Here is a 44,112-nt window from a genome sequence, read left to right as displayed (position 1 = left end):
TTGGGTTGTGCCTGTTGTGGTGTTGGCATCGGAATCCAATGTATCATCACCTGCATCTGCGGTGGTGAGGACATATCCACTGGGGGCAACAAATTCCACTTGGTATTGTCCGGGGGTTAAGCCACTGAAGAGGTAGTTGCCGTTGGCATCTGTGGTGGCTGTGACGGGGGTGCCACCGACGATAACGGGATTGCCATTGCCATCTAGTAATTTAACTGTGACACCTGCTAGTCCTAATTCACCATTATCTTGAATACCATTGGCGTTGCTGTCTTCCCAAACTCTGTCTCCTAAACTTGCGGCTAGTAATTCACCGAAGTTGTTGTTTACGCCATTTGTGCCTGATGTCAGGATAATGTTGGATACTTGGTCGTTACCTAATGTGCCACCTTGTGAACCAACTGCATCTTTACCATCTAGAAAACCATCAGGTTGGCTTTCTACCAGTTGGTATGTTCCTGGACGTAAGTTGCCGAAACTGTAGCTACCGTCAGCAGCGGTGGTGGTTGTTAAGGTGACGCTACCTAAATCGTTTGTTCCTGTTAGGGTAATGGTTACGCCACCAATACCGCTTTCTGATGTGCCTTTAACTCCATCGTTGTTAGCATCTACATACACAACACCAGCGATGCTAGAATTTTTATAGAAGCCGGCATCATTGGTCGTGTCATTCTCTCCAGAAGACAAGTTAATCAGTCCAGTGGTGAAGGTGCTGACGTTTGGATCTGAATCCTTTGTATCATCTGTTCCCTGATTCCCAGGGCTGATGGCATCATAACCAGCAGGTTTCACAAACTGGACTTTGTAGTCACCAGGTAGAGTTTCAAAGGAATACTTCCCATTTGCATCGGTAGTAGTGCTGCCAACTAATTCTCCGGTATCAATGACGTTGTTGTTATTTGCATCAATAAATAGGTTGACGGTTGCACCGGCAATCCCTGCTTCACCCGCATCTTGAATACCGTTTGTATTCAAATCGTGGTAAACAAAATCTCCTAATTTTGCTAATGAAACACCGATAATTATAAATTGGCGATCAACGGGATTACTATCATTAGGATTAGTATCTGGGGCTAAAATAACGCCAACTTTTCCAATAACCTGTTTACCAAAAATCGTAGTGTATTCATAACTGGGAATAAACCCTTCCCCATTCGCTAACGCCAGAGATATAATTCTATCTGCTCTTGCTTGATTGTAAGGACCTAAACCAGTTGTCGAATTTTGATTGTCAATTAAAGACCAGATGGCTCTTTGAACATCGCTATAAGTAACAACACCTAAACTGCTACTATTTTGGTCTAATAATGTTTCTCCAACAAATGACTGGTTTAAAATCCAGTTGAGTAAATCAAAATTTTCAGGATATTCAATATTACCAAAACCTGTTGGTGCTCCTAGTAAAGTTGATTGTGCGCCTAGTAATTGATTAGGCAGTTGTTCATAGGTAGAGTATACCTTAGCTGTTAAAGTTCCACTGGTGGGAATTCCCCGATCTGTATCTATACAATAACCATCAAACCAACCAGCAAGGGTATTGTTTCCAGTAACCTGAACATCAAAGTAGCTATCTTGCCCAAACCTATTACCGAAGCTTGATTGTAGTGAGAAGTTAAAAGTTACTTGATCTGGAAGAGATAAATTTAAACGCGATAATAAGTCAGCCATAATAAGATTCTCTGAATGTTGTACAAATTTATGAACAAGGTGATAGGAGAAATTTTTATTTGCTATGCCTTTTTTATTGTTATTCCTATAAATGTTGCTAAAAAGGAGTAACAACTGGCTGATGTAATTGCATAATCATCTTTAAATCTGGAAACCTTGGTTAGTTGGTTTTTCCAGATAATTAAACAAAACAGGTAAGTGCTTCTCTTCTGAGAACTGAAGATATGGGTTTTTACAGCTAGATAGACCTAGACCTGATACACTTACCTGCCGCTAACACAATTAAAAATTTCTACCAAAAATTAATGCAATTTACTTGGTAGCTTTTTTAGCATCAAGAGCTTTCTTGCCTATAAAACCACCAACTAAAAGAGTTCCTAGTATAGCGGATGGTTCGGGTACGGGTTGGGGACTAGGTATACACTGACCAAAAGTATCAAAGTTATTTGATGGGCAAGCTGTGGCAAAGGCAGGTGCAGAAGAAGCAGCGGACAGAGCGATCGCGGCAGAAGCAACAAGTAAAGTCTTTTTCAACATAACTACTCCAGTAAATCCACAGATAGGTATGACAGACCAAAGCTGGTAGAAATCTCAGCTAGGTTCTCTATTGAACACTTTGTAGTGCAGTAATGTTACAGTTACTGATGGACATCACTTTTCATAAAATAGGTTGAATTACTGATATAGTAAAGTGCTAAAAACCAACTTAATCAAATCTTTAATATAAAATTCCTTTAACTTGGTATTTAGGTTAACTCGAAAAAACACGTAGCTAAGGCTAGCAAAATAAATATAAAACCTTGATTTATAAAGAGTTGTGGAGGAAAAAAAAGTGAAGTAGGTGCAATTAAACAAGGTTATATAGGTCAAAATATTGGCATTAGTATGTGCTAAAGCACATTGTAAAATTGATAGTAGGTGCAACATATAGGTTTGCTGGAACGTCTTTAGAGCATTTTTCAGGTGCAGTTTATGTACTCATAAATCTACTCTTGGATCTTCAGTTCAATAGAAAATGTCCTGATCAGGACACGCATAATCAGGACAAAATAAGACGCATAAAAACTTGTAATAACAGGTTTAGCGACTAATACCGCCGAAGTTACCGTAGCCTAAGCCACCATAGTTACCATAATTACCCGTGGTATTTGGGTAAGTGCCATAAGCACCATAATTACCAATACCTGGATAGTTGCGGTAGCCACCATAATTGCCATAGTTACCATAAGTTGGATAGTTGCCATAACCACCATAACCAGGGTAGTAACAGCCACCATAACCCCCATAATTACCATAGTTACCGTAATTATTGGGATAACGACCATAACCACCATAATTATATGGTGAGTATTGTCCTCCAGAAACATATTGCTGTTCCTGACAAGATAGTTCTTCCACTAAATTAGATTGGATGATTTGATTAGATATCATAATTGACCTCACTCAATTACTGATAAAATCAGATGTTTAGACATCTATGTTTTTATTATTAAGTTTTTCTACCAAAACGCAATTAGGCTTCAGTTAGAACTCAAAGATAAATATTTTATGTCTTTCGATATAATTAATAGTAGTTTTTTTAAATAATTCTGTGGTTTAAATTGCTTCAATACTTATGAATAATGGAGTAATTAATGGCTATGGTGGAATTAAAGAAAATTCCACTCAAGACACAATAAAAATAATTATATATTGTGATTAGTGTTAATAAATAAGCCAATTTATAAAAGCCAACAGAAATTTTAAATTAAAGCCAAGGTAGATTTAAATGTATATAAACATTAGTCCTTATGAAAATAATCTTCCAAGCAAATTAGATAATAATTGCTTACATCCATTGGCACCATTATTAATATTGGGTACAACAAAAGTCAAAACAGAACCAAGTGTGAATTGAGATAACTTATATTTAGTGCTTTGTGAATCTGAATCTCCGGCACCAAGAGTTAAATTTCTATCGGCGCTAGTTTCGATGTTGGTATTTTGTAAGTATAAAAGATTCTGAACCATAAAGTCATTATTGTCTCCTAGACCTGCTTGAAAAATTTGTTGTTCTTGGGGTGACAATTCTGTGAATAATTCAGGATTGAGAAATGGCAACTTTTCATCCATAAAATTTAAATCCTCACACCAATAATTCTAAATGGTTAAAAATTTGAGATGTTCACCTTGTTGAGCAAGAAAAGTTTCTCGACTTCCTTGGAGTTTAACTTGGCCTTGTTCGAGTAAAACTATCCAATCGGCTCGATTAACGACACTGGGACGGTGAGTAATGAGAATTGTGGTTTTACCCTTGCGGAATTCTAGGAGACGGTCTAAAACATGGGTTTCACTCACTGGGTCTAAGCCAGCTGTAGCCTCATCAAGAATGAGGATAGGTGGATTGGTGAGAATGCCCCGTGCGATCGCTAATCTTTGTCTTTGCCCACCTGATAGGTTAGCCCCAAATTCTCCTAATACAGTTTGATACTTATTTGGTAATTGGCTGATAAAACCATCTGCATCAGCAATTTCACAAGCTCTCACAATTTCTTCAAAAGAAATATAGGGAGTTCCTAGACGGAAGTTGTCTAAAATAGAACGACTCCAAAAATGAGGTTCTTGGGGTACATAAACTACTTGTTGTCGTAAACAATCAAGAGCTAAGTCATGAACATTAAAAAAGCCGATTCTGATATTACCGGAGTTAGGCTGATATAACCCAGCGATGAGTTTGGCTAACGTGCTTTTTCCACAGCCTGATGCACCAATTAAAGCAATTACTTTTCCTCCTGGTAATTTCAGAGAGAAATCTTCTAATAAATCTACTCTTCCAGCATGGTGAAATATTAAATGAGAAAGACGAATATCTGCATCAGCAGAAATTTTAGCGACTGGTTTTTGACTACCTCCTACCACTTCAGGTGTGGCATCAATGACTTCTAAAAGGCGGGAAATTGCTGTTTGAGAACGGAAATATTCATCAACTAAACCTACCAATGTGCTGATGAGATTGAGAACATTGACTTGTAGGGCATTAAATGCCAACATTTGTCCAATGGTCAATTGCTTGTTAATTACTAAAATACTACCTATGCCTAATAAGATTACCCCTCCTAGAGTAGAAAGTAGTTTAGAAACAGTACCATTAATAATGCCAATTTGAATGGTGCTAAAAGTCAGATTAGCAAGACGACCAAACCGACTTTGAAATTCATCCCAAAATTGGGGTGCAGCATTGGTAGTTTTAATAACCTGTGCGCCTTTAAATGTTTCTACTAATACGCCTTGATTTTCTGCGCCTAAAACTAGTAAGCTACGAGTTTTTTGTTGCAGAATTGGTAAAAATGGTAAGGTAGATAAAGTCATTAATGCTGCAAATACAATTACCGCAACAGTTAATTGCCAGCTATAAAATAGCATTAAGCAAAAAGAAATGACTGCAATGAAGAATTGGCTAGGCAACAGAACAACAACTTGGGAAACTAATTGATTGATTTCGTTAATATCACCTAATCGGCTAGTTATTTCCCCACTGCGACGAGATTCGTAGTAGTTTAAAGGTAATTGAAGAATTCTGCGTCCAAAATCTAAAACTAATCCTAATTGTAAACGTTGACCAAATTGAGCAATCATCACAGCTTGTAAAACTTGCAAGCTACTACTAAATAAGGTCATAGCAACTACAGCAGTAACAACAACTGTGAGTAATTGAGTATCACCCCGCACTAAAACATCATCTGTGAGCAACTGAATTAACACGGGAGTTCCTAAAGCCAAAATACCCAGGATGACGTTAATTAATAAGACTTGGAAAAGTAAATTACGATAGGGTAACACTCTCTGGAAAAAGCGTCCAAATCCTCCTTTGGATTCTTCTTGGGGTTGTTGGAAAAAACGCTCTGGATCTGGTTCTAGCAGAAGCATTACGCCATTCCAAGCGTCTGTTAGTTCTTCGCGAGTAACGTAGCGAATTCCCACAGCCGGATCAGCAATTACGAATTTTTTACCTTTTTGATCATATAAAGTTACCCAATGGTAGCCGCGCCAATGAATGATTGCGGGTAATTGTATTTCTTTAATTCTGTCTATGAGTTGAGGTGCAGCTTTCACGGCTCTAGCATTAAAACCTAAGTTTTCTGAACCTCTTTTTAAGCCAAGTAAAGTTGTTCCTAATTGTCCAGTGCCTACAGCTTCGCGACTTTTATTAATACTTAAGAATCTACCGTAATATTTACAGATAGAAACTAGACAAGCAGCACCACAATCTTCCTCACTGGACTGTAAAACACATTGATAATTTTTTTGAGGTTTGATTAGATTCAACATGGTCAACCAAGTTTGAATTTTGAATTTCTGTCAGATTTGAGAAATTATGAAATGGGACAAAGATGATGAGGTAAGGTAACAGGTGACAGGTGATAGGTGATAGGTGACAGGTGACAGGTGACAGGTGACAGGTGACAGGTGACAGGTGATAGGTGACAGGTGACAGGTGACAGGTGACAGATAAGAGTAAGGAACTCCTGTTCACGCAGCGTGCCGGAGGCATACTCCTGAATTACTGTTCGCGTAGCGTGCCGTAGGTATACTTCTCAACTTACAAATCAGTGATTAATCTGCCTTTTCTCAAAATGAATTGCATGACTGTTTCTTCGCGCGAAATGATATCGGCTCTACCTTCCATTCCTGGTTGCAGATGACATTGCCGATCGCCTCTTTGCAAATAGGGGTTCTCTGGTTCGATGGTGACTTCGTAACCAGCAGGTTGGGAAGTATTGATTCCTGGTGTATCGGTTTTGGGTGGTTGGATGGCATCTGGTGCAACGGTTTTGACTGTGCCGTTGAGAGTTCCGTAATCTGGATAGGGACAAGCGGATACTTGCATTTGAACTTTTTGATTGACTTCCACCTTATTGATATCTTGGGCTGGTACGTAAGCTTTAATCAGTAAAGGTGCATTCAAAGGAGCAATTTGGGCGATCGCTTCACTGGGTTGTAGTACCTGTCCCGGATTCCGCAGTTTTAATTGCAGTATGGTTCCACCAATGGGAGCGCGAATCACACTCTTATTCAAGTCATTTTGTGTCTGTTGTAGTTCCTGACGAGAGCGAATCATCTGCTTTTGCATTTCCAACCGTTGTTGCAGGAGATTCTGTTGTTGTTGTTTGAGTCCAGCTAAATTAGCTTCTCCTTTCGCTTGTTCTTGTCTGATTCGTTCAGCGGCTACAATCACACTAGAATTACTGGGATTAATAGCTGCTCTGGCTTTATCTAAGTTAGTTTGTGCGACTTCAAAAGCTTGTTGTTTTTCCTCCAACTGGTTTTTAGCATTGTTTTTCGCTTGTTCTAACTGAGCCGCAGCAGATTTCACAGCTTGTTCCTTTTCCTCCACCATACTGCGAGATATGGCACCAGAAGTGGCAATTCGTCCCAAGCGATCGCGTTGCACCTTGGCTAAATTTAATGCGGCTTGTGCCTCCTCTATGGTCGCTGTTAACACCTTTTCCGTCTGTAATCGTTCCAGTTGGGATTTCGCTAACCTCAAAGCCACCCGTGCTTGGGTCAATTCTGCATTAGCTCTGATTTGTCTGTCTAGAAAATCGCGTCTTGTGCCGACTAACTCAGCTTGTCCAGCGACGACAGTACGACTGATTAAATTAGCCTGAGCCACAATCTGAGTATTAATTTCATCTAATTGAGCATCAATTTGAATCAGTTGTAATTGACTTTGCTGAATGCTGCTGTTTAGCTGCATTTTTTGAGTTTGCAGACGAGAATCATCAACGTAAGCGATCGCTTCTCCTTGGGAAACTATCTGATTTTCCTTCACTACTATTTTCTGTACCATGCCAGAAATAGCTGATTCTACAAGCCGCAAATCTCCCACTGGTCTAATAGTTGCAGGGACTTTGACAGTAACTTTGTATTTAAGTACCGTCGTCGAACCTACCCCCAAACAGAAAATACTCACCAGCACTATCACACCCACACTAGTCCACTTATGAATGTGGGGTAGAAAATCATTGAGATCGACTACAGGTAACTGCTCGGCTATAGGTTCATTGACCCAACTTCGAGAATTATGTTCCTCGCTACGTAAGAAGTTCACGACATAGCACCTTTGATGTTTGAGCAAAAAAATCAATTCAAAACCCAGTTATCTAGAGTTGTTCCGATAACTCCACATAATTTGATTGGAAGGCTCCTGTCATAGAAAAATAACTGTCTGAAGAAATATGTCTTTCAGCATCGACAAAAATAAGAGACTTGTAGCTGCCAGAGAAATCAAGCATACAGGCATTTTCAACCGCTCTCCAGGCGATCGTTCTATCTTCACTAATCGCAATAATCTATTTAACACAATTATAAATAAATTTCTCTCCCCAGAGTGATTTTTCAACTTATCAATCAGATATGAACAATGCTAAAAAATCTATAGAAATGGATAGAAAATTAACTCAAATATGAAACGGTAACATATACTGCTAACTGCCCCAAACATCCTGATTGATAATCCTCTATAATCATGAGTGGGGGAAGAGAAAAGTTTAACCCTAGCCTATCAAAACTTTTCTCATATTTCTCCAGTGTGATGCACTGAGAAAAAATGAGGAGAACGCTCAAACTCCCTCAAAGACCTCACTTACATTGAGCGAGTAGTTACATCTCCTCTCCCCCCTTCTTACTAATAACAATTCCTGTTGTTTGACAGATAAATCAGAGATAAATTTTATGATTCTGAAAGGACATACCATAATTCATCACCTAAGTAATTGAATTCATTATTTTGACTATATAAACATATAAAAATGTCTACTTCCTAACTTGAAAAAGGCAAAGTTGGTGTCATCATATTCAAACTAAGTGGAGACATCATTCCTCCAGAATCAGATGACAACATAGAGAGTGAGCTACTATTGACATCAGACATAATTGTATTTATCTGTGATGAATTACCTGTCGGTCCAGCAGAATTAGTTCCAGTGGTATTTGCCAACCTTTGCACAAAATTATTGTTGCTAATTTGCGGATTGTTGCCACCCATCAATAATTCCTGTTGCTCCTCTAATAAATCAACAAGTAATTTATCAGTAATGATTTTGACCAACATAAATATTTTCGCCTCTCTGATTTTTGAACAAAGGTAGCAGAGGCAGTAGCAGCAGGACAGTAATAGGATCACCTCTGTCTACCTTGAATACATCAGCCTCCAGCACTATAAAATTGGTGCAATACCTAAAGCATTAATTCCTGTAGGTATCGCTAGTGCACCTAATCCTAAGAAATCTTGTGCAGCAGTATTCACAGTTGAACTTATACCGGCTGAATTCGCAAAACTACCATTAGGCCCAGAAAAAGTTAAGCCACGTAATGATACAAGTCTATTGGCAAAATTGCTGCCAGCTAGCTCAAAATCCACACCACCAATCAGCAACTCTTGTTGCTGATCAGATAATTCAAAACATGAATCACATTTAATGCTTGGACATGTCATGATTATTAGCCTCACTTACAATTGCAACCAACCAATTCCAGCACTTGACTACGAAATTTGAGATGCTTAGTTCATACCTTCCCAAAACTTTCAGTCGAAAATTCTCAGAATCTTTCAACAACGCAGAGATTTTAGTGCTAGATGAAACAAATTAACAGGGTAATCTCTGCAATTAATTATCCATGAAGTAAGCAGATAATAATTGCAGAGTGTGGGTAGGGTTGGAAAAAGCATCACTGTTTTATGAACAGTAGACATCTCCGACAAATATGCGTTTTCTTAACCCTTGTAGATTTCATAAAACATCTTTACTGTTTCGGAGATGTCTAATTAGCACCACCATCAACGCAGATTTACAGCTAGAGGCTGACTATAAAAGCGCAGGGCCTGCGGCCGGTGCGCCTAAACCAAAGCCGCCTAAGGGGCTGGTAAGTGCAGGATTAATAAAAGCTTCACCACCTGGGCCTTCTGTTGCTAAACCGTTGAGAATAGGTGCAGCACCTAAGGCCCCAATTCCTCCAGGTAGGGCAGGTGCGCCTAATCCTAAGAAATCTTGAGATGCAGTGTTAACTGCGGATGTTGTACCAATAGAGTTACCAGTGCTACCTCCTGGGCCGGAAGCGGTTATACCTTGCAGGTTTGCTAATCTGTTGGCATAGTTGCTACCTGCTAATTCAAAATCCACACCACCAGTTAAAAATTCTTGCTGCTCATCAGATAAGGTCAATAACAAATCTGATGCCATATTTTGATCTGACATGAAATCTTTCCTCACTTACGTTTTTATACAGCAGTGGATTTCAGATGATTCAGATGTAAAAAGCCTAAGACAAAATTTATTTCTGCGCTTCTGAAACCCCTAGTGGCTGACTCCCCAAGTAAAAACAAATAACTATCCAAGTCGGTAGACATAACTACATGAATTGCAATTAATTTTCGGTCATCTGAGCCTGGAAAACTTTGCAATCATCTGTGAGTTATGAATAATATTGCAATTACCAACATTAATTAGGGAAATTAAAAATAGACCTCTCATTTTAATTTTTAATTTCCCTCTTTTACCTTCTTCTCCTGGTAATAGACTCCAGTTTGACATTCTCTAATTACAGTGCTGGAGTTAAATCAGACCACCGAAACCAGGAGCGCCCAAACCTCCACCGAAGCCAGGGCCACCGAAGCCACCACCTACTGGAGCTTCTGCTGCTAAACCATTGAGAATAGGCGCTGCACCCAAAGCCCCAATGCCTCCAGGTAGGGCAGGTGCACCCAGTCCCAACAAGTCTTGAGATGCGGTGTTAACTGCGGATGTTGTACCAATAGAGTTGCCAGTGCTACCTCCTGGGCCGGAAGCGGTTGTGCCTTGCAAGTTAGCTAATCTGTTGGCATAGTTACTACCTGCTAATTCAAAGTCTACGCCACCAGCGAGTAATTCTTGTTGTTGATCAGATAATGAAATAAACAAATTAGACATGACCGTTAGCCTCACTTACAATTTGCGGTGGTTACCCACCTAAGTACCCAACTATAAGCATTTTTGGCAATTAGTTCATAAATCTCAGGGTAGAAATAAAAGTTGTAATTTTCTTTCTTTTAGTAGAGATATAATACCAATTAAAAATTGAAGAATTAAAGATTGAAAACCTATTATTTGATCAGGATTTTTAGGTTAAATCCGTTGCTTTCTTTGTACAAATACATATAATTATTTTTGATTTTTCTTAATTAGGGTTTATTTAATCAATGCCAACTGTAATAAATTCAGATTGATTTAAAATGATCAAGATATAAAGACAACCAATGAAACCCTAAAAACTCAGGTATGTTTTCTGATTGGCAATAATTCAAAAAATTTGAACTATTTCTTCCTCCTGGCTCAGGCTGATGATGAATAACTTTTACAGCAAGTCCTAATTCGTTACATTGGCATTAGTTAGGAATTGAATTAAAAAATAAGCTATTCCTGCACTACCTATAGGGACTGTCAAGTTATCAATGCCTAAAAAGGCAACAGCTTCTAAGGCGGTAGAAAGTAGGGCAACCACTGATGATACTACCCAAATCTGCCAGATATTCCCTTGACTAGCTAATAAAATCAAGCTGCAAATTATGTAACTCACTATAGTAACTGTTAAAGAACCTTCCCAACTTTTTTGTGAACCGAAAATCTGATATTTATGTTTACCAAAATTCTGACCAATTAATGCCGCTAGACCGTCTCCCCAACTCATGATCATAATTCCGATAGCAGCATATTCTGGTTGTTGTGAATACCAAAACCAGGCAACCAAAACACCAATACTGACTGCGTAAAAAAATGTACCTAAACTCCGACGACCCACATTATCAATCCCTGGCAGAATAGGGAAAATGTAAGATAAAAGAGTGACTATGCTGGCTACGATTGACGCTATGATGCCGACAATGCCGGGGATATCCAGCCACCAAGCAATTAAAATAATGTGGCCAATGCCAATATGAACTATTTTGCGGATGAGTTCAGGGTTGGTTTGGTTGAAGCGGCTGACCAGCCAAGCTGTGAAAATCACAATCACCAGCCATGAGAAAGCGATCGCTATTTTCAGCCACAATGGAAGTATAGATTGTAAGCTCAAAAGTGTATTCAACAATGATGGCAACAAAGATAATTTTGACTTTAGTTTAGAACTACTGGTCAAAATTGACAAATATATCAGGGATAGTAACGGGACTGGTGCGACTTGAACGCACGACCTAGCGCTTAGGAGGCGCTCGCTCTATCCAACTGAGCTACAGCCCCAAGTGTAAAGCATTTACAATCATAGCAGGAGTGCTAGTCAGATTGCCAACTCCTCACCCAGGAACTACCACCAACTTCTAAGCCACAAAGATTACTTTCTGCCACCAGAATAGTTTGCGATTTTTTGCCTATTCGTTTTCGCAATTCTAATGATACGTGACCTTGCATAGTATCACGACAACAGAATTGTAGTCCTTGTGCTGTGGGTGCGCGTAACGGAGTTCCTGGTAGGTCGGTAGTTCCTGTTAATTCAACTTCGTAGTCTAAATTGCTGGCTCGCATTTGCCATTGACCCCAAGGTTGAATGTCCCACTCTACTTTGGCGTTCCAAGGAACAAATTCATAAAATTTACCTTGGTAATGAATGCCAACCATTGCGACTTCTTCCATCCACCACAATACACCACGTTTCCCACCACCAGCAGTTAAGGCTAGGTCTGGTTGTTGGTTAAAAGAGTTGCAGTTTAACCAAAACCATTTTTGGGGAAAAGCACCACCCCAATTTTTTTCACTATAAGCTGGGGCGTTGGTAAATTCATAGATTTGACCATTCCAGTCTACCCAACCACTAGCTAAACCATGGGCCATTAAGATTTGCCATCCAGGCTCAAAAATCTGCAAAAATGATAACCAGCCAGCAGTTGACTGTTGTAAGGTATGTTGATTACCCCAGCCGTAGATGGGTTGAATTTCGTAGTACCAACGGCAATATTTACCTGTGGGGCGATCGCTAATTATGCCTTGATTTATAGTAGATGTAGCCTGATAACCTGATTGAATTTGTTGTGTAAATTCTTCAGGTGGCAAATACTGGGGGGAAATTTGTAAGTTAGTCTGGCCCCAGTGACCTAAGCCTAAAACATCACGACTAGCCCAAAATTTACTGACATCGGGAAAGGTACGACAGAGATATTCATCATTAGGGCCAAGAACCTGGGCTGCACCTCCACTGTAAGGTTGATTACCTTGCGGGTCTTCAATGGAGTACATAAACGCGAAGGTCTGTCTAATTTCTGGTAATGTCACCCGATAATACCAACCTTCAAAAAAGCGGCGGTTATTGTGGTTGTAATGATAACCACTGTGGGGTGTTTGCGAACTCACGCAAAGATGTTTGGGAATCTTCAACATAAACAGGACTTACGCATAGGCTAAGAAATAAATGGGTTTTTTACGAATTCCTGTTATTAAAGGTTCTAGTGTACCTGGCAGATTGATTAGTTTTGCTATTCGCAGACATTGGTCATATCATCTATACTATCACCCACTGGTAATGATTTGCCCTATTTACTATGACCACCATAATTAAGGAGCGCAAAAAAATACTGAATATAGGTGATTTTTTGTCATAGTGAGTAGGGATAGTTAGTCATGAAAAGTAAAAATTGCAATTACGAATGGTTGTGATTATATCAAGCTGAGTATAAGTATTACCCACTACAGGTGTACATCTACCCAGTGAAATCTGCTGTATTAATTGGAAAATCAGATATAACCTGTGTCAAATATTCTTGCAACTTACTGTATTTGATTTCTTCTGCTAATTTACTTGTTTTAATTTGAGTAATTTGATTTTTATTGACTTACCCCATATTTTAGGTATGGTGTAAATCTGCCAAAATATTAAATTCCACAAATAACCATACTGTGGATAACATTTAACTAACAGAAGGTCTGCTATTAAATGCAATCGGGGTTCTTTTAGTGTACTCTCTCGAACAATATATCTAATTTGCTCTGGTTTCGGCGGAGCATGGCCAATTATGGCATCTTTTTGATAAAATTTTGCTTGTATAAATAAGCCTAATAATCTATCCAAATTCCACAAAGGTAACCAAGTTAAAGCACCCATGATATTCATCGCTTGGGAAAGTTCATAAAGTGCTGGTTTTACTTTTGTAGTTTGCCAAATTTTGTTATTAAAGTTTTCAAAATGAATACCATTTTGGTCCCTTCTTTCTTGCCAAGGAAATATTATGTGTCGAATATCTAAAGGTTTATCTAACGGAGCAATAGGCACTTCTAGCAAACCTGTGTAATTGCCTTTTTGAAAAGGAAAAGGATTTTCTGGTGTTTTTTTACAAATTTCTAATTGTCTCACATCAGGAATTGTTTCCCATTCTTGTTTAATTCGAGCTTCATCGGTATAGTGAATATTTTGGATTTTCAGCCGTAATACCCAACTTTCTGGGAAAATTTGAAAGTATTTTAAGGTGAAATCTAAAATCTCTGGATGAGCAAAATCATCATCATCTAATGCCAAAACATAATCACTGTCAACATTGAGCAACCCGACAAATCTTTGAATAACTTCGCCTTTATATGGACTAGTTAAATTTCTTATTCTGGGGTCATCTATATTTTTGATAGTTGCAGCAGGTGGATACACTAAAATAAACTGGACATCACCTTTGATTTTTAGTAACTGCTCTAACCAATAATCTGAAAAATTTCCGCGTGTAGCAGTAACAATTGTTAAAAGAGGTTTGGTGTTCATTTATTTATTCTTTGTGGGAGTTAATCAATTTCAATAATTTACTCTAAGGGAGATAAACTTTATACAAGTGTAATAAATGGTAAGTTATACTAAGTAAACTAAATTTATCAAAATTGTATGCGTATTCTCATGCTTTCATCCACATTTCCTTATCCGCCGAGTCGTGGCGGTACGGAAATTAGAACTTTTAATTTACTCAAGTACCTCCAACAAAACCATGATGTAACTTTAGTGACACAATATAACAAGGGATTATCAGATGATGAAGTTGCTCAACTACGTAGCTATGTCAGTGAACTAAATATTTTCCCTTTACCACCAGATCCCCAGTCTAAAGATTCAGTCAGGGGATTATTAGCCAAAGCTGGACGCTTTATGGAATCTGTGACGAAGGCGACACCACCTAATGTTCTACATCGATATTCACCGGAAATTCAAGATTTTGTCGATAGTTGTGTACAAGCAAAAAAGTATGATGTGATCACTTGTGAACACAGTGTGAATGAAATCTATATCCGTCCCGAATTCCGAGAGCAAGTGAATACAGTGATTGATGTTCACAGTTCAGTTTACGGTTGGATACGCGATCATTTAGAAATGGGTGCAGCACAAAATGCTCTACGCGATCGCCTTTATCTTACCTTAGTTCTCAAACGTTATGAGCAGCGATACTGTAGCAAATTTTCGCAGATTGTGGTGACGACAGAAGATGATCGCCAAGAATTTCTAAAACTCCGTCCGGATCTTGATATTCAAGTCATTCCCAACGGTGTAGATTTAGAATTATTTCCCTACCGTTCCCAAGATCCAGGCGGACACAGTTTAATATTTGTGGGTGCAATGGATGCGTCCCATAACATTGACGCTGCGCGGTTTTTTGCTTCTGTAGTCTTTCCAGAACTCAAAACCCGTTATCCTGATGCCACATTTAGTATAGTCGGAGCTAGACCAACACCAGAGGTTTACACTCTAGAAAAAATTCCTGGAGTGAAAGTGTTGGGGCGTGTGCCAGCAGTGGTAGATTACTTACATCAATCTACTGTGTGTGTAGTACCACTTAGGACGGGTTTCGGAATTAAAAATAAGACCTTAGAAGCAATGGCCGCAGGGATACCGATAGTGGGGAGTGATCGCGGTCTAGAAGGACTAGCTGTGGACAGTCATCAGGAGCCTCTACGAGCCTTGAGAGCAAATCAACCACAGGAATATATTACAGCTATTTGCCAACTCTTTGAGCAACCAAAATTACGCGAGGAACTTTCCCACAACGGTAGATATTTAGTCGAAAGTCAATTCACTTGGGAAATTGCTGGTCAATGTTATGAGCAAGTTTGTCTTGCTGGACAAAACCCATTGTAACCCCAATTCCGTCCTCATTCAGTGCATCACCCAACATCCTATGACTACTTATTTTTACTGTCCGCGCAAAACTATCACACCCCATGCTAATCAAGAAGATAATTTAGAACAGCCATTATGTGATTTTTGCTGGTACGAATATTGTTTTTGTTGGTCTGAATATTGTCTTAAAGAGTGGTATGAAATGCAAATACAGCATGAACGTCAACCTCTGATTGATAAACACCACACCCAAAAAGATGAAGAGTGATGAATACAAGATTTATCAATATATTAAAAACGTGTGAGTATATTGTTCAGTATATTGTTACCTAAATTCATTTACAATTAAACAACTCAGGAAATATACTAAAGCCAAGTATTGAAAAAACTAAAGCTCAACCGTAAATTGTATGAATTAAGCAACCTAGAGAACCTACAAGGCTGTCCCTGTTTACTCTAGTGAAGTTTCTTGAGCCTGCTCTGTCTATATCAAGGGAGGTTTCAGGTGAACATAGATAAGTTTGTCCAACGAGCAGAAGCACTACACCAGCAGTTAGCAGATTTGTACCAGACTGCTAATGTCCTACCTTGGATTCCATCGGATTTACTCCCCCAAGCCTTTCGAGAACTGCACATTACCTCCCGAATGATCAAGTTAGCTGTGGAGGAACTGCAAGACCAAAATGATGAACTGATGGAAACACGCTATATTTTGGAAACAGAACGGCAAAAATATCTCGATTTATTTGAATTATCACCTGATGGCTATTTGGTCACAAATTTAGAAGGAATAATCAAAGTTGCTAATGCCACTGCGGCAAGATTGCTCAACACATCCCAGAATTTATTAGTTAATAAGCCCTTAGTTTGTTTTATTATCCCAGACCAAAAGCGGCAATTTTATAATGAACTGTCGCAAATTAAGCAATCTCCCAATGTCCGGGAAATATTATTAACATTGCAGCCATATCAACAAGAATCTTTTACCGCTGCTTGCACTGTAGTTGGTGTCAAGGGACAAAATAACGGAACAGAAACCTTAAATTGGTTAATTCGTGATATTTCCCTGCGTCCACAACCAGAAGCAGTAGATAGCGCAAATCAGAGTAAGTTAATTCCTTCACGTCCATTAGTGAAATATACTAAAGGTGAGAATATACCTCTTTATCCTTTGTTTATTTGGCAGGTGAATCAAGGTTTGGTCAAGCTGACTACATTGTGTGCTACCGGGGAAGAAGTGTTGATGGCACTAGTAAAAGAAGGGATGGTATTTGGTTCTAGCTTAACTGCTTTACCGATTTACCAAGCCACAGCTATAACCGATGTAGAGTTATTATCCAATTCTTTAGCCGATATCCAAACTTTTCCGAATTTAAGTAATCTTATTTTAGCACAAACAACTCAACGCCTACAACAAACACAATTGCTCTTAATGATTTCTGGTAGACGACGCATACAAGACAGATTAGACAGTTTCCTGGAGTTTTTAAAACAAGAATTTGGTCAACCTGTACCCCAAGGGATTCGTCTTTCGATTCGCTTGACCCATGAAGAGATTGCTAGTGCTTGTTGTACGACGAGAGTGACTATTACCCGCTTGCTGCGTCAATTACAGGCACAAGGCAAAGTCAGGTTTGATGAGGAAAAACATATGATTTTGAGTCATATTTGAAAAAGAGCGATCGCATTTTCACCAGATTCAGTCCCTAATCAATTAAGGAAAAAAATAAAATTTAATCTATTCACACTAGGTCTGTAAAGCTGAGATAAAGAAGTCAGTATGGGGCTGAATTTTAAGGTAATAGCTCAAAAAATGAGATTTATCAACATCAGCATCCTTTTATTGACCAAATCATCTTCAAACAATTACCAAAAATATGTTTTTTTGCAGAGAGATACAGCAGTAATCCTACTGAAGACAAAATCATGAGACAAATCTGAAAATATTATTAAGGCTCAGAGGCTTGAGCAAATAAATTTGGTTTTGTGTTATGAAAGCAATGACCTACACTCGTCCTGGGAGCTTGCAAACGGATATAGCTCAAGAAACCGTCATCCGTCGCATTACTAATCGTATCCGCCAATCGTTAGAACTCCAAGAGATTTTAACAACAACTACGGTGGAAGTACGGTCTTTACTGGGAACAGACCGAGTGATGATTTACCAATTTCATCAGGACGGTAGTGGTCAAGTTATTGCTGAATCTATTTATGAACAGCGTTTACCTTCTTTACTGGGACTAAACTTTCCCGCAGAAGACATTCCCCACCATGCAAGGGAAATGTTCATCAAATCGCGGGTACGGTCAGTCGTCAATGTGGAAACCAAGCAAATTGGACAATTACCGTTAGGTAACACAGAAACAGAAATCACATTAGAAGATATTTGTTACCGTCCTGTGGATGCCTGTCATGTGGAATATTTGACGGCAATGGGCGTAAAATCTTCTGTGGTTGTACCAATTATTCATGGAGACCAATTGTGGGGTTTATTGGTATCTCACCACTCAGAACCTCGCGAAGTGGGAGAACCTGAGTTAGAAGCGATGCAATTAGTGGTAGAACAGTTATCAGTAGCGATCGCTCACAGTCAACTCCTCACCCAAGCCCATGCCAAAGCCGAGCGAGAAGCCACCATCAACCGCATTGCCACCCTCCTCCATTCTCTCCCCACCATTGTCCTACAACCAGCCCTAGAAGCCACGGTAGCAGCCCTTGGTGGTGTTGGTGGCAGGCTATGTGTTCGCAATCATGCCTTTGATTTTCAACATAACCAGTTCAAGAGTTTGCATGATTGTTTAATTCCTGGTAGTGATAATATTCAGCTGTATGTTTGTGGCCAACAACCACTGATTCCCGAACACACAATTTATCCATTACTAGAGCAATATAGTGTTTGGCAACAACACTATCAATCTAGCCATCATGACATCTGGGCAATTAACGACATTTATACAGAAAATAGTTTACGCACCGTTCAAATTGCCTTTCAACCCACTAAGATTCGCAGCCTCTTAATGATTCCTCTCCACTATCGTCAGCAGTTAGTGGGCTATTTAAGTGTCTTTCGGGAAGAAATAGACACAGAAATTCTCTGGGCCGGACAAACCCAAAACGACCATAGAAATATTTATCCCCGACTTTCTTTTGAAACTTGGCGAGAATTTAAACAAGGTCAACCCCAGTGTTGGACAGAAGCAGACATTGAACTAGCTAGAGAAATTAGCAATCATTTTGCTTCTGCAATTCAGCAATACGAACTGTATCAACAAGTACATATATTTAACGAAAATCTCGAAAAACAAGTCAATCGTCGCACCTTAGAAATGCAGAAAACTGCGGAACAACAACAAGCAGTATTTGGTGTGATTAATAAAATTCGTGAATCTTTAAATATTGAAACTATCTTCCAAACTACAACCAAGGAAGTTTGTAACTTAATTAAAGCTGACCGGGTTTCTGTCTATCGTTTCACCCCCGACTGGGGAGGAGAATTTGTTGGCGATTTTGAAGCCGCTAGTCCCCATTGGTCAAACAGTTCTAAAATAACTGTCAATACCACTTGGAACGATACCTATCTGCAAGAAACCCAAGGTGGACGCTATCGCCACAACGAAACCTTTGCAGTTAATGATATCTATCAAGCAGGGTTTCATTCCTGTCATATTGATAATTTAGAATATTATAAAATCCGTGCTTTTGTTCTCGCACCTATTTTTGTTGGACAAAAATTGTGGGGATTACTTTGTAGCTATCAACATTCTGGTACCCGCGAATGGAAAGCAACAGAAGTTAGTTTTATTAGTCAAATTGCTGCTCAATTAGGAGTAGCTATTCAACAAGCTAATCTGTTGGAAAAAACTCAACAACAATCACAAGATATATCCTTAGCCTTAGATCAATTAAAAGCTACTCAGACTCAATTAATTCAAACAGAGAAAATGTCTTCTCTTGGTCAATTAGTAGCTGGTGTAGCCCACGAAATCAACAACCCTGTTAACTTCATTTTTGGGAATCTCAGCCATATTAATGAATATGCAGAAGATTTACTAGATATGGTGAATCTTTATCAGGATGAATACCCAAATCCCAGCCAAAAAGTCATTCAATTAGCAGAAGATATCGACCTAGAATTTATCAACACTGATTTACCCAAGATTTTAGCTTCTATGAAAATTGGTGTCGATAGAATTCGCCAAATTGTCTTATCTTTACGTAACTTTTCACGTTTAGATGAAGCAGAAATGAAAGCTGTGAATATTCATGAAGGTATTGATAGTACCCTATTAATTTTACAGCATCGAATCAAAGCTAGACCAGAATGTCCAGGGATTGAAGTAATTAAAGAATATGGCGATTTACCTCTAGTAGATTGTTATGCAGGACAGCTAAATCAAGTATTCATGAATGTGTTTAGTAATGCTATTGATGCGTTAGAACAATATAGACAATCAACACCTGAACCACGCAGCGCTCAAATTAAAATCAAAACCAGCCTTGGTCAAATTAACAATAATGTTCCCAGCGCAGTCATTCACATTGCTGATAATGGTTCTGGCATTCCTGAACATGTCATTGCCAGGATTTTTGACCCATTTTTCACAACTAAACCAGTAGGTAAAGGTACTGGTTTAGGGTTATCAATTAGCTACCAAATAGTTGTAGACAAACACAATGGCATTTTTAAATGTACATCACACCCAGGTGAGGGTACAGAATTTTTAATTGAAATTCCTATTACCCAAGTTGGTGCTAACTCCTAATTTGTACAGGCATAGCTAAATAGGTCATTTTTAAACCACCCAATGGTGTAAATATCACTGGTGTTAGGTTTTGGTTCAGGTGCATTTGAATTTCTGATGCAGCTAACTCCTTTAACCCTTCCATTAAATATTTAACATTAAAGGCAATATCAATGTTTTCACCGGAAATTTGTGCCGGCATGGACTCTGTACCATTACCCACATCTTGCGCTTCACAAGATAGGGTCATTTCTTGAGCATCGCCATCTAAACTAATTTTAACGATATTATTTTTCTGGTCTGCTAAAACGGCAATGCGCTCTAACATACTAATAAATTGTCGCCGCTCAATAGTCACTTGTCGTTCAAATTGCCGGGGGATTAGTTGGCGGTAAGCTGGGTATTGACCTTCTAATGTACGGCTAGTTAAGCGTTGATTTTGCCAAGCAAATACCACTTGTCCTTGGTCTAAATATAAAGCTACAGTTTCTTCTGCACCTGAACTATGAGCCAACATCCGTTGTAGTTCTCGTAATGCTCTAGCGGGAACAGTCACTTCTAATGGGTCACTTTCCAGGGGATTTTCGTTAGTGGTTTCTACAACTGCCAAACGGTGCCCATCGGTAGCGGCAAATTCTAATGTATCTTGTTTAACCGTCAAATGGACTCCGGTGAGAACTTGCTTGGCTTCGTCTGCACTGGTAGCGAATAAAGAACCTCTGAGTCCTTCAATAAGTGCGGTGACAGTCAGTTGAATAGCTTCGGAATTTTCCACTACTGGTAATTCAGGAAACTCCTCTGCACCCATCGCTCGGACTTGATAACGTCCACTTTTGGGTTTGAGGGTGACAATCATACCCTCTCCCGTGGCTTCAGTTGATTCATCGTCTAGGGTAATTTCCCCTTCTGGGAGACGGGAGGTAATATCTAACAACAGTTTAGCAGGAAGAGCGATCGCCCCACCTTCTATTACCTCTGCCTGAAAACTAGTGCGAATACCCAAGCTGAGGTCAAATGCAGTTAAACTGACCTGATTAGTTTGAGCATCTGCTTGTAACAACACGTTAGCTAGTACGGGATGAGTGGGTCTAGATGGTACTGCACGGCTAACCAGCGAAAGATTGGTACTAAGGTCACTTTGAGCGCAAACTAATTTCATGGTAGAGATTCTGGGAATGGATACAATTCGGCAATTAAAAATTAAATATTAAATATGCAAAATTTTTAGTTCAATTATATTACTCTATCTTCAGACCGATATTACTCCTTTTCCTGCTGTGATTGCCCAGTAGCAAAGGATAGGGTCGCATAACACAAAAATAAATTTTATACTGGTAACTCAGTAGTTGTGGAAATTGTGGAAAACTCTGAGCAGTTCCTTAATTATATCGTTATGCCTGTGGAAAACATGTGGAAAATCACTATAGTTTTTCCACAGGGAATGTATGCTTATACCAAAATACTGTGAATCGCCGGAGGTTTTCCACAGCTTTTTCCACAATTAAATTTTAAATATCTGAATATTAATTAGTTTTAATGATTTTTTATACTTTGCTTAATAATCCCCTGGAATGATGCAGTTGTCAACCAGGGGAGGATGGAGACTCAAGATATTTCTTTCACCTACTTTTGTGACCGACTAGTCATGTTGATGCGATCGCTCAATTGCCGTAAAGTTTGAATAAGGCTCTGATCCGTCTCCTGAAGTTGGGTAATTTTTTCGCAACTATACATCACCGTTGTATGGTCTTTGCCTCCAAACTCCTCACCAATTCTCGGCAAGCTCAAATCCGTATGTTGACGCATTAAATACATACCAATTTGTCTAGCCCAGCTAATTTCTCTTCTCCGAGAATTACCTTTTAAATCTTCCACCGTTAAATTAAACGCATCCGCAACTACGCTTAAAATTACATCTGGTGTTGTTTCAATTTTTTGATGAGGAGTACCTAAAACCGGGGTAATGCTTTCTACAGTCATCGGTAAACCCCAAATGGAAACATAAGCCAAAGCCCGAATTAATGCCCCTTCTAATTCCCGAATATTAGAAGTGTAATTAGCCGCAATATACTCAATGACATCTCTCGGCAAGCGAATATTTTCATACTCGGCTTTCTTCAGCAAAATTGCCATTCTTGTTTCTAAATCTGGGGTTTGAATATCAGCAATTAAGCCCATAGAAAACCGTGAAGATAGACGTTCTTGGAGGCGAGGAATTTGATTCGGTGGTCGGTCAGAGGCAATCACCACTTGCTTTCCTGCCTCATGTAAAGTATTAAAAGTATGAAAAAATTCCTCTTGAGTATATTCCTTCCCTTCAATAAATTGAATATCATCTACTAACAAAACATCCGCAGCCCGGTAATGCTCCCGAAAGCTTTGCATACTATCATTACGAATAGCTGTAATTAAATCATTCGTAAACTGTTCAGTCGAAACATAAAATATTTTAGAATCAGGGCAAATTTCCCAGCGATAATTACCAATAGCCTGCATTAAATGGGTTTTTCCTAATCCCACACCCCCACATAAAAATAAAGGATTAAACTCTCTTCCAGGAGATTCCGCCACAGCTAAAGCTGCCGCGTGGGCCATGCGATTATTAGCCCCGACCACAAACCGAGAAAACACATATTTAGAGTTTAATTCTGGAGTTTTATTTTGACGTTGCCCAACATTTACCGCTACTGGATGTACAGTTGGTGGTTCCCAAGTCTCTCCTTCCACCCCAGAACCAAAACTATCTCCTTGAGCAACAGTAAGATATATTTCGACAGGATAACCTAAGATATCCTGCACGACATTGGCAATTGTATTGATGTAATACTTTTGTAACCAGTTGCGCGCAAAAGGGTTAGGAGTACGTATAACTAAGCAATTATTTTCCAGTCGTTCTGCACTAGCAGTTTTAATCCAAGTTTCAAAGGTGGGACGGGATAGCTCTAGCTGTAAACGCTCTAGTACCTGACTCCACAAATTGTCTATGGGAATTTCCATCATCTACCACCTTTGCCCCTAATCACCACAATAGAAGATATGAGCAAGCTCTAATTTCACACCGAGATGTCCTAGACTTAAACCCAGAACTAGCATTTACGCTGTAATTATTCTGAGCTTAAATAGTGCAGCCTAGCGAAAATGCCACCACAATTCAAAAATTAAGGTAATTTTGTAATTTCACTTTCGCAGGGCGGTACTAAGTGGCCATTATCCTACCACCCACTGACTAACACGGAGAAGCAAGAACTCATGAAGAAATATCATCATCAGCTAGTACCAAAAAATTTAGACACCAGGCTGTTAGTTCACACCTGGAAGCCCAAGCAGATGCTGTGGATGCTATTGTGTGGGTTAGCAGTGTTAGGTGTGGGAGGCTGTGGTAGCCTCAATAGAAGCAATTTGCAATCAGAAGCACCAACAGATAATCAAATTCTCAACTCCAGGGACTCACAACCAGCAATTGCTCCCCCTGCCATTATTTCCAGTAGTGGTGATCCTAATTTTGTGGTCAAAGTGGTGCAACAAGTTGGTGGAGCAGTAGTGAGAATTGATTCTTCTAGAACAGTGACTACTAGTGTGCCAGAGGAATTTGAAGACCCCTTTTTTCAAAGGTTTTTCGGTGGACGGCGAATACAACCTAGACAAAGAGTGGAAAGGGGTAACGGTTCCGGTTTTATTATTAATCCCTCTGGTCAAATTTTGACCAACTCCCATGTAGTAGACGGTGCTGATAGAGTAACTGTTACCCTCAAAGATGGTCGAACACTGAATGGTAAGGTACTAGGTGAAGACCCAGTTACGGATGTAGCAGTCATCAAAATCAATGCTAATGACCTCCCCACCTTGCCCTTAGGTAACTCAGATACTCTGCAACCAGGTGAACCTGTCATTGCCATCGGCAATCCTTTAGGATTAAATAACACTGTCACCTCTGGGATTATTAGTGCTACAGATCGGTCTAGTAGTGATATTGGTGCAAGTGATAAGCGTGTGGACTATTTGCAAACTGACGCAGCTATTAACCCTGGAAATTCTGGTGGGCCACTACTCAATGCTCGTGGCCAAGTCATTGGTATGAACACAGCAATTATTCGTGGTGCTCAAGGTTTGGGTTTCGCTATTCCTATTAATACAGTACAAAAAATCGCTCAACAGTTAATTACCAAAGGTCGGGTAGACCATCCATATTTGGGAATTCAAATGGTAACACTCACACCGGACGTAAAGGAGAGAATTATTAATAGGTTAGGGGATAGAATCAATTTGGTTGCAGACCAAGGAGTATTAGTAGTTAATATTGTTCCTGATTCACCAGCCGCCCAAGCTAACTTTAGACCTGGTGATGTGATTATTAGTATTAATGGTCAACCTGTCACTAAAGTTGAACAAGTACAAAAGTTAGTAGAAAGCAGCAAAATCGGTACTACGTTGCAAGTCCAAGTAGAAAGGAATGGCAGAATTGGGAAGCTATCAGTTAGACCAGCAGCTTTACCTGTAGGTGAAGAAAGTTAGTTGATAAAAATAGGGTGTATTGTTGGTAGAGATGTTCTTTTAGAATATCTCTACCAAACTGAATGTTAATTATCATGCCTAATTATTTCAACTGGAATGGGGGAAAAGTTTTTACATCATCACAACATTCAATAATTTGGATGGATCATAAATTGTAATTTTACAAGGCAGTGACTTTTGGTTTACGCCTCTGTTGTATTAGCATTCCTATGGCCATTCCCATCCCAACAATAATTGTAAAGTAAAATAACCCAATTAATCGGATATAAATAGGTGGTGCAATTCCTTCTACTTCTACTTCCTGTGCTACTTTCAACGTGGAAAACTGCCGACTAGAACTGGGAAGGGGAGTTGCTTCCACTTCAATTTGATGAGGTGAACCATCAAAAAATTGCTCCAACCATGTTAATTTGCCTTCGGAGTTAGGAACTCCTGTATAAGTAAAGACCGTGATATCATGCTCTAGAGCGATCGCTTTTACTTGTAAAGCCACGTCTTGAATCGGCTTCTCTGTGGCAGTATCCTTAACCTGTACTGTGAGATTAGCCAGTTGTCCTACAGTAGCATCCTTATCTCCCTCTAGAATCACTTCTAACCCTTGAGCCTTTTGCACATATGGAGCAATCTTTTCACTACTACTGTGGTGGTGATGTTCACCATGATGATTTTCTGCTACTTCTGCGCTGATATTAATAAATAAAAGAGCGACTATAGCAACTACTGTTACCCCACTTAACAACAGACGCACAGACTGAGGTGCAATTTCTCCTGGCCGTAATTCTTCTTGTCCACCAATTATCCAACCACCTAATAATCCTACTAAGAGTAAAATTGTCGCCAAACATGCAAAATATTGATATTTAGTGGGGTTTTCTGGGACATTCAGATCCAAAATTTGTTCATATGGACTAAAAGCATTTGCTATCAAAGGAGAAACCTTGACTTGTAACTGATATTTACCCCGAATAGGTAGTATTTGCTGAATATCTAGGGTACCATCAGGTGCATTTGCATCTATTTGTAATAATTTTGTTCCCTCCACCATGGGAAAATCTGTTGTTAACCAAGGATGGCGTGATGGAGTCGAAATTTGTAAGTTAATTTGGGCATTTTTCAATGGTTTACCTACAGCATCTACCGCTTTGAGTGTAAGCTTAACAGGATACTGTGGAGTTTTCGCTTCTGCTTCAAAGGGCAGAATTTTTTCCAAAGGAGGATTGGTTGAAAGTAAAACTTTAGGGTTAGGTGCTTGGGCTACTCCTGTCCAGGAATAAAAAATTGACAAAATAATGCAAGCACTACTAATGATCCAGAACAATCTTTTTTTTACCATATAAATAAACATCTATATTCTGAAAAGTTTAAGCATGAATTTTTATTCAATAATCTATGTTAAAAAAATATATTTTTTTGTTTTATTAAAAGTATTGGCGCAGATAACGCGCCATTATACCACCATCAATTGATGGGTTATTTAATTGCAGTCTGCAAATATATAAACCGTCCAATGCTATTTGGATTGATATTAGTGACAAGCAACACCTAAAGTGTGGTGACGCACTGAGTGTGCTGTGTTATGAATCGCAGGGTAAGTAGAGAACAACACTGTCCAAACCACTAGAGAAGATAAAAACATGTAAAGAGTTACTTGAACTGGCTTAGATAGAGTTATATAGGCGCTCTTGTGTAAAACTGAAGAGTAAGATAAAGTAGTCATTTTTTGCCTTCTATATAGTTCACAAGGGTAATTTATCAATTTCGGCAGTTTACCAATTGATTGTCAAAAGATATACTATTGGCTTGATTTTGACAACTGTATCTCCAATGTTATAAATATCTTGGCTTAATTTGCCAGAAACTAAATGTTTATAATAACAATCAGCACCTATGTCATCAAAACACGATATCTGTTGAGTATTACTTTAGTTGAAAATGGCAGAAACATTACCCATTATCCAATTAGGCAATCCCATGTTACGGCAAAAAGCGGCTTGGGTAGAGAATATTCAATCACCGGAAATCCAACAATTAATCGATGATTTAATTGTTTCTGTAGATACAGCGAATGGGGTAGGAATTGCGGCTCCTCAAGTAGCAGAATCATTACGTTTATTTATTGTGGCTTCCCGTCCTAATGCTAGATATCCCCATGCCCCAGAAATGGCACCAACGGCAATGATTAACCCTACAATTGTGGGACATTCCCAGGAAGTTGTCAAAGGTTGGGAAGGCTGTTTAAGTGTTCCGGGAATTCGGGGTTTAGTGCCTAGATATCAAAGGATAAAAGTAGAATATACTGACCGGGAAGGTCAACAGCAAAGGCAAGAATTAACTGATTTTGTAGCACGAATTTTTCAACATGAATACGACCATTTAGAGGGAATGGTATTTTTAGACCGAGTAGAAAGCACTAACGATATGATGACTGAGGCTGAATATCAACAGCGTATAGTTGGTCAACCTCTGACTGTGAAATAGATGCTGCGGGTTGGGTGTCTTACCCGACCTTGTGAATTAAAAACTATTGAAAATATAAGCTATTGTGCATCTAATTTGTATATGGTTAGATTCTATATCTAAGCCTAAAATTTTCTTCAATTTTGACTGGTGATTTGTGAATTTTGACTTGCTGTTGTGCATTTTTAATGCACAACTGTTACCTCCATCAAATCCCCTAACTTCCCTACACATACCAAAAATTGGTAGAGTAAGAAAGTTCTCAAAAAAATTTGTTTACATTGTCGATTATGGATAACGATCTGGGAATATTCCTGATTAGTGCTGGTGTGCTGGTTCTGTATCTGGTGTTGTCGGCATTGACCGAGATGGGAACAAAGCTACCTGGGAAGAAGTAGATTCTTGATTTGTAGCGTTTGGATTTACATCATCAGTTTCCTGCCTTGTCAAGAAATAGCGCATTGAATCAGTTGGTGTTTTAGCTAAATTGGCAGTTGCATGATTGAAGTATGAATTCAATTTTATTGCTCGGATTCAAGGCTCCACTACCGAGTCAGTTGAACTGTGATACCAATTCCATAAAAAAATGCGACAGATGCGTAGATTGGGTTGAACAAAGTGAAACCCAACGTTTACAAGGTTTTAGAGTGTTGGGTTATGCCTTTGCTACGCAACGCTACCGCGAACGGCACACTGCGTGTTCACGCAGTGTCCCGCAGGGATACGTACCTCAAACCAACCTGCATCTGTAACAATCATTTTTTAAATTGGTATGACAGTGCTAAAAGCTCTTGGGTGTCTAAGTTTTTGTTAATGTCTTCACAGTCTTGCATACAGATATATAGCAAATTAATATTTAATTAGTAATATTTGAACTCTATTAGATGAATTACAGCATTAATATATGCAGCAGATGTATTGAACTATCTGGCTTGTTAATCTGATTAATTCTCAACCTAATCGATGGTTTGGGGCTAGTGATGACTGTACCAATATGAACAGTGTCACTAGCACTAGCAATAATTATCACTTTTTTAGATATCTTGAAAGTTGCTCGACAGTATGAGCATTAAACAAATACTGAATTACAAACCCATAACTAGTAACATCACTATTGCTGGTCTAGATAAATACATGGTAGTAATTGCTGTGGTTTATCTGGAATTAGTTAACTTTAGTTTGAATTTCATTACGTATGATGATCTAATGCCAAAGTTTTCTAGGGGGCTGTTTTATCATCAATTTACTAAGGCTTATTGCTAATGGATTTGGTATTGGCGGTATCAGTCCGTTATTCCTAATTCAGCAACAGAGAATTAACTAAAAGATGTTCATTGTTGTTCTTAGCATTTAGGTATTTTACTAGCTTATTCTCAAAGAGGCTGGATGCAGGTATTCATGAGTTCGGATCTTGGTAGGGTTACTAGTCGCCGTTCTTTGCCTGTAGTGATTAGCATAATGATGGTGACTACAGGAATAGTAATTTATGCACTCCACAAACAAGTAATTTCCGTAGAAAATGCTATTTTTGTTCAAGCATGTATTCATCTTTTCATCCTATTGGCAGTAATTTGGGTGAATGCAAGGTATGTAAATTTCTTAGTACAAACCCATTGCTTACTCAAACAGGTGTTGTACCAACTCCTAAGTACCTACTTAGTTTATGCAAATTTCAATTTTGCCCATCAAAATATCAATCATGAATGCTTACGGCTCAATAGTCAGAAACTAAACAAAACCAATCTTCAGCAATGTTCATTTCCAGATTCTAAACTATGTTATATAGGAGCTTGGTTTCAAGAATTGGCAAACAACATTCATGAAGTTTTTCATATTGTTTCTGCTGATTTAACTCGAACTTTATATATTAGTCCGAGCTATCAAGAGGTGTGGGGAAGAAGCTGCGAAGGCTTATATGAAAATACAAAATCTTGGTTGGAGTCGATTTATATAGAAGACCAAGAGCGATTGGTCAAGGCCTGCGATCGGTTGATCCACGGACTACCTTTACTGGAAGAATATCGCATTGTCCGCCCTAATGGAGATATTCGCTGGATTTTTACACGTTTATTTCCTATTTACAACCAATCTGGTGAAATCATTCGTCATGTCGGTATTTCTGAGGATTTAACTGACCAAAAACAAGCCGAAATAGAAATCAGAGAACTTAATGAAAAACTAGAGCAAGGTGTACAGCAGCGGACAGCGGAATTAATTACTGCTAACCAAGAACTAGAATCTTTTTCCTATTCAGTTTCTCACGATTTACGGAGTCCTTTACGTAGTATTGATGGCTTTAGTAAAGCTCTACTAGAGCGGTATCAAGAGCAATTAGACGAAAAAGGGAAACACTATTTACAGCGAATTCGCGCCAGTACAAAGCGCATGAGTGAACTGATTGATGATTTGTTACTCCTATCTCAGGTCACTCGGAGCCAAATCAGACGTACTCAGGTCAATTTAAGTGCGATCGCCCAAGAAATTGTTCAAGAACTCAGCGAAAATTATCCAGAACGACGAGTAAATTGGCAAATAGCTCCCAATTTGATAGTAGAAGGCGATCGCCGATTGTTGAGAATTGTCGTAGAAAACCTCCTCAACAATGCGTGGAAATTTACAACTGGTCAAATCACTTCACAAATTGAGTTTAATTGCTTAACTCTAGATTCTCCAGAGGGTTCCTACTTAGCTTACTTTGTCCATGACAATGGAGTTGGCTTTGATGAAGCTTATGCCAGTAGACTCTTTCAACCCTTCCAACGTTTACATACAACAGATGAATTTCCGGGAACAGGTATAGGGCTAGCCACCGTCCAAAGAATTATACACCGCCACGGTGGTCATGTATGGGCAAATGGCATTGTCAACAAAGGTGCAATTTTTTACTTTACTTTATAAAGTTGCTCTTCATCTTTAACCAGAATTATAAAAATTTGCCACAAAATATTACCTTTGTAAAGATACCTTCAAAAACGGGAAATTTACGGTAGTATAACTTCAAATAATCTTCACTAAAACTTAGTTGAAATGCCCTTGCTACAGAGGTTTTAGCCATTTTAGGATTAAGAAAAACATAGGAAAAGTATAAACTAGAATGGCAGCAAAAAATACACTATTGCTTGTTGAGGATAATCTGGATGAGATAGAATTAGCTTTATTGGCATTTGAGCAAATGGGACTGAGAGAAAACATAGTGATTGCCAGAGATGGCGTTGAAGCAATCAACTATCTATTCTCAGAAAACTTAAAGTTGGAACCCCTTCCAGTCCTAATTCTGTTGGACTTGAAACTACCTCGGATTGATGGGTTGGAAGTGCTGCGGCAGATTCGATCTAATGCTCGGACCCAATTCTTACCTGTTGTAATTTTGACGACATCAAATGAAGAGAGCGATCGCCTGCAAGGATATAGTTTGGGTTGTAATAGTTATATCTGTAAGCCAGTAGACTATGACCAATTTGTCCATGTCATCCAACAGCTAGGAATGTATTGGTTGACCATCAATAGTCCTCCTCCTACCCCATAAATATATCCCTATGACAACTCATCAAATTAAAGTTTTGATTATTGAAGATAATTTGGATGATGTGGAATTATTGGTATTGGAGTTGGAATCTGCAAACTATCAAGTGGTATATGAACAAGTAGAAACCGCTCAATCGCTCATAACTGCTCTTAAATACCAGCAATGGGATGTCATCCTTGCAGATTATTCTATGCCTAAATTTAGTGCGATCGCAGCACTGGAATTAGTCAAACGCCAAGAAATAGACACCCCTTTTATTGTGGTCTCCGGTTCCATTGGTGAAGAAATAGCAGTGCAATTAATGAAAGCTGGAGCACATGATTATCTGCTCAAACAAAACTTGACTAGACTAGCTCCAGCTATCGAAAGAGAATTAAGAGAAGCAAAAATGCGCTCAGAAAGGAGACTAGCCTTAGAAACAATTGAATATTTAGCCTTTCGTGATGAACTCACAGGTCTACCCAATCGCAACGCCTTCTTAAATATTCTGCAAGACAAAATAAATAATGCCCAACAGGATAACCTCATCTTTGCAGTGGTTTTTCTCGACATAGATCAATATCGCACCATCAAATATGGTTTTGGTCATCTCAAAAGTGAACAACTATTAGTAGAAATTGCTAAACGTTTAGAAAAGCAACTACGTCCTGGAGACTGTTTAGCACGAGTCGGTAAAGATGAATTTGCCTTTCTGTTAGGCAACCTCCCAGATGTCAGTGCCGCAGAAGCCCTTGCCAATCAAGTACATCAAGTCATCGACCCTCCCCTCGACCTCCAAGGCTTTGTCATTTACGCTTCCGTCACCATTGGTGTTGTTGATTCCACCATTGGTTTTGTTGGACCAGAAGATTTTTTACGAGCAGCAGAAATTGCCAACTACACAGCTAAAAAAAACGGCATTCAATCCTACTCCACAGTTATTTATACCCAAAATATGCAAAAAGAAGCCTTAGAACGGTTACATATGGAAACCGAGTTGAGGCTAGCAATATCTAATCAGAATTTACAGCTTTTTTATCAGCCAATAGTTTCCTTAGAATCTTGGGAATTAGTCGGTTTTGAAGCCCTCATTCGTTGGCAACATCCACATCTTGGATGGATTTCACCATCCCAATTTATTCCCTTAGCCGAACAAACAGGATTGATCATACCCTTGGGTGAATGGATTTTAGAAGCTGCTTGTCGTCAATTAAATATATGGCAGAAAGAACTCCTAAATTACTTACCTTTAACCGTATCAGTTAACTTATCTGGAGTACAATTAAACGAACCAGAAGTAGTACCAAAAATCATCGAAATTCATCAGTCTCTAGATTTACACCAAGTAAAACTAAAATTAGAAATTACAGAAAGTAAACTGATGAATAATCGCCAGAAGGTGATTCCTAAATTAGAAGAATTGAGGGCAGCAGGAATTCAAATTAGCATAGATGATTTCGGTACTGGTTACTCTTCTCTTTCCTACCTACAAGATTTACCCATTGATACCTTAAAAGTTGACCGTTCATTTGTATCAGGTATTGGTAAAGATGAACGTAACTTAGGTATTATGCAAGCGATTATTACCTTAGCGCAAACATTAGATTTAGATGTCATAGCAGAAGGTTTAGAAACAATTAAACAAATGGATAGTTTACGATTTTTGGGATGTGATTATGGGCAAGGATATCTTTTTTCTCCGCCAATGCCAGCCCATCAAGTACCTAAATGGTTAGAAAGAAATAAAAATGTCAATCACTTTAAATTAAGAGCTTTAAATCAATCTATTTAGTATATATTTGACAATTTTCTCCTCTTTAGAAGATTATTATTTGTATTTTAATTACATGTAAATTCCATGTATTTACCTATGATTAGTCCCATGATTAATCAGTGTATTTATCTACAATGAAACTTGGACAAATAGTTGAATCATTCTTTTCAGAGATATAGATTTTTTTTATATTTCCTACAAGAAAATCAATCAAAATATAGAAAAATATAACCATAATTCTTGTAAAAGCTTCTATAATCCGATTTACAGCAGATTACAACTGAATAAGGTCAAAAATCTCCGCAAAAGTCAGATTCAACCAGGGTGAATAGCCTGTTCACCGTTCCCTGCTGTAATCACATAAATCTGTCAGAATACCAAGTTGTTGACCATGAGAAATGTTCACTATCGCCTTTGGGTAATTGTGCTATTTTTTGCTGCCTTTATTTTTGGTGGGCAGAAGATTACCTTAGCAGAAACACAGAACGATATACCAATTTCCCACACCCAAATAGCCCAATTAACTTTGCCCCAAAATGTCAACGAATACTTTTTGCAATATCAACCAGAAACTTATAAAACCTTAAGTGAAACTTTAGCCGCAGGGATTGAAGATGCCAAGAAGCCAGAATTAAATGAAGTAGTCAATAATTTATTAGTATTGTCACCAGACAATCCGAAAATTAAGTGGAGAAATAACAACGGCAAAATAGAGTATTTAATGTCTACTTGGAAATATACAGCTAATCCTATTGGAGATTGGCCAGTTGGTACAAAAAAATTGATTAAATATCAAACCTGGTTTACAGCTGTACCCGAAGTGAAGGAATTCTGCCAGCAATTTCAACTAGCAGATGCTCAAGTCCCTGACAATATCGAATTAGCTTTAAGATTGCAGCAGTATTTAGGTCTGATTTTAAACAAATATGCCAACAAAACCCATTTTGTAGAAATGTGGGTAAAAGGTGAAGATTTAGTCAGACCTTGTATTGATCCCGAAATAAACGATTCTAGTTGTAATGTGTTCCCTGTTCCTGTTCCTGATAGCAGTTCTCTAGTCAAAGCTATCTACACAAATTCCTACAGCAACGCAAGTTTAGAATATTATCCTTGGACTGGTTTAGGTTATACCTACGACTGGGGAAATCCTCAAAAACCCCATGCAGGTGCCAGTGAGTTCATTATTAACCCCACCCCAGAAACACCTGTAGAAGTGGAAATTGCTTCGGTTACACCAACACAGGAATATTGCCAAAGTCAAGTTTTGCACTAAAGTATTTTGTGTGATCAAAATGGGTTGATTTGATCAAGGGAGAACTGACATCTAATTTGTCCTCCCATTTCTACCTATTTCTAATTAAATCCCCGTAATTTTCGGGTGTTATCAACTAAACTTTGGGCAAATTGATCAAACCGTTGAGATAGTTTTTCATCTAGCAACTTACCTTCAGGGCTGAAGGCACTGTAAGCTTGTCCAATAGCTATTTGTTCAGGAATTACCCAACCGTGTACCCATCTCATAATGATACGTAAGTCATTGAGAGCATTGCTATTAGATTGACCACCTAAAATGCTGATGAGTCCGGTAACTTTACCAGATAATTCGTCAAAACTGAGCAAGTCAAGGGTATTTTTGATTACGCCACTAACACCACCATGATATTCTGGGGTGGCTAAAATTAGTCCATCTGCATTGCGAACGGTATCACGTAGTTTCTGTACATCTGGATATTCTGGATATTCTTTCGCACCTGTGCAAAATGGCAGTTGTATTTGTCTCAGGTCAATAATTTTGACTTCTGCCCCTAAAGCTGCTACTCTTTGTGCTGCTATTTGCAGTCCTAATTGAGTGTAGGAACCAGGCCTTAAACTTCCTGCAATACCCACAATTTTTACCATAATTCACCTACCAAGCTAGTTTGTTAAAAAGCGAAGTCATTATGACTATGCTTAGTATAGCCTATTGATTACGAAATATGTCAAATTCCACTGTTTAGTGATACTGATGTGATGTATCCAGTTTTTCTCAATCATCCCAAAAAGGAAATACGTGGGCATGATTTGCCTTGGCAGTTAGACTAGAACTAATGGCTAAATGACAGGTGGTAAATTTTGACGAAAAGAAGAAAGCTTAATGATATCTGGCTCAAAAAGGCTGATGGGGAATGAAGTGAGAGAAAGTGGACAAACTAGCAGTTGATGAATTCCCAGAGATAGTTAAGATTTATCTATCTGGGCATAAATTTAATAAACTCAATCGACTAAATAAACCACCCAGAGAGTTACGACTTGTGGAGAAGAGCATCCGGTCATTTGACCAACTCTTAACGGAATGCTGGAATTTTCGCCAGGTTTGTACTGTTGAGGTAGAAGCTATGGCGGGAATAATTGATGGGACGGGGATTTTGCCCAACGTGGGTTTATAGAGAAAGGGTATTGATGATGACGAAGTTAGGGAAAAATTTATTGATGGAAAAGCGATCGCCCAAAACAGCTGCTTGGACGAGAGCATTAGCCGCAAGTTTAATCATGTTACCAGGAATCCTGGTGGGTACTCCGGCTTTGGCGCAAAAAGTAGACCGTGAACCTTTAACCTATGGGGATCTACTGGAAAAAACCGAAAAAGGGGAAGTACGAAAAGTTGAACTTGATGAAACCGAACAGTTAGCTAAGGTGTATTTGGTGGGACAAAAGCCAGATGCACCACCGATTCAGGTGAAACTGTTAGACCAAAACACAGAATTAATCAACAAACTCAAACAGAAAAACGTTGATTTTGCGGAGGTTTCTTCGGCTAATAGTCGGGTAGCGGTGGGTTTGTTAATTAACCTGATGTGGATTTTGCCTCTAGTGGCTTTAATGTTGTTGTTTATCCGTCGTTCCGCTAATGCTTCTAGTCAAGCCATGAATTTCGGTAAATCTCGCGCTCGTTTTCAAATGGAAGCGAAGACTGGGGTGAAATTTGACGATGTAGCTGGGGTGGAAGAGGCGAAGGAAGAATTACAAGAAGTAGTCACCTTTCTCAAGCAACCGGAACGATTTACGGCGGTTGGGGCACGCATTCCCAAGGGTGTGCTATTGGTTGGGCCACCGGGTACAGGGAAAACTTTACTAGCAAAAGCGATCGCTGGGGAAGCAGGAGTACCATTTTTTAGCATTTCTGGTTCTGAATTTGTGGAAATGTTTGTGGGTGTTGGTGCTTCTCGTGTGCGGGACTTGTTTAAAAAAGCTAAGGATAATGCCCCTTGTTTAATATTTATCGATGAAATTGACGCTGTTGGTAGACAAAGAGGGGCAGGGATTGGTAACGGTAATGATGAACGGGAACAAACCCTCAACCAACTGTTAACAGAAATGGATGGTTTTGAAGGCAATACAGGCATTATTATTATTGCTGCCACCAACCGTCCTGATGTGCTAGATGCAGCCTTGTTGCGTCCAGGGAGGTTTGACAGACAGGTGATAGTGGATGCACCTGATTTGAAGGGAAGATTGGAAATTTTAAAAGTCCATGCGCGCAATAAGAAGATTGATCCCAGTGTATCTATAGATGCGATCGCTCGTCGTACCCCTGGGTTCACCGGTGCAGACTTAGCTAATTTGCTCAATGAAGCTGCAATTCTCACCGCTAGAAGACGTAAAGAAGCCATTACCAACCTGGAAATTGACGATGCCGTAGATCGAGTGGTCGCAGGGATGGAAGGTACAGCTTTAGTTGATAGTAAGAGCAAGCGTTTAATCGCTTACCATGAAGTCGGACATGCCTTAGTGGGGACTTTAATTAAAGACCACGACCCAGTCCAAAAAGTGACATTAATCCCCAGAGGTCAAGCACTAGGTTTAACTTGGTTTACCCCCAACGAAGAACAAGGCTTAATTTCCCGTTCCCAAATATTAGCGAGAATCACCGCTACTTTAGGCGGTCGGGCCGCAGAAGAGGTAGTCTTTGGTAAAGCCGAAGTGACCACAGGTGCAGGGGACGACCTACAAAAAGTCACCAGTTTAGCCAGACAAATGGTAACTAGATTTGGTATGTCTACCCTAGGCCCACTGTCCCTAGAAAACCCCAACGGAGAGGTATTTTTAGGTCGTGACTGGATGAATAAATCCGATTATTCTGAAGAAGTCGCCGCCAAAATTGATAAACAAGTCCGGGAAATAGTTAACAACAGCTACAACAAAGCCAAAGAAATCCTCCAAGAAAATCGGCTAGTGTTTGAGCGTTTGGTTGATTTATTAGCGGAACAAGAAACAATTGACGGAGATTTATTCCGCAAAATTGTAGAGGAAAACACCACAACTCAAACTAGTGATGAAAAGTTAGCTGTCACTAGTTAGACGACAGCAAAACCTGTTTTTCAGTGGGATTGGACTTTTTCCCCTGAAAATTTTCTCTAAATGCACCAATAAATCTAATCTGTAGTGACGTGGCAAGCTTAAATTAGTGCAAAAATATATTTCTTGTGGTGTGGGCATCTTGCCCGCACCGGACGGGCTAGAGAGCTTATCTCACAAGAGAGTTTTAATGCAGCATTTTAGTCTAGACACGCCACTACAATTTTTTTGCATCATTGTAGTAGTGTCAGTCCGCTACTTTTTGATTAACTGAACTGTATACAGCAGATTGCAAGTGTATAATTTATACACATGAATAATCTAACTCTTGTGGTGCGGGCATCTTGCCCGCTATAGTTGTGCTTCACTTAAATGAAATTTGCTGTAACCTCATTTACCACATTTATCCAATTTTAAACACCGACTCCACAGTAGACTTAATTGAATCCCGTGCATCCCTCAAAGTCTGAGTAATAGGGTGCTTAGTCTGTAAAAATACTCTTGCACAATTACGCCCAGGCATTCCCGAAATAGAACCACCAGGATGTGTACCCGCACCAGTTAAAAATAAATTCTCAATGGGGGTTTTATAATTCGCTAATTCTGGTAAAGGTCTAAAAAATACCATCTGATCTAAGGTCATATCAATATGATAATAATTCCCCTTATAAGAGCCTAATCTTTCTCCCAACTCGGCGGGGCTTTCTACTCTTCTAGCAATAGTTGCTTGTTTCACATTTGGGGCATAAGTTGCTAATTTATCCACTACTCTATCTGCCACTTTATTTTTCAATTCATCAGTCCAACCTGTTCCTTTTAACCCTGTACCCTCAGCCCCAGCAATTTGATACGGTGCAAAAAATTCAATCCAGACTGTATGTTTGCCTGGAGGTGCTAAAGTAGGGTCAAGGGCGCTAGGCATAACCACATACATGGAAGGATCAGAATCAGGAATTTCTCCTAATGTACATTTACTGTGAGCTTGTTCTACATGGGCAACAGAATCAGCAATTAAAATTGAACCAATTAAATATTCATCTTTGTGGTCATGGTAAGGAAAATGCAGGGGTTCATCTAACGCTAAATCTATCTTAAGAATAGTTTCATTATTATTAACGATACGTCGTTCTAATCTTTCCCATAAATCAGGTGCCACTGCATCAATATCACTTTTATCTGTCATTCTTAAAAATAGCCTTTGGGCATCAATATTAGAAATTACACCATATTTAGCCCGGTATTCTACCCCACCAGCTACCCTAACACCCACAGCTTTAGCATCATCAATTAATACCTTTTCCACTTGCTGGTCTGTGAGAATTACACCACCTTTACTCGTGACTAAATTCACCAATGCTTGAACTAATGCACCTGTACCACCACGGGGTCTAGTCATACCAGGATTATGGCGCATAGCCATCATAATTGCCCCAATGGCAATGGTTTTTTGTGAAGGTGGCGCACCCAATTCTGATGCTAATCTAGCTAAAGGTGCTTTGAGAAATTCTGAATCAAACCACTCGGTCAGTAAATCTTCTGCACTAGTCATCATATTCCGCACAAAATCTAGTGTTTTGGTGGGAGAACCAATGACAGAAAATAAATCTTTTAATTTAGTAATATCGTAATTACCGGCTATATCTATAATTGATTTGGGTGGAGCATTAAACATGGGAATCATCGCCCCTAATGCCCTTTGCCAATAATGAGTAAATTCCGCATATTTTTGGGCATCACGTTCACTATACCGAGCAATTTCTGCACAGGTTTTTTCCAGAGATTTATGTGCTAAGAAATATTTACCGTCAGGATGGGGACAAAAGGCGACAGGATCACAATCTAAATATTCTAAACCGTATTTTTTGAGTTCTAATTCTTCCACGACTGGCCCCAGGTGGATAAATTCATGGTCAATGGCGCATAAATTAAATTTAAATCCCGGTGCTTGGTCTGGTATACATTCTTCAGTTGTGGCTGCACCACCGGGAACAGAACGCTTTTCTAGTAGTAGAACGCTATAACCAGCTTTAAGCAAATAAGCCGCGCACACTAAACCATTGTGTCCAGCACCAATAATTACAACATCATACTCTGGCATCATCGTGTTTATATCAGAAGGTCGTTTTTTTGATATTAAAAGATTTTGCTTAAATTTACATCATACAGTTGTAAAAAAATACTGATGATGATGAATATTTTTATGTTGAAGATAAGGTATTGACTATTGGTGGAATTTGTTTGACTATAGCTTCTACTATCAGTATTAATTTTTTCTCAGCAATGGTTATGTCTTTAATCAGCAATCCTATATCGTGCCATTGAAAATAACTGAGATTGATTAATTCTTTTATTTTCTGCATTAAAGCAGTAATTAAATCTAGGGATATACCTGTTTCTTGTAAGCATCGAAAATCTTTAAAACTGGTATTGCTAGCATGAAGAGGCGGCTTAATAATGGCAGTATATTCTAAATTGTGACTTTGGAGATTTTCCGTCATCAAAATTTCACCATTACATTCTATTTCTTGGTTATCACCTAAGGATATCTGTATTTTTTTGAGTTGAAATTTTACAGGTTTACCATCTAAGCATAGTTCCATATCTTGTGTATATATAAATTCTGAATTGAGAGCAAGGTTAATATCAGCTTCTGTAATGACGATTTTCGCCATCGCATTAACTGGGGCATTGAGTTGAATTTGCCCAAAAATTACACTGAGAGGATTGAAGTTAATACTATCTGTTTGTAGATGAATTTCTTGGACGCGAATTTGGTCTTGAACTACTAAGCCTTCCCCTGCTAGAGAAACAGCATCTAGCTGTCCTTGAAAGATTTTGAGAATATCAGTTTGCACATCAACTCTAATGCTGTCTACTTGGTCTAGCTGACTAGAAAGTCTACGTTCTGCTTCTTGAGATAAGAGTCTTTCCGGAAATTTTTGCTGGTCTAATGACATAATTTTTTACTTACCTCCTATGGTGATACAAGCTAATGTATATCTTGGATACTCAGGAGAGTATCTATAAAAGGATATATGCCCGGTAGTAATTATCAACAAGGCAAGATTAAGGATACAGAAAATAAAATGCAGAATAAATAGTTATTTGATAGTTATGGTCAATTTTTTAGCAAATCTATAATATTTTAATTATTTATTTGATCAATATTATTGTTAGGGTTTAGCAATGCTAAACCCCTACTGATTCATCAATGCTTTTATAGATATCAAAATCAGTTTGATTTCAACATTAAATTGTCACCGCTTCTAAAATCTGGGCTTTTTGCTGACGACGATTTTTGATCACCATTTGAATCGGTCTATCGGGTCCTGTGACTAAACCACGACGTTTTGGTTTAATTTCACTCTGGTTAACCAGTTCTAACTCCCAATTAGTCAGAATTTTGGCAAGTGCTAATTTCATTTCAAATTGGGCAAATGCTAGACCTATACAACGCCTTGCACCACCCCCAAAAGGTAGAAATTCATAGGGTGAAAATTGTTTTTCTAAAAAGCGTTCTGGATTAAATTGCTTAGAGTTAGGGTATATATCTTCTCGATGGTGAGTTAGGTAAATTGAACCCATCACCACTGACCCTGGTTCGAGTTCATGACCACACAATGTTATAGGCTTTTTCACCCTTCTCGGAAAGGTCAGCATTCCCACAGGATAAATCCGTAAGGTTTCGTTGCAAACAGCGGTGAGATAGGGTAGTTTAAAGATGGCGTTGACATCTGGATTTTCCCCTAAGCTATCTAGTTCTTGTAGTAGTTTTTGACGTACTTGGGGTAGTTTATGAATCCAATATAAGGCCCAAGCAATAGCTGTAGCAGTGGTTTCATGACCTGCTACTAACAAGGTCATTAATTCATCCCTTAATTCCACATCACTCATGGGTTGACCATCTTCATCTCTGGCAGCCATAAGTAAACTGAGGATATCTGTACGTGATGGGTCTGGATTTTCTCGTCGTGCTTGAATTTCTTGATACAGAAGTTGGTCAGCTAATTCTTGCCGACGGTCTTGCAGTTTGAGAATTTGAGAAATACCAATCGCATTTTGTAAAGCAGGAAAATATAATAATGCGACTCTCCAAGCTGCACTACCCACTTCTATAATTTCACACAATAATTTTTGGATTTTTTCTGCCCTCTCCCCTTCATAAAGACCAAAAACAGCTTGCATCATCACGCTGAGGGTGATTTCTTGGCTAACTGTCCGCGCATTCCAAGGTTGATTAAATTGTTGTTTGTTAATGGCTTTCTCAGTCACCTCATTAATAACATCAGCATAAGTTCGCATTCTTTCCCCATGTAAGGGAGGCATCAACAACTGACGTTGGCGCTGGTGTTCTTTACCACTTTGGGAAATGACCGAATTTTTACCTAGTAAATATTCAAAAATATCGTTTAAATCTCCTGGTGCTTCTAACTCTTTGGTATCATTAGTTAATACCTCTTGCATTGCCTCAGGACTATGGATAAATATGAGTGGAGGTAAATTTCTTTGCAGCTTGAGAGTAAAAATGTCTCCGTAAACTTTGGCACATTCTTCCATGTAGGTCATGGGTCTAAATACCCAGTTTAGCATTTGTACTGTAGCTGAGGTTTTGGGTCCAGTTGGTAGAGGCATAAGATTTTTCTGTGAGGAATCTATGTTCATTGATTCTAAATTTCTCAGTGAATTTAGAATTAGATAATTACAGAACTAGTATATACAAAATATGCTTATACACAAACATATACATCCATAGTGATACTTTCTCAGAAAAATTGATTAAACTTTAAAGCCAAAATAAAAGTTTGTATTGATATTGCAGATAAATATGTCCTCTGGATTACTATTACATAAATTTTATAGACAAAAGATATTTAATTATGTCTTAGCAATAGGCAAGCAAGGTTAAGGATATGGAAGTGGCAATTTTTCAAATATTTGAGCACTTAAATCCCAGTCTTTAATTAATGTAGATTTTATGATTGTATGTTAATTCAATGAGTATGTTTATAGTAATTTTGTAAAAAAATCAATTTTAGACATAAATGAAAGGGTTTTGTCTGCAAACGATGTGCATAAAGCTTTATTTCTTTGGAAGAGTTATATTACCTTAAGTCTAGCTAGTTATGTAGATAAGACTAGAGCAGAATTAACTCTTAAGTTAGAGGATAAAACCATGAAGAAAATAGTGATTACCAATCTTAAGGCTGATAATGCCAGTAGCTTTTTTCGTGAATTATCTCCAACTGAAACATTAACGGTCTGTGGCGGGAGTGCGGGTAGTTTAAATAACTATTATATAAATACTAATCATGGAGATATAAATAGTCCATCAAATACAATTGAAGGAGTAGGTAATAGTATCCGTGATAGTAAGTTTAATACCATAGATTATTCCCGGTCAACATACATTGTGATCAATTCCTGGTAAATCATTGTTTGCATCAATTCAGGTGTTGTACAAAACTGTTTTTATTAAGGGTATTTGTTAACAGTTTTTGATGGATTACCAACTTTTACGCCTGCTCATCTCTGAATTAATTAAGACAAGGGCTACAAGTGTGAAATCTGAAATATCTGCTGATGAATTAAATAGGCCGTTTCATCATCTTACTTTAGAAGAAATGGAAACAATATCAGGAGGAAATACTATTATACCTTTATGGAATAGTCAGAGGCAAATTATTTGTGATGGTTTCAATAGTTTTGCAGACACATATCTAAACTCATTAGGTTTCTATGACAACAAAATATTGACCATTGACTTTTCGCAGACAAATGTCTATTTGGTATTTTAATCTTTTTTTAGCAGCATCTTTAGGCTCAATTATGGGATTGAACACTAAGTGATAAAGGTTCATTGTTCAGTATCATAGGCCATGTTAAATAGGGTATTAGCATTGCTAGTACCCTATTTTTTAGCAGTAGTAACCATAACAGGATTGACAAAATAGAGAATTAAAAATTATCTAGAAAATTGATAGTCAAAGCAATTGAAGTATACATTTTATTAATCGCTATCATTTGTGATAACTATAGATTAATTGATGTTTTTTATTGATATGAACAATTGAGACTGATTCATGATAATTCCTGTTTATAGAAAATTCGGATTACAACCTGAAAGATGTAAAATTTTTGTTAATGTGAACAAACATTGCAAATTTCTCCGCATTTTATTAAGGTACTCAGCATGACAGTAGCTACATCAAAGGCATCCTCTGCGCTTCCGAATTTTTGTGAAGGGATACAATATTTTGGGGAAGCATTACCAGATTTTGAAACTTATGGGGCAACGCCGGTGATAGAATCGGGCAAGGGTGCGATCGCCTCACCTACAGATCCAAATGTAGTTTATCAAACCCTACTCGCGGCTGATGCCCTGCGCTACCTGACTCTACAAATTACTGGTAGTAAGGCTTCTGGACATCCCGGCGGTTTTGCCAGCCAAGCGGAAGCTTATGCAGCTTTGGTCATGCTGGGACATAAAAACATTATCACCGAAGTTGGACACCACGCCCCTGGTTTTTATAGTGCCATGTTTTTGGATCGTTCCTTAGAAGACATGGGCATTTCTACAGTACAACAATTGCGCGATCGCTTCCGAGAAAAACATGGTCTAATCGGACATTTATCTGGTTACATTCCTGGTATTCTCGCCCCTGCTGGTCCTTTGGGACAAGGACAACATTTTGCCATGTCTGCTGCACTGCTGCACCGTGACAAACTCTTCCCCTTCACTGTGGGAGATGGGGGACTAGGTGAACCCTACATCATGAGTGCAATGGCGCACTTTAACACCGCTTACCCCAAAGTAACCAACTTCCTACCTATCCTAGTTTGGAACGGTTACAGCCAAGAGCATCATAGCATGGTATCTTTAAAAACCAATGATGAAATGATCGCTTATTGGAAAGGTAACGGTTTTGCGGAAGTTATCATTGTAGATGCCAAGGAATTTGACGACCAAAACCAACCGGGAGATTACGTAGATAGCACCATTTTCTCCTTCCAAAAACGGTTAGAATTTA

Annotated in this window: 37 protein-coding genes and 1 tRNA gene (1 of these 38 cut by a window edge); 15 read left to right on the top strand and 23 right to left on the bottom strand. The window is 38.7% G+C overall.

The genetic code is table 11. The features are described 5' to 3' along the window. The 14 genes from H6G73_RS14095 to H6G73_RS14030 form a co-directional block, all read right to left on the bottom strand. On the bottom strand, window positions 1-1,668 hold a 1,668-nt coding region (locus tag H6G73_RS14095; RefSeq protein WP_190605464.1), incomplete at its 3' end, for an SdrD B-like domain-containing protein. A 312-nt stretch (window positions 1,669-1,980) separates the two neighbouring features. Beyond that, window positions 1,981-2,205: a PEP-CTERM sorting domain-containing protein gene (locus tag H6G73_RS14090; protein ID WP_190605462.1), complete on the bottom strand. Its 225-nt coding sequence runs from the start codon at window positions 2,203-2,205 to the stop codon at window positions 1,981-1,983. 543 nt (window positions 2,206-2,748) lie between these two features. Continuing rightward, window positions 2,749-3,099, bottom strand: a complete 351-nt coding sequence (locus H6G73_RS14085) for a hypothetical protein (RefSeq protein ID WP_190605461.1) — start codon at window positions 3,097-3,099, stop codon at window positions 2,749-2,751. 357 nt (window positions 3,100-3,456) lie between these two features. Next, window positions 3,457-3,780, bottom strand: a complete 324-nt coding sequence (locus H6G73_RS14080; RefSeq protein WP_190605459.1) for a hypothetical protein — start codon at window positions 3,778-3,780, stop codon at window positions 3,457-3,459. A gap of 27 nt (window positions 3,781-3,807) precedes the next feature. Next, window positions 3,808-5,976, bottom strand: a complete 2,169-nt coding sequence (locus tag H6G73_RS14075) for a peptidase domain-containing ABC transporter (protein WP_190605457.1) — start codon at window positions 5,974-5,976, stop codon at window positions 3,808-3,810. A 271-nt stretch (window positions 5,977-6,247) separates the two neighbouring features. Then, a complete protein-coding gene (locus H6G73_RS14070; protein ID WP_190605455.1) occupies window positions 6,248-7,759 on the bottom strand; it encodes an HlyD family secretion protein in 1,512 nt (503 codons plus the stop codon). Between the two features lie 711 nt (window positions 7,760-8,470). Next, window positions 8,471-8,761 carry a CTB family bacteriocin gene (locus tag H6G73_RS14065; protein WP_190605453.1) on the bottom strand — a complete coding sequence of 97 codons (291 nt, stop codon included), beginning with the start codon at window positions 8,759-8,761 and terminating at the stop codon, window positions 8,471-8,473. A 105-nt stretch (window positions 8,762-8,866) separates the two neighbouring features. Then, window positions 8,867-9,145, bottom strand: a complete 279-nt coding sequence (locus tag H6G73_RS14060; protein ID WP_190605451.1) for a CTB family bacteriocin — start codon at window positions 9,143-9,145, stop codon at window positions 8,867-8,869. A gap of 370 nt (window positions 9,146-9,515) precedes the next feature. Further along, complete coding sequence (locus H6G73_RS14055) at window positions 9,516-9,905, bottom strand: CTB family bacteriocin (RefSeq protein ID WP_190605449.1); 390 nt, start codon at window positions 9,903-9,905, stop codon at window positions 9,516-9,518. Window positions 9,906-10,262: 357 nt separating this feature from the next. Next, on the bottom strand, window positions 10,263-10,616 hold the full coding sequence (locus H6G73_RS14050) for a CTB family bacteriocin (RefSeq protein WP_190605447.1): 354 nt from the start codon (window positions 10,614-10,616) through the stop codon (window positions 10,263-10,265). 436 nt (window positions 10,617-11,052) lie between these two features. Then, window positions 11,053-11,772, bottom strand: a complete 720-nt coding sequence (locus H6G73_RS14045; protein WP_190605445.1) for a diacylglycerol/polyprenol kinase family protein — start codon at window positions 11,770-11,772, stop codon at window positions 11,053-11,055. Window positions 11,773-11,847: 75 nt separating this feature from the next. Further along, window positions 11,848-11,921 (bottom strand) — tRNA-Arg (locus H6G73_RS14040). A 33-nt stretch (window positions 11,922-11,954) separates the two neighbouring features. After that, on the bottom strand, window positions 11,955-13,052 hold the full coding sequence (locus H6G73_RS14035) for a tocopherol cyclase family protein (protein WP_190605443.1): 1,098 nt from the start codon (window positions 13,050-13,052) through the stop codon (window positions 11,955-11,957). 409 nt (window positions 13,053-13,461) lie between these two features. After that, on the bottom strand, window positions 13,462-14,418 hold the full coding sequence (locus tag H6G73_RS14030) for a glycosyltransferase family 2 protein (RefSeq protein WP_190605441.1): 957 nt from the start codon (window positions 14,416-14,418) through the stop codon (window positions 13,462-13,464). Window positions 14,419-14,535: 117 nt separating this feature from the next. Here H6G73_RS14030 and H6G73_RS14025 point away from each other — a divergent pair, with 117 nt between their 5' ends. The 4 genes from H6G73_RS14025 (at window position 14,536) to H6G73_RS14010 (ending at window position 20,522) form a co-directional block, all read left to right on the top strand. After that, window positions 14,536-15,777: a glycosyltransferase family 4 protein gene (locus H6G73_RS14025; protein ID WP_190605440.1), complete on the top strand. Its 1,242-nt coding sequence runs from the start codon at window positions 14,536-14,538 to the stop codon at window positions 15,775-15,777. Between the two features lie 40 nt (window positions 15,778-15,817). Further along, window positions 15,818-16,027 (top strand): hypothetical protein, encoded by a 210-nt coding sequence (locus tag H6G73_RS14020; RefSeq protein ID WP_190605437.1) that lies wholly within the window; start codon window positions 15,818-15,820, stop codon window positions 16,025-16,027. 237 nt (window positions 16,028-16,264) lie between these two features. After that, complete coding sequence (locus H6G73_RS14015) at window positions 16,265-17,431, top strand: helix-turn-helix domain-containing protein (RefSeq protein WP_190605436.1); 1,167 nt, start codon at window positions 16,265-16,267, stop codon at window positions 17,429-17,431. Between the two features lie 328 nt (window positions 17,432-17,759). Continuing rightward, the gene (locus tag H6G73_RS14010; RefSeq protein WP_190605474.1) at window positions 17,760-20,522 is read left to right on the top strand and encodes a GAF domain-containing sensor histidine kinase; all 2,763 of its coding nucleotides are present in this window, start codon (window positions 17,760-17,762) and stop codon (window positions 20,520-20,522) included. On the opposite strand, the gene dnaN is transcribed toward H6G73_RS14010, so the two are convergent. Next, window positions 20,512-21,660, bottom strand: coding sequence for a DNA polymerase III subunit beta (gene dnaN / locus H6G73_RS14005; protein ID WP_190605434.1), 1,149 nt, complete (start codon window positions 21,658-21,660; stop codon window positions 20,512-20,514). The two genes, H6G73_RS14010 and dnaN, sit on opposite strands and share 11 nt — an antisense overlap. Window positions 21,661-22,124: 464 nt before the next feature. Next, complete coding sequence (gene dnaA / locus H6G73_RS14000) at window positions 22,125-23,498, bottom strand: chromosomal replication initiator protein DnaA (protein ID WP_190605472.1); 1,374 nt, start codon at window positions 23,496-23,498, stop codon at window positions 22,125-22,127. A gap of 252 nt (window positions 23,499-23,750) precedes the next feature. Between dnaA and H6G73_RS13995 the strand changes: the two genes are divergently transcribed. Then, window positions 23,751-25,013, top strand: a complete 1,263-nt coding sequence (locus H6G73_RS13995) for an HhoA/HhoB/HtrA family serine endopeptidase (RefSeq protein WP_190605432.1) — start codon at window positions 23,751-23,753, stop codon at window positions 25,011-25,013. 160 nt (window positions 25,014-25,173) lie between these two features. Here H6G73_RS13995 and H6G73_RS13990 read toward each other — a convergent pair whose 3' ends face one another. Together H6G73_RS13990 and H6G73_RS24850 are read right to left on the bottom strand one after the other, a co-directional pair. Then, window positions 25,174-26,346 carry a hypothetical protein gene (locus tag H6G73_RS13990; RefSeq protein WP_190605430.1) on the bottom strand — a complete coding sequence of 391 codons (1,173 nt, stop codon included), beginning with the start codon at window positions 26,344-26,346 and terminating at the stop codon, window positions 25,174-25,176. A gap of 192 nt (window positions 26,347-26,538) precedes the next feature. After that, window positions 26,539-26,730 carry a CbtB domain-containing protein gene (locus H6G73_RS24850; RefSeq protein WP_190605428.1) on the bottom strand — a complete coding sequence of 64 codons (192 nt, stop codon included), beginning with the start codon at window positions 26,728-26,730 and terminating at the stop codon, window positions 26,539-26,541. 215 nt (window positions 26,731-26,945) lie between these two features. Here H6G73_RS24850 and def point away from each other — a divergent pair, with 215 nt between their 5' ends. Then, window positions 26,946-27,491: a peptide deformylase gene (gene def / locus H6G73_RS13980; RefSeq protein ID WP_190605426.1), complete on the top strand. Its 546-nt coding sequence runs from the start codon at window positions 26,946-26,948 to the stop codon at window positions 27,489-27,491. Window positions 27,492-27,788: 297 nt separating this feature from the next. Here def and H6G73_RS13975 read toward each other — a convergent pair whose 3' ends face one another. Beyond that, window positions 27,789-27,989 (bottom strand): hypothetical protein, encoded by a 201-nt coding sequence (locus tag H6G73_RS13975; RefSeq protein WP_190605425.1) that lies wholly within the window; start codon window positions 27,987-27,989, stop codon window positions 27,789-27,791. 879 nt (window positions 27,990-28,868) lie between these two features. On the opposite strand from H6G73_RS13975, the gene H6G73_RS13970 reads away from it, so the two are divergent. The 4 genes from H6G73_RS13970 to H6G73_RS13955 all read left to right on the top strand — a co-directional run bounded on the left by H6G73_RS13970 (window position 28,869) and on the right by H6G73_RS13955 (window position 34,022). Next, window positions 28,869-30,368 carry a sensor histidine kinase gene (locus tag H6G73_RS13970; RefSeq protein ID WP_190605422.1) on the top strand — a complete coding sequence of 500 codons (1,500 nt, stop codon included), beginning with the start codon at window positions 28,869-28,871 and terminating at the stop codon, window positions 30,366-30,368. A 196-nt stretch (window positions 30,369-30,564) separates the two neighbouring features. Beyond that, window positions 30,565-30,996, top strand: coding sequence for a response regulator (locus tag H6G73_RS13965; protein ID WP_190605420.1), 432 nt, complete (start codon window positions 30,565-30,567; stop codon window positions 30,994-30,996). A 10-nt stretch (window positions 30,997-31,006) separates the two neighbouring features. Further along, window positions 31,007-32,767, top strand: a complete 1,761-nt coding sequence (locus tag H6G73_RS13960; RefSeq protein ID WP_190605418.1) for a GGDEF domain-containing response regulator — start codon at window positions 31,007-31,009, stop codon at window positions 32,765-32,767. A 373-nt stretch (window positions 32,768-33,140) separates the two neighbouring features. Further along, on the top strand, window positions 33,141-34,022 hold the full coding sequence (locus H6G73_RS13955; RefSeq protein WP_190605416.1) for a hypothetical protein: 882 nt from the start codon (window positions 33,141-33,143) through the stop codon (window positions 34,020-34,022). An 80-nt stretch (window positions 34,023-34,102) separates the two neighbouring features. Here H6G73_RS13955 and H6G73_RS13950 read toward each other — a convergent pair whose 3' ends face one another. Continuing rightward, entirely contained in the window at window positions 34,103-34,648 is a 546-nt protein-coding gene (locus H6G73_RS13950; protein WP_190605414.1) for an NADPH-dependent FMN reductase, read from the bottom strand. A 281-nt stretch (window positions 34,649-34,929) separates the two neighbouring features. Here H6G73_RS13950 and H6G73_RS13945 point away from each other — a divergent pair, with 281 nt between their 5' ends. Together H6G73_RS13945 and ftsH are read left to right on the top strand one after the other, a co-directional pair. Next, on the top strand, window positions 34,930-35,175 hold the full coding sequence (locus tag H6G73_RS13945) for a hypothetical protein (RefSeq protein ID WP_190605412.1): 246 nt from the start codon (window positions 34,930-34,932) through the stop codon (window positions 35,173-35,175). Window positions 35,176-35,191: 16 nt separating this feature from the next. Beyond that, window positions 35,192-37,087 (top strand): ATP-dependent zinc metalloprotease FtsH, encoded by a 1,896-nt coding sequence (gene ftsH / locus H6G73_RS13940; protein ID WP_190605470.1) that lies wholly within the window; start codon window positions 35,192-35,194, stop codon window positions 37,085-37,087. Between the two features lie 400 nt (window positions 37,088-37,487). Here ftsH and crtO read toward each other — a convergent pair whose 3' ends face one another. The 3 genes from crtO to H6G73_RS13925 form a co-directional block, all read right to left on the bottom strand. Continuing rightward, entirely contained in the window at window positions 37,488-39,182 is a 1,695-nt protein-coding gene (gene crtO, locus H6G73_RS13935; RefSeq protein ID WP_190605468.1) for a beta-carotene ketolase CrtO, read from the bottom strand. Window positions 39,183-39,282: 100 nt separating this feature from the next. Then, entirely contained in the window at window positions 39,283-40,041 is a 759-nt protein-coding gene (locus H6G73_RS13930) for an LmeA family phospholipid-binding protein (RefSeq protein WP_190605410.1), read from the bottom strand. Between the two features lie 292 nt (window positions 40,042-40,333). Beyond that, complete coding sequence (locus tag H6G73_RS13925; RefSeq protein WP_190605407.1) at window positions 40,334-41,716, bottom strand: cytochrome P450; 1,383 nt, start codon at window positions 41,714-41,716, stop codon at window positions 40,334-40,336. 421 nt (window positions 41,717-42,137) lie between these two features. Here H6G73_RS13925 and H6G73_RS13920 point away from each other — a divergent pair, with 421 nt between their 5' ends. The 3 genes from H6G73_RS13920 to H6G73_RS13910 form a co-directional block, all read left to right on the top strand. Continuing rightward, window positions 42,138-42,512 carry a hypothetical protein gene (locus H6G73_RS13920; protein WP_190605405.1) on the top strand — a complete coding sequence of 125 codons (375 nt, stop codon included), beginning with the start codon at window positions 42,138-42,140 and terminating at the stop codon, window positions 42,510-42,512. 70 nt (window positions 42,513-42,582) lie between these two features. After that, the gene (locus H6G73_RS13915; protein WP_190605403.1) at window positions 42,583-42,879 is read left to right on the top strand and encodes a hypothetical protein; all 297 of its coding nucleotides are present in this window, start codon (window positions 42,583-42,585) and stop codon (window positions 42,877-42,879) included. Window positions 42,880-43,274: 395 nt separating this feature from the next. Continuing rightward, window positions 43,275-44,112 carry the 5' end (the start) of a phosphoketolase family protein gene (locus H6G73_RS13910; RefSeq protein WP_190605401.1) on the top strand. 1,376 nt of this gene lie beyond the right edge of the window, so the window shows 838 of its 2,214 coding nt (coding positions 1-838); its start codon is at window positions 43,275-43,277; the stop codon falls past the right edge of the window.

The organism is Richelia sinica FACHB-800 (assembly GCF_014698825.1).
In the GTDB taxonomy this organism is placed as follows: Bacteria; Cyanobacteriota; Cyanobacteriia; order Cyanobacteriales; family Nostocaceae; genus FACHB-800.
This window is presented reverse-complemented; position numbering and strand designations above follow the sequence as displayed.

Bases quoted from the DNA above. Each gene is read 5' to 3' on its own strand.
- H6G73_RS14090 (WP_190605462.1), bottom strand. From the start codon at position 2,205: ATGTTGAAAAAGACTTTACTTGTTGCTTCTGCCGCGATCGCTCTGTCC.
- H6G73_RS14085 (WP_190605461.1), bottom strand. From the start codon at position 3,099: ATGATATCTAATCAAATCATCCAATCTAATTTAGTGGAAGAACTATCT.
- H6G73_RS14080 (WP_190605459.1), bottom strand. From the start codon at position 3,780: ATGGATGAAAAGTTGCCATTTCTCAATCCTGAATTATTCACAGAATTG.
- H6G73_RS14075 (WP_190605457.1), bottom strand. From the start codon at position 5,976: ATGTTGAATCTAATCAAACCTCAAAAAAATTATCAATGTGTTTTACAG.
- H6G73_RS14065 (WP_190605453.1), bottom strand. From the start codon at position 8,761: ATGTTGGTCAAAATCATTACTGATAAATTACTTGTTGATTTATTAGAG.
- H6G73_RS14060 (WP_190605451.1), bottom strand. From the start codon at position 9,145: ATGACATGTCCAAGCATTAAATGTGATTCATGTTTTGAATTATCTGAT.
- H6G73_RS14055 (WP_190605449.1), bottom strand. From the start codon at position 9,905: ATGTCAGATCAAAATATGGCATCAGATTTGTTATTGACCTTATCTGAT.
- H6G73_RS14050 (WP_190605447.1), bottom strand. From the start codon at position 10,616: ATGTCTAATTTGTTTATTTCATTATCTGATCAACAACAAGAATTACTC.
- H6G73_RS14035 (WP_190605443.1), bottom strand. From the start codon at position 13,052: ATGTTGAAGATTCCCAAACATCTTTGCGTGAGTTCGCAAACACCCCAC.
- H6G73_RS14030 (WP_190605441.1), bottom strand. From the start codon at position 14,418: ATGAACACCAAACCTCTTTTAACAATTGTTACTGCTACACGCGGAAAT.
- H6G73_RS14025 (WP_190605440.1), top strand. From the start codon at position 14,536: ATGCGTATTCTCATGCTTTCATCCACATTTCCTTATCCGCCGAGTCGT.
- H6G73_RS14020 (WP_190605437.1), top strand. From the start codon at position 15,818: ATGACTACTTATTTTTACTGTCCGCGCAAAACTATCACACCCCATGCT.
- H6G73_RS14010 (WP_190605474.1), top strand. From the start codon at position 17,760: ATGACCTACACTCGTCCTGGGAGCTTGCAAACGGATATAGCTCAAGAA.
- dnaN (WP_190605434.1), bottom strand. From the start codon at position 21,660: ATGAAATTAGTTTGCGCTCAAAGTGACCTTAGTACCAATCTTTCGCTG.
- dnaA (WP_190605472.1), bottom strand. From the start codon at position 23,498: ATGGAAATTCCCATAGACAATTTGTGGAGTCAGGTACTAGAGCGTTTA.
- H6G73_RS13995 (WP_190605432.1), top strand. From the start codon at position 23,751: ATGAAGAAATATCATCATCAGCTAGTACCAAAAAATTTAGACACCAGG.
- H6G73_RS13990 (WP_190605430.1), bottom strand. From the start codon at position 26,346: ATGGTAAAAAAAAGATTGTTCTGGATCATTAGTAGTGCTTGCATTATT.
- H6G73_RS24850 (WP_190605428.1), bottom strand. From the start codon at position 26,730: ATGACTACTTTATCTTACTCTTCAGTTTTACACAAGAGCGCCTATATA.
- def (WP_190605426.1), top strand. From the start codon at position 26,946: ATGGCAGAAACATTACCCATTATCCAATTAGGCAATCCCATGTTACGG.
- H6G73_RS13970 (WP_190605422.1), top strand. From the start codon at position 28,869: ATGAGTTCGGATCTTGGTAGGGTTACTAGTCGCCGTTCTTTGCCTGTA.
- H6G73_RS13965 (WP_190605420.1), top strand. From the start codon at position 30,565: ATGGCAGCAAAAAATACACTATTGCTTGTTGAGGATAATCTGGATGAG.
- H6G73_RS13960 (WP_190605418.1), top strand. From the start codon at position 31,007: ATGACAACTCATCAAATTAAAGTTTTGATTATTGAAGATAATTTGGAT.
- H6G73_RS13955 (WP_190605416.1), top strand. From the start codon at position 33,141: ATGAGAAATGTTCACTATCGCCTTTGGGTAATTGTGCTATTTTTTGCT.
- H6G73_RS13950 (WP_190605414.1), bottom strand. From the start codon at position 34,648: ATGGTAAAAATTGTGGGTATTGCAGGAAGTTTAAGGCCTGGTTCCTAC.
- ftsH (WP_190605470.1), top strand. From the start codon at position 35,192: ATGACGAAGTTAGGGAAAAATTTATTGATGGAAAAGCGATCGCCCAAA.
- crtO (WP_190605468.1), bottom strand. From the start codon at position 39,182: ATGCCAGAGTATGATGTTGTAATTATTGGTGCTGGACACAATGGTTTA.
- H6G73_RS13930 (WP_190605410.1), bottom strand. From the start codon at position 40,041: ATGTCATTAGACCAGCAAAAATTTCCGGAAAGACTCTTATCTCAAGAA.
- H6G73_RS13925 (WP_190605407.1), bottom strand. From the start codon at position 41,716: ATGCCTCTACCAACTGGACCCAAAACCTCAGCTACAGTACAAATGCTA.
- H6G73_RS13915 (WP_190605403.1), top strand. From the start codon at position 42,583: ATGGATTACCAACTTTTACGCCTGCTCATCTCTGAATTAATTAAGACA.